Source organism: Microcoleus vaginatus FACHB-2002, from assembly GCF_040004035.1.
GTDB lineage: Bacteria > Cyanobacteriota > Cyanobacteriia > Cyanobacteriales > Microcoleaceae > Microcoleus > Microcoleus vaginatus_C.
Genome location: NZ_JAMPLN010000010.1, coordinates 57,672 through 115,342 on the forward strand (window position 1 = coordinate 57,672; position 57,671 = coordinate 115,342).

At 46.3% G+C, this 57,671-nt stretch carries 51 protein-coding genes and 1 other RNA gene (1 of these 52 only partly in view); 21 read left to right on the forward strand and 31 right to left on the reverse strand.

The genetic code is table 11. The features are described from left to right. Window positions 1–703: 703 nt before the first annotated feature. A complete protein-coding gene (locus tag NDI35_RS11200; RefSeq protein WP_445312801.1) occupies window positions 704–2,899 on the reverse strand; it encodes a protein phosphatase 2C domain-containing protein in 2,196 nt (731 codons plus the stop codon). 334 nt (window positions 2,900–3,233) lie between these two features. Here NDI35_RS11200 and NDI35_RS11205 point away from each other — a divergent pair, with 334 nt between their 5' ends. Beyond that, on the forward strand, window positions 3,234–3,665 hold the full coding sequence (locus NDI35_RS11205) for an NfeD family protein (RefSeq protein WP_445312802.1): 432 nt from the start codon (window positions 3,234–3,236) through the stop codon (window positions 3,663–3,665). 144 nt (window positions 3,666–3,809) lie between these two features. Continuing rightward, the gene (locus tag NDI35_RS11210; protein ID WP_445312803.1) at window positions 3,810–4,778 is read left to right on the forward strand and encodes an SPFH domain-containing protein; all 969 of its coding nucleotides are present in this window, start codon (window positions 3,810–3,812) and stop codon (window positions 4,776–4,778) included. A 320-nt stretch (window positions 4,779–5,098) separates the two neighbouring features. Here the strand turns inward: NDI35_RS11210 and cimA are convergent, their stop codons facing one another. Then, entirely contained in the window at window positions 5,099–6,757 is a 1,659-nt protein-coding gene (gene cimA, locus NDI35_RS11215; RefSeq protein WP_445312804.1) for a citramalate synthase, read from the reverse strand. Window positions 6,758–6,832: 75 nt separating this feature from the next. On the opposite strand from cimA, the gene NDI35_RS11220 reads away from it, so the two are divergent. Both NDI35_RS11220 and thiO read left to right on the forward strand, forming a co-directional pair. Next, on the forward strand, window positions 6,833–7,171 hold the full coding sequence (locus NDI35_RS11220) for a 2Fe-2S iron-sulfur cluster-binding protein (RefSeq protein ID WP_333144333.1): 339 nt from the start codon (window positions 6,833–6,835) through the stop codon (window positions 7,169–7,171). Between the two features lie 151 nt (window positions 7,172–7,322). Further along, window positions 7,323–8,420 (forward strand): glycine oxidase ThiO, encoded by a 1,098-nt coding sequence (gene thiO, locus NDI35_RS11225; protein WP_445312805.1) that lies wholly within the window; start codon window positions 7,323–7,325, stop codon window positions 8,418–8,420. A gap of 74 nt (window positions 8,421–8,494) precedes the next feature. Here thiO and NDI35_RS11230 read toward each other — a convergent pair whose 3' ends face one another. Continuing rightward, window positions 8,495–8,962 carry a hypothetical protein gene (locus NDI35_RS11230; protein ID WP_445312806.1) on the reverse strand — a complete coding sequence of 156 codons (468 nt, stop codon included), beginning with the start codon at window positions 8,960–8,962 and terminating at the stop codon, window positions 8,495–8,497. 167 nt (window positions 8,963–9,129) lie between these two features. Beyond that, window positions 9,130–9,303: a hypothetical protein gene (locus NDI35_RS11235; RefSeq protein WP_445312807.1), complete on the reverse strand. Its 174-nt coding sequence runs from the start codon at window positions 9,301–9,303 to the stop codon at window positions 9,130–9,132. A gap of 218 nt (window positions 9,304–9,521) precedes the next feature. Between NDI35_RS11235 and NDI35_RS11240 the strand changes: the two genes are divergently transcribed. Then, window positions 9,522–10,637 carry a fatty acid desaturase gene (locus NDI35_RS11240; RefSeq protein ID WP_445312808.1) on the forward strand — a complete coding sequence of 372 codons (1,116 nt, stop codon included), beginning with the start codon at window positions 9,522–9,524 and terminating at the stop codon, window positions 10,635–10,637. Window positions 10,638–10,850: 213 nt separating this feature from the next. Here the strand turns inward: NDI35_RS11240 and NDI35_RS11245 are convergent, their stop codons facing one another. Continuing rightward, window positions 10,851–12,599, reverse strand: a complete 1,749-nt coding sequence (locus NDI35_RS11245; RefSeq protein WP_445312809.1) for an ABC transporter ATP-binding protein — start codon at window positions 12,597–12,599, stop codon at window positions 10,851–10,853. A gap of 342 nt (window positions 12,600–12,941) precedes the next feature. Between NDI35_RS11245 and NDI35_RS11250 the strand changes: the two genes are divergently transcribed. Together NDI35_RS11250 and groL are read left to right on the forward strand one after the other, a co-directional pair. Then, a complete protein-coding gene (locus tag NDI35_RS11250) occupies window positions 12,942–13,076 on the forward strand; it encodes a hypothetical protein (RefSeq protein WP_445312810.1) in 135 nt (44 codons plus the stop codon). Window positions 13,077–13,129: 53 nt separating this feature from the next. Next, a complete protein-coding gene (gene groL, locus NDI35_RS11255) occupies window positions 13,130–14,821 on the forward strand; it encodes a chaperonin GroEL (RefSeq protein WP_445312811.1) in 1,692 nt (563 codons plus the stop codon). A gap of 471 nt (window positions 14,822–15,292) precedes the next feature. Here the strand turns inward: groL and NDI35_RS11260 are convergent, their stop codons facing one another. From NDI35_RS11260 to NDI35_RS11270, 3 genes are all read right to left on the reverse strand, one after another. Beyond that, window positions 15,293–15,550 (reverse strand): DUF2811 domain-containing protein, encoded by a 258-nt coding sequence (locus NDI35_RS11260; protein WP_050813024.1) that lies wholly within the window; start codon window positions 15,548–15,550, stop codon window positions 15,293–15,295. A 667-nt stretch (window positions 15,551–16,217) separates the two neighbouring features. After that, complete coding sequence (locus tag NDI35_RS11265; protein WP_445312812.1) at window positions 16,218–16,439, reverse strand: hypothetical protein; 222 nt, start codon at window positions 16,437–16,439, stop codon at window positions 16,218–16,220. Between the two features lie 104 nt (window positions 16,440–16,543). Continuing rightward, the gene (locus NDI35_RS11270) at window positions 16,544–17,203 is read right to left on the reverse strand and encodes a class I SAM-dependent methyltransferase (protein WP_445312813.1); all 660 of its coding nucleotides are present in this window, start codon (window positions 17,201–17,203) and stop codon (window positions 16,544–16,546) included. A 162-nt stretch (window positions 17,204–17,365) separates the two neighbouring features. Between NDI35_RS11270 and NDI35_RS11275 the strand changes: the two genes are divergently transcribed. Both NDI35_RS11275 and NDI35_RS11280 read left to right on the forward strand, forming a co-directional pair. Continuing rightward, window positions 17,366–17,632: a hypothetical protein gene (locus NDI35_RS11275; protein WP_445312814.1), complete on the forward strand. Its 267-nt coding sequence runs from the start codon at window positions 17,366–17,368 to the stop codon at window positions 17,630–17,632. 235 nt (window positions 17,633–17,867) lie between these two features. Further along, complete coding sequence (locus tag NDI35_RS11280; protein WP_445312815.1) at window positions 17,868–19,913, forward strand: sensor histidine kinase; 2,046 nt, start codon at window positions 17,868–17,870, stop codon at window positions 19,911–19,913. 45 nt (window positions 19,914–19,958) lie between these two features. Here NDI35_RS11280 and NDI35_RS11285 read toward each other — a convergent pair whose 3' ends face one another. The 6 genes from NDI35_RS11285 to NDI35_RS11310 all read right to left on the reverse strand — a co-directional run bounded on the left by NDI35_RS11285 (window position 19,959) and on the right by NDI35_RS11310 (window position 29,582). Continuing rightward, entirely contained in the window at window positions 19,959–21,215 is a 1,257-nt protein-coding gene (locus NDI35_RS11285; RefSeq protein WP_445312816.1) for a Gfo/Idh/MocA family protein, read from the reverse strand. A gap of 192 nt (window positions 21,216–21,407) precedes the next feature. Further along, the gene (gene rnc, locus NDI35_RS11290; RefSeq protein ID WP_445312817.1) at window positions 21,408–22,115 is read right to left on the reverse strand and encodes a ribonuclease III; all 708 of its coding nucleotides are present in this window, start codon (window positions 22,113–22,115) and stop codon (window positions 21,408–21,410) included. Between the two features lie 378 nt (window positions 22,116–22,493). After that, an RNA gene (gene rnpB, locus NDI35_RS11295) (RNase P RNA component class A) lies at window positions 22,494–22,927 on the reverse strand. Between the two features lie 318 nt (window positions 22,928–23,245). Then, window positions 23,246–24,427, reverse strand: a complete 1,182-nt coding sequence (gene corA / locus NDI35_RS11300; protein WP_445312818.1) for a magnesium/cobalt transporter CorA — start codon at window positions 24,425–24,427, stop codon at window positions 23,246–23,248. 76 nt (window positions 24,428–24,503) lie between these two features. Further along, window positions 24,504–28,739 (reverse strand): PAS domain-containing protein, encoded by a 4,236-nt coding sequence (locus tag NDI35_RS11305; RefSeq protein ID WP_445312819.1) that lies wholly within the window; start codon window positions 28,737–28,739, stop codon window positions 24,504–24,506. A 678-nt stretch (window positions 28,740–29,417) separates the two neighbouring features. After that, complete coding sequence (locus NDI35_RS11310; protein WP_445312820.1) at window positions 29,418–29,582, reverse strand: hypothetical protein; 165 nt, start codon at window positions 29,580–29,582, stop codon at window positions 29,418–29,420. A 34-nt stretch (window positions 29,583–29,616) separates the two neighbouring features. Between NDI35_RS11310 and hemG the strand changes: the two genes are divergently transcribed. Further along, window positions 29,617–31,077, forward strand: a complete 1,461-nt coding sequence (hemG, locus tag NDI35_RS11315; RefSeq protein WP_445312821.1) for a protoporphyrinogen oxidase — start codon at window positions 29,617–29,619, stop codon at window positions 31,075–31,077. A 107-nt stretch (window positions 31,078–31,184) separates the two neighbouring features. Here the strand turns inward: hemG and NDI35_RS11320 are convergent, their stop codons facing one another. From NDI35_RS11320 to NDI35_RS11340, 5 genes are all read right to left on the reverse strand, one after another. Further along, the gene (locus NDI35_RS11320) at window positions 31,185–31,877 is read right to left on the reverse strand and encodes a response regulator transcription factor (RefSeq protein WP_333036365.1); all 693 of its coding nucleotides are present in this window, start codon (window positions 31,875–31,877) and stop codon (window positions 31,185–31,187) included. A 105-nt stretch (window positions 31,878–31,982) separates the two neighbouring features. Then, the gene (locus NDI35_RS11325) at window positions 31,983–34,253 is read right to left on the reverse strand and encodes a tetratricopeptide repeat protein (protein WP_445312822.1); all 2,271 of its coding nucleotides are present in this window, start codon (window positions 34,251–34,253) and stop codon (window positions 31,983–31,985) included. Window positions 34,254–34,682: 429 nt separating this feature from the next. Further along, window positions 34,683–34,850, reverse strand: coding sequence for a photosystem II assembly protein Psb34 (psb34, locus tag NDI35_RS11330; RefSeq protein WP_190735959.1), 168 nt, complete (start codon window positions 34,848–34,850; stop codon window positions 34,683–34,685). Window positions 34,851–34,919: 69 nt separating this feature from the next. Beyond that, a complete protein-coding gene (locus tag NDI35_RS11335; RefSeq protein ID WP_445312882.1) occupies window positions 34,920–35,726 on the reverse strand; it encodes a thiazole synthase in 807 nt (268 codons plus the stop codon). A 208-nt stretch (window positions 35,727–35,934) separates the two neighbouring features. Continuing rightward, window positions 35,935–36,444, reverse strand: coding sequence for a CdiA C-terminal domain-containing protein (locus tag NDI35_RS11340; protein WP_445312823.1), 510 nt, complete (start codon window positions 36,442–36,444; stop codon window positions 35,935–35,937). Between the two features lie 45 nt (window positions 36,445–36,489). Here NDI35_RS11340 and NDI35_RS11345 point away from each other — a divergent pair, with 45 nt between their 5' ends. After that, the gene (locus tag NDI35_RS11345; RefSeq protein WP_445312824.1) at window positions 36,490–37,191 is read left to right on the forward strand and encodes a Crp/Fnr family transcriptional regulator; all 702 of its coding nucleotides are present in this window, start codon (window positions 36,490–36,492) and stop codon (window positions 37,189–37,191) included. A 160-nt stretch (window positions 37,192–37,351) separates the two neighbouring features. Here the strand turns inward: NDI35_RS11345 and NDI35_RS11350 are convergent, their stop codons facing one another. The 5 genes from NDI35_RS11350 to NDI35_RS11370 all read right to left on the reverse strand — a co-directional run bounded on the left by NDI35_RS11350 (window position 37,352) and on the right by NDI35_RS11370 (window position 41,836). Then, window positions 37,352–37,687: a cupin domain-containing protein gene (locus tag NDI35_RS11350; protein WP_333036370.1), complete on the reverse strand. Its 336-nt coding sequence runs from the start codon at window positions 37,685–37,687 to the stop codon at window positions 37,352–37,354. Window positions 37,688–37,786: 99 nt separating this feature from the next. After that, the gene (locus tag NDI35_RS11355) at window positions 37,787–38,566 is read right to left on the reverse strand and encodes an SAM-dependent methyltransferase (protein ID WP_445312825.1); all 780 of its coding nucleotides are present in this window, start codon (window positions 38,564–38,566) and stop codon (window positions 37,787–37,789) included. Window positions 38,567–38,830: 264 nt separating this feature from the next. Next, window positions 38,831–40,408 (reverse strand): cation:proton antiporter, encoded by a 1,578-nt coding sequence (locus tag NDI35_RS11360; protein ID WP_445312826.1) that lies wholly within the window; start codon window positions 40,406–40,408, stop codon window positions 38,831–38,833. A 19-nt stretch (window positions 40,409–40,427) separates the two neighbouring features. Next, a complete protein-coding gene (locus NDI35_RS11365) occupies window positions 40,428–41,363 on the reverse strand; it encodes a DUF389 domain-containing protein (RefSeq protein WP_445312827.1) in 936 nt (311 codons plus the stop codon). A 218-nt stretch (window positions 41,364–41,581) separates the two neighbouring features. Further along, on the reverse strand, window positions 41,582–41,836 hold the full coding sequence (locus NDI35_RS11370; protein WP_445312828.1) for a hypothetical protein: 255 nt from the start codon (window positions 41,834–41,836) through the stop codon (window positions 41,582–41,584). Window positions 41,837–41,867: 31 nt separating this feature from the next. Between NDI35_RS11370 and NDI35_RS11375 the strand changes: the two genes are divergently transcribed. The 4 genes from NDI35_RS11375 to NDI35_RS11390 all read left to right on the forward strand — a co-directional run bounded on the left by NDI35_RS11375 (window position 41,868) and on the right by NDI35_RS11390 (window position 43,092). Beyond that, window positions 41,868–42,278, forward strand: a complete 411-nt coding sequence (locus NDI35_RS11375; protein WP_445312829.1) for an MAPEG family protein — start codon at window positions 41,868–41,870, stop codon at window positions 42,276–42,278. Window positions 42,279–42,368: 90 nt separating this feature from the next. Continuing rightward, complete coding sequence (locus NDI35_RS11380) at window positions 42,369–42,551, forward strand: hypothetical protein (protein WP_445312830.1); 183 nt, start codon at window positions 42,369–42,371, stop codon at window positions 42,549–42,551. Beyond that, window positions 42,520–42,882 (forward strand): hypothetical protein, encoded by a 363-nt coding sequence (locus tag NDI35_RS11385; RefSeq protein ID WP_445312831.1) that lies wholly within the window; start codon window positions 42,520–42,522, stop codon window positions 42,880–42,882. The genes NDI35_RS11380 and NDI35_RS11385 overlap by 32 nt, the downstream gene beginning before the upstream one ends. A 36-nt stretch (window positions 42,883–42,918) precedes the next feature. After that, the gene (locus NDI35_RS11390; RefSeq protein ID WP_445312832.1) at window positions 42,919–43,092 is read left to right on the forward strand and encodes a hypothetical protein; all 174 of its coding nucleotides are present in this window, start codon (window positions 42,919–42,921) and stop codon (window positions 43,090–43,092) included. A gap of 134 nt (window positions 43,093–43,226) precedes the next feature. On the opposite strand, the gene murD is transcribed toward NDI35_RS11390, so the two are convergent. Both murD and glyS read right to left on the reverse strand, forming a co-directional pair. Next, window positions 43,227–44,573 (reverse strand): UDP-N-acetylmuramoyl-L-alanine--D-glutamate ligase, encoded by a 1,347-nt coding sequence (gene murD / locus NDI35_RS11395; protein ID WP_445312833.1) that lies wholly within the window; start codon window positions 44,571–44,573, stop codon window positions 43,227–43,229. Between the two features lie 569 nt (window positions 44,574–45,142). Continuing rightward, a complete protein-coding gene (glyS, locus tag NDI35_RS11400; RefSeq protein ID WP_445312834.1) occupies window positions 45,143–47,290 on the reverse strand; it encodes a glycine--tRNA ligase subunit beta in 2,148 nt (715 codons plus the stop codon). A 148-nt stretch (window positions 47,291–47,438) separates the two neighbouring features. On the opposite strand from glyS, the gene NDI35_RS11405 reads away from it, so the two are divergent. Further along, entirely contained in the window at window positions 47,439–48,566 is a 1,128-nt protein-coding gene (locus NDI35_RS11405; RefSeq protein ID WP_445312835.1) for a HetZ-related protein 2, read from the forward strand. A gap of 142 nt (window positions 48,567–48,708) precedes the next feature. Here NDI35_RS11405 and NDI35_RS11410 read toward each other — a convergent pair whose 3' ends face one another. Next, window positions 48,709–48,861 carry a hypothetical protein gene (locus tag NDI35_RS11410; RefSeq protein WP_445312836.1) on the reverse strand — a complete coding sequence of 51 codons (153 nt, stop codon included), beginning with the start codon at window positions 48,859–48,861 and terminating at the stop codon, window positions 48,709–48,711. 345 nt (window positions 48,862–49,206) lie between these two features. On the opposite strand from NDI35_RS11410, the gene NDI35_RS11415 reads away from it, so the two are divergent. Continuing rightward, complete coding sequence (locus NDI35_RS11415; protein WP_445312837.1) at window positions 49,207–50,238, forward strand: GspE/PulE/PilB domain-containing protein; 1,032 nt, start codon at window positions 49,207–49,209, stop codon at window positions 50,236–50,238. Window positions 50,239–50,510: 272 nt separating this feature from the next. Here the strand turns inward: NDI35_RS11415 and NDI35_RS11420 are convergent, their stop codons facing one another. The 4 genes from NDI35_RS11420 to trpB all read right to left on the reverse strand — a co-directional run bounded on the left by NDI35_RS11420 (window position 50,511) and on the right by trpB (window position 53,069). Continuing rightward, a complete protein-coding gene (locus NDI35_RS11420) occupies window positions 50,511–51,143 on the reverse strand; it encodes a ribonuclease D (RefSeq protein ID WP_445312838.1) in 633 nt (210 codons plus the stop codon). 2 nt (window positions 51,144–51,145) lie between these two features. Further along, window positions 51,146–51,271: a hypothetical protein gene (locus NDI35_RS11425; protein ID WP_445312839.1), complete on the reverse strand. Its 126-nt coding sequence runs from the start codon at window positions 51,269–51,271 to the stop codon at window positions 51,146–51,148. Continuing rightward, complete coding sequence (locus NDI35_RS11430) at window positions 51,255–51,761, reverse strand: CAP domain-containing protein (RefSeq protein WP_445312840.1); 507 nt, start codon at window positions 51,759–51,761, stop codon at window positions 51,255–51,257. The genes NDI35_RS11425 and NDI35_RS11430 overlap by 17 nt, the downstream gene beginning before the upstream one ends. Window positions 51,762–51,830: 69 nt before the next feature. After that, window positions 51,831–53,069 (reverse strand): tryptophan synthase subunit beta, encoded by a 1,239-nt coding sequence (trpB, locus tag NDI35_RS11435; RefSeq protein ID WP_445312841.1) that lies wholly within the window; start codon window positions 53,067–53,069, stop codon window positions 51,831–51,833. Between the two features lie 256 nt (window positions 53,070–53,325). On the opposite strand from trpB, the gene NDI35_RS11440 reads away from it, so the two are divergent. From NDI35_RS11440 to NDI35_RS11455, 4 genes are all read left to right on the forward strand, one after another. After that, window positions 53,326–53,886, forward strand: a complete 561-nt coding sequence (locus NDI35_RS11440) for a peptidoglycan-binding domain-containing protein (protein ID WP_445312842.1) — start codon at window positions 53,326–53,328, stop codon at window positions 53,884–53,886. Between the two features lie 573 nt (window positions 53,887–54,459). Then, a complete protein-coding gene (locus tag NDI35_RS11445) occupies window positions 54,460–54,828 on the forward strand; it encodes a translation initiation factor (RefSeq protein ID WP_445312843.1) in 369 nt (122 codons plus the stop codon). Window positions 54,829–54,980: 152 nt separating this feature from the next. Continuing rightward, window positions 54,981–55,574: a recombination mediator RecR gene (gene recR, locus NDI35_RS11450; protein ID WP_006634457.1), complete on the forward strand. Its 594-nt coding sequence runs from the start codon at window positions 54,981–54,983 to the stop codon at window positions 55,572–55,574. A 373-nt stretch (window positions 55,575–55,947) separates the two neighbouring features. Next, on the forward strand, window positions 55,948–57,671 hold the 5' portion of the coding sequence (locus NDI35_RS11455; protein ID WP_445312844.1) for a prolyl oligopeptidase family serine peptidase. 373 nt of this gene lie beyond the right edge of the window; 1,724 of the gene's 2,097 nt are visible here — the first part of the coding sequence; it begins with the start codon at window positions 55,948–55,950; its stop codon lies beyond the right edge, outside the window.

A 57,671-nucleotide genomic window follows, 5' to 3' on the forward strand; every position in this document is an offset into this window, starting at 1 on the left:
CTTGCTCCTGTGAATCAGGACGAATCCTTAACAGATATAGGTTGGGCCTGCGAGGTTGGGTACGCGCAAACGTTAGAATAGTTTAACGGTTATTTGAGAAAAACTGTTAGGCGTAAGATTTTTGTTATTTTTGACCTGGTAATTATAGTTAATAAATTGTGCGCCGTCAATATCAAAAAAAGCTTATCTTGTTAGTTGCTAATCGCTAATTGTTAGCTGCATGGAGATTATTAAGCATTTTTAACTACTTTTTGTAGTGATGGCTGACTTTTTAGCCATCTTGTTTCTGCAAGCGGACTATGATACAAAATCATTAACTGTGATGGAGCATCTCATATTTGTAAAAACACTTCTTCTGGCTCCTTCCTTCTGCCTCAAAACTTTAATTTCTAGCTTTGCTGCAAAAGTGAGATGCTCCTCTGTGAAGTGTGATTTATATACAGCGTATTCCAGGTTTATGAAGTACACCCCAGAAACCAGGTTTCTTTACAGTTCTCGCATCCTTACTGATTCTGTTCAAAAAACCCGGTTTCTCGCGATCTACATCTACATGGAATATGCTGTAAATCAACGACCTCTACCAGAAATCATTCCATTTACACTGGAAAAGTTTTCCCGAATTGGGATAGTAGAGAGCTGCGACGCTCGAAGCATTATTTTGTAAGCTCAAAAGTCGATTGGGGCGACGGCGAGAGACTCTCGCTTACTCCGCTGATGGCAAAGGAGTTTCCGCTTCTTCGGGCGGCGCAATTTCCGCAGGAGTCGATTCGGGCGACGGCGACGGACTCTCGGCCCCGGGCGGCGGAATTTCCGCAGGAGTCGATTCGGGCGACGGCGAGGGACTCTCGCTATCGGGCGGCGGAATTTCCGCAGGAGTCGATTCGGGCGACGGCGACGGACTCTCGGCCCCGGGCGAGGGACTCTCCGAAGGACTTGGGGCGGGAGTTTCCGGCGGTGGCGGAAGTGGTGCGGGCTCTGGCTGGCGGCTTTGGAGGCTTTGCACCCACAAACCTAAACCGCCGCCGGCTAATATCAGCCCCAACACCCCCAGTAAGGGCAGCGGCAGCTTGGATCGCCGTTTTTGAACTGGTTCCGGGGCGGGGGAAGTTTCGGGGTACAACAACTGTTTGGACGATTCTGAAAGCTGAGATTCTGGAATCCTCCCGGACTTCTGGAGGGATGCCGCGAGGGAAGGCGGCAGCGACACCGAGGCTGACACTGGCGCTGACGCCGGCGCTGACGCCACCGCCGGATCAAACAGTACCAATCTCTCCGGCGACATCCGACAGTGAGTCGCCACCACGGAGGTGTTGTCATAACCGTTTTTCTCGTTGGCGAGACGAATCCAAGACTGAACTGCGGCTTCCAAAGACATTTTGCCTTCGAGCACCTCTGGGCCGTAATTCTCCCAAGATTTCTCTACCCAGTCGTTGTCGCTCAAACCGTCGGAACACAGCAGCAGTAAGCCTTCCTCTTCGATAATAAATCGCTGAATCGTCGGGCGCAGGAAATCGCCGTCCCGCGTTCCCAAAGCTTGAGTCAGGGCTCCTGCATCGGCTCGCAGTTGAGTCTCCCAGTACAAACAATGTCCTAGCTGGACTTCCCTTGACGCTACGTCGTCGTCCACAGTCAGTCGGTGACAGTAATTTTTGCCAATCCAATAAGCGCGGCTGTCTCCAACATTGACTAAATAAAGTTCGTGGCTGTTATTCGATGGCAAATCCTCGGAAATTTTCACTTTTTGAGGCAACTGGAGGGCCATCACCAAAGTCGTCCCCATCCGCTGCCGCAACTCTTTTCCCTGCTCGTTATTTTGAGCGGAAATCACATTATTCACAACTCTCACTATTTCTTCGAGTTGCTTGATGACCATTGTTGGCGTCATCAACTCTTCTTGTTCAGCAATTTCTGCGAGCAAATTTTGGATTAAAGCTTTCAGGGACTGCACGGCTAATTGACTGGCAACTTCTCCTCCTTCGTGGCCTCCAACCCCGTCGCAAACCATTGTCAAGTAAGGAATTAGTTTCTCGCCCCCTGAAGTTTTGCTAAATTGAAAATCAGTAGCAACCGGATAGCAACTGTCTTCATTTTTGGAGCGCTGCGGCCCGGTATCGGTCATGCCGACTACTTCTAAGTGCAGAGGCAATTGAGCTGCTTGTTCTAATAGTAAATCGTTTAGTTCCAGGGCGATCGCCTCGAAATTCATGCTGCTGCGGCGCATAAACTGACAAATCTCTCCGAGTTTCGACTGCACCTCGGGTTGCGCTGATTCCACCAAACCTGACCACACATCTCCCAAATCCCGCAGCGTCGGTACAAAATTGCCCCGGTGCAGTTCCAGCAGGCGTACCCGCCAACCTTCCACCCGCAAATTTTCCGGTACCAGCAAACTCGAAGCTACTCCTTGTTCCGATAGCGGCGCCCACAGTTGGAGCATTTGCCACAGCCAGTAAACTTGGCGCGCGGCAGTTGTCCCAGACCAAGCTTCTAAAATAGAAGGATACAGGCGACCGAAATTATTGATGGGCACATTTTCTAACAACAGCACCTCTGTCGCTTCCGGTGCTTCGCCCAGGGAACAAAAACCGTATACTTCCGGCGTATGCAGCCGTTGGGGATACAAATGCAGGTAAGGCATAATGCTATCCGGCAGTTGTTCCGGGACGCTGGGAGGCACAACTGGACGGCTGTCGAGCCAGATTTGGGGTGCAATGACAAAGTATCGATCGGCTATTACCTTACCCGTCGGCACTTCCTCGGCTGCTTGTCCCACCACCCACACATAGCGATAAATTAAATCCGTTTCGCACGCTGCACAGTGCTGGCGGCCAAAGGTATTGCGGGGATCTGGACAGCTAAGATTCGGGCAATAAATGGGTTCGGAGAAACTGCTGATCATATCGAAATAGTTTGTGTAAAAACATTCTGAAGATATATGATTCGCCAGCCCAAATTCATGAGCTTGAGAATAAACTGATTTTAGCCCCTATCAATTTCTTAACTGCCTTTGGGCCCCTAGAAATTGTAGTTTCTGCCAGCCTGCACCGGCTTAAATTGTAATTTAAGTTACTAAACTCAGACTTGGAGTAGGATGGAAGCCTCAACCTGGTACTGCTACGCGAAAAATCGCTCTGAGGGCTTGCAAGTGGCAAACCCTTGCAGAGTAAGTTGTTGGCATTTCTTAAATCTTAAATTTCCAATCTAAGATCTAAATAGTATCACCTATTCTTTTTATGATCTTGACTCCGACGCTCCTTTGGCTGCTAGCTGGGTCTTTGCTCTGTTTGACAGAGCTATTTCTCCCGACTGCTTTTGTCGCTTTTATGATGGGACTGAGCGCCTTCGCCGTAGCTGGGTGCTCTCTAGTTCTACCTTACGTTAATTTACAAATATTCCTGTGGATGGTATTTTCGACAGTTTTTGTGCTGCTGTCTCGGCGGTTGATACCAAAAGGCACGGCAAGGGCGATCGCAGATTCTCAGGAAGCAAAAACTTTAACAGAAATTCCCCCCGGAGAAGCCGGCCGAGTCATTTATGAGGGGAATTCTTGGCAAGCTCGCTGCGAAGACACCAAGGCCACTATCCCCCCCAACCAAAACGTAATTGTCGTCGGACGGAAAGGCACTACTCTGATAGTTTTGCCAGAAAATCTCTTGCATTCTTAAACAAAATGTGGAATTGGGAATTGGAAATTGGTAGTTGGGCATTGGGCATTGGGCATTGGGCATTGGGCATTGGGCATTGGGCATTGGGCATTGGCAATAACCAATAACCAACAGTTAACAATCAACAATTATTAGGAGTCTGTTGTGGAACAATTTTTTTTACTTGTATTTTTAGCACTCGGCGGCTCAGCCCTCGCAGGTTCCGTCAAGATTATCAATCAGGGAAATGAAGCGCTGGTGGAAACTTTAGGTAAATACAGCGGCAGGAGACTGGAACCCGGTTTGAATTTTGTCAAGCCGTTTCTCGATCGCGTCGTGTACGAGCAAACCATTCGGGAAAAAGTCTTAGATGTTCCCCCGCAAGCTTGTATTACCCGCGATAACGTTTCCATCACCGTGGATGCTGTGGTTTACTGGCGTATTGTAGACTTGGAAAAAGCCTGTTACAAAGTAGAAAATCTCCAGTCAGCAATGGTAAATATGGTGCTGACTCAAATTCGCGCCGAAATGGGTCAACTGGATCTCGAACAAACCTTTACTGCTCGTTCTCAAATTAATGAAATATTGCTCAGAGATTTAGATCTTGTTACAGATCCTTGGGGAGTGAAAGTGACGCGGGTAGAATTGCGCGATATTGTCCCTTCTAAAACTGTACAGGAATCGATGGAATTGCAGATGGCAGCCGATCGACGCAAGCGGGCGGTAATTCTGACATCCGAGGGCGAACGCGAGTCAGCAGTTAACAGCGCCAAAGGTAAAGCTGAAGCGCAAGTTCTGGATGCAGAAGCGCGCCAAAAAGCGACTATTTTGGAAGCGGAAGCTCAACAAAAGGCGATCGTCCTGAAAGCTCAAGCAGAACGCCAAAGTCATGTTTTGAAAGCTCAAGCTACTTCTGAAGCCTTGCAAATAATCGCCAAAACTCTGCAAAATGACCCCACTGCCCGGGAAGCTTTACACTTTTTGTTAGCTCAAAACTATCTGGATATGGGTCTAAAAATTGGCACCAGCGACAGCAGCAAGGTGATGTTTATGGACCCGCGCAGCATTCCCGCTACGCTCGAAGGAATGCGATCGATCGTTGGGGAAGGTAATAATAATGAGGTGAAAAAGTAGGGAGCATCTCATATTTGTAAAAACACTTCTTCTGGCTCCTTCCTTCAGACTCTTTCCTCGTGCCTCGCAGCAAGAGAGCCTCCTGCCTCAAAACTCCAATTTTGGGCTTGGCTGCTTTCATTGAGATGCTCCCAAAAGTAGGGGAGCATCTCATATTTGTAAAAACACTTCTTCTGGCTCCTTCCTTCTACCTCGCAGCAAGAGAGCCTCCTGCCTCAAAACTCCAATTTTGGGCTTGGCTGCTTTCATTGAGATGCTCCCCTTGGTATTTGGTATCTATTTAAACATCGATATTCAGGCAACTTCTCTTCGCCGTTAACCTAATAACTCGATACAGTTAAAACGATCGCCTCCCTATCTCCCAACACCAAACCATACTCCAACCCCTCAACAACCGCTTGATAAGAAGCATCCAAAATATTACCAGAAACCCCCACAGTCGTCCAGCGGTCTTGACCGTTGCTAAACTCAACCAACACGCGAGTTTTAGCAGAAGTTCCCGCACATCCGTCCAGAATTCGCACCTTATAATCGGTTAAGTTAAAATCAGTAATTGCCGGATAAAAATTCCGCAAAGCCTTCCGCAAAGCCGCATCAAGTGCCGAAACAGGCCCGTTTCCTTCCGCGCATTCCAGAATATCTTGACCGTTAACAGTCACCTTCACCGTTGCTAAAGAATTAACTGTTTCCTCCCTACCTTTATCGCAGTGAACTTGAAAACCTTTGATTTCAAATAAACGCTTGCGCTTTCCCAAGGCCTCCCGCATTAACAATTCAAAAGACGCCTCAGCACCCTCAAATTGATATCCCTGACTTTCCAAATCTTTCAATTTTTCCAGAATTTGGCGGCAAGCAGGATTTTTGCGATCGAGATCCATGCCAAAAGTGCGGGCCTTCGCCAAAACATTGCTCAAACCCGCTTGATCCGAAATCACAATTCGCCGCCTGTTGCCAATTTTTTCCGGTTCCAAATGTTCGTAAGTTAACGGATTTTTCTCAACAGCCGAGACGTGAATTCCGCCTTTGTGAGCAAAAGCTGAAAGGCCGACAAAAGGAGCATGATCATCGGGAGCTAGATTGACAATTTCACTAATCGAGCGACTTACTTGAGTTAATCTAACTAATTGCTCGTCTTCAATACAATTCTGACCCAACTTTAGCTGAAAATTTGGAATCAAAGAACATAAATCCGCATTGCCGCAGCGTTCGCCGTAACCGTTTATAGTTCCCTGTACCATCCTCACTCCTTCCCGCACGGCAGCCAAAGCATTAGCAACCGCAACTCCCGAATCGTTGTGAGTGTGAATTCCTAATTGTAAAGATTTTTCGCGATTAGTTCCTAAAGCTTCTAAAACATCGCGAACAACCTGACTGACTTCGTGAGGTAAAGTACCCCCGTTCGTATCGCAAAGCACTAGCCATTCTGCACCGGCATCCGCTGCCACTTCTAAAGTTTTAATAGCATAATCTGGATTGTGTTTGTAGCCGTCAAACCAGTGTTCGGCATCGTAAATAACGCGCCTTCCCTGACTCCGCAAATATTCAATTGTATCTCGAATCATCGCCAGATTTTCTTCTAGCGTGGTCTTCAAACTTTCAATAACGTGCAAATCCCACGACTTGCCAAACAGTGTCACCCAGCGAGTACCGGCGGACAAAATAGCCTGCAACATTTCATCATTAGCTGCTGTAGTTCCCGGCCGCCTAGTGGAACAAAAAGCTACAACTTCTGCTTGAGTTAGGGGCTGTTCTTTGAGACGCCAAAAAAATTGTACGTCTTTAGGATTCGCCCCCGGCCAGCCGCCTTCAATAAAGGGAATTCCTAAACTGTCTAACTGTCGAGCAATTCGCAGTTTGTCTTCGAGAGATAAGGAGAGTCCCTCGCACTGAGCACCGTCTCGCAGCGTGGTATCGTAGATCCAGAGCCGATTTGTCATGGGAAATTGCGATCGAGAAATTGGTAATATATCACTTACCATATTAGATGAATATATTTGAATTTAATGCGATAATATATAGGAAAATTAACATAAATCTAACTGGGGTAAATTGCTGTGGTGAAGGTACAAGCGCAAGGAAAAACATTTGAGTGCGATCGCGGAGCGAATCTCCGTGAAGTATTGCTCAAAAACGGCATCGATCTCTACAACGGCAACGCCAAAGTCATCAACTGCCACGGCCTCGGCACTTGCGGCACCTGCGCCGTCACCGTCGAGGGCGAAGTTTCCGAGTCCCAGTGGCGCGAAAAAGCCCGACTTTCGGTTCCTCCCCATTCTCCCGCCTCCAACCGCCGTTTGTCCTGCCAAACCAAGGTTTTAGGCGATATTAAAGTGACAAAATATGACGGTTTCTGGGGTCAAGGTTCTGAAACTGTCTGGAAACCCCAAGCATAGATTTTTTGTTAAGGAAGGCAGATAGGACGATCGCCTTGCCAGATAATCTGTAAGACTTGTGCAAGAATTCTAACTGTAAGGTGTGCTTAGCGCACCTTACCCTAAAGAAAGCCGAGAGGTCAAAGAAGCCAGAAAGTCCATATAAAAGTTAATGAATTCATCTAAAGATATTCTGATTATTGGCGGGGGAATAATTGGCCTTTCGCTAGCAGTAGAACTGAAATTGCGAGGGGCATCTGTCGCGGTTCTCACCGCCGATTCTAAACAACCGACGGCCCGGGCTGCCGCTGGAATGCTGGCCCCGCAAGCCGAACGAATTCCCCCCAGTCCGATGTTGGATTTGTGCTTGCAAAGTCGCGCACTGTATTCCGCCTGGGTGGAACGGCTAGAAGATATTACCGGATTGAAAACGGGATATTGGCGATCGGGAATTCTCGCGCCAGTGTGTCAAAATGAGCCTCAAGAAAAGCCGCTTTTGTCAAACCTTAACTCTCAATGGTTGGACAGAGATACTGTTCGCCAGCACCAGTTTGGATTAGGTCAAGAAGTAATTGGCGGTTGGTGGTATCCTGACGACGCTCAAGTAGACAACCGCGCTTTATTTCGGACGCTTCAGGCCGCAACTAAAGAATTGCAGATTGAGATTATTCAAGGCCATGCCGGGGAAATTATTCGGCAGAAAAACCGAGTTTTTGGAGTGGAAACAACGGCAGGAAAATTACAAGCTGACCGTTATGTTTTGGCGGCGGGTCCTTGGTCTGAGAAATTATTAGATATTTCTGTTTTTCCAAGAAAGGGACAAATGCTGTCAGTTTGTGTACCAGAAGATTGTGGAGTTATCCAGCCCCTGCAAACTGTTCTATTCGGGACTGGCATTTATATTGTGCCACGTCAAGATGGCAGAATTATTATTGGCGCAACTAGCGAAAATGTTGATTTTACGCCGGGAAATACGCCGGCGGGAATCCAAAGTTTGCTAGCAGGAGCGATTAAGTTATATCCCGAATTACAAAATTATCCGATTCTGGAGTTTTGGTGGGGATTTCGGCCAGCTACTCCTGATGAGTTGCCGATTTTGGGTGCTAGTGCTTGGGAGAATTTGACATGGGCTACGGGGCATTACCGCAATGGCATTTTGTTGGCTCCGGTGACGGCTAAATTGTTGGCTGATTTGATGTGGGAGCAAAAGTTAGATCCGTTATTGGCTGCTTTTAATTATTCGAGATTTCGAGCTTCAGCACTTACTTGAACCTCTATACGTAGGGTGCAGGGTACCTTACTGCTATAATAGGCGCATCCAACAATTTTTTGGTAAGTCTTGAATTAGTTCGCATCCTGTTTTTTGGGTTGGTTTAATTCCCTGCATTTAGCGGCGGCCAAATCGTAAGCATTTTGGTAATCGGTACCGCCTAACATCAAATCGCCGTAATATTCATAAGGTTGATTGCCATAAATCGGCAGCGGGTCATCTTCAGGATAATCTTCTTTTGATTCTTCTAGGATTGCTTTGAGTTTCTTGACGCTGAAGCGCTGGACTGGGAAGTAATGAATGTCTTGAGCGATGAAACCGAGATGGGGAAAGGTTGGGTCAACAATTCGCTCGTCGAGTTCAATCCAGCTATACTCGATGGGTTTATATGGCACTCCCGGCACGGCTAAAAAGCCTTGAACATAAATCGCGCCCTCGGTGGCTAACGCTGCTTTACAAGCGTTGTCAAAGCAGTTTTTACGGTTGCTTTTGATGCGAGCGGCCATTTCAATAGAAAGCGTCTCATCTAATAGTTCGGTCATAACCCATTTCTAGTCGCGTGTGCGATTAGATTGTAGCAAATCCGAGCTATCTTCGAGCACAAAAAACGCAGGCAATTGCGATCGTCCTTCAAATTCTCGTCTCAAGGAGTTGATCCAAAATCCTCTGCGGTTCTGGATGTTGTGTCAGCTTTGGTTTCCGGGGCGGGCTATTTGTCGATCGCCCCTATAGCCCGCCCATAAAAAGTTTTCGCCAGTATCCCAACTTTTGAGCGTGCGATCGAGTTGGGGTAGAACCCGGTACAGTAAAGTGTCGCACAGACAATGCAAGCAAAAATAGCGGCATATATCACCGAATGTCGATCGTGCAACCAACCAATCATATTAATGCCTTCCGGTGCAGCAATTTGTTCGGCTGCTAACAGGCTTCACAGTTTTTTCTGTAAACAAACCAGAGTTGTGATAACCTCATAAATGTGCAAAAATCGGTTCCCACAAAAAAACCTTTGGAAGAAACGGGGAAAGTCCGGGGTAAATCCGCCGCTGTCCCGCAACTGTGATGGTAAGCTAAGCACTTATCCACACACCATAGATATACTGAATGAAAAACGCGATCAAAAAGTCGGATTTTGTGCTAGCTCCTTATATGAAGAGCAACAACTTGAAAGCTAGTTGCCAAATACTCAATACAGTGATTCCTTATACATTCTTATGGTTTTTAGCATTTAAAGCTGCTGCTATTTCTGTCTTCCTGCTGCCGCCGATAATGGTGTTGATGACACTTTTTTCAGGACGTTGTTTCTCTTTGATGCACGATTGCGGACACTATTCTCTTTTTAGTTCCAAAAAAGTCAATCGCATTATGGGTTTTCTGCTAGGTATCATCAATGCGATTCCTCAGTACCCCTGGTCGAGGGGACACGCTTATCACCACAAACATAATGGTAATTGGGATATGTACCGAGGCCCTTCGGCGTTGATATCTACCGAAAAATTTGCGGCGCTAAGTCCATTTAGTCAAAAGATGTATCAGTTACTCAGACACCCATTGATGCTGTTTCCCGGTGGTTTTTTCTATCTAATTATTAAGCCAAGACTCGCGCTGATATTGGGAATTACGGGTTTTATCAGACATATTTTTGCTTGTCTTAATCAAGATTTTGGCATGGGTTTATCTGAAATCATTACTTCTTATAAATCCAAACATTGGTATACGACGGCTGAATTTTTGGATTTACTGTTCAACAATATTTGTGTTGTTGGTAGCTGGATTTATCTGAGCAACTTACTGGGGTTTGGCTTTTTCTGGAGTGTTTACTCAATTGTCATGACCTGTTCAGCAGCGATATTTATCTGTATTTTCTTTGTTCAGCATAATTTTGAGGGTTCCTACGCTCATAAAGCCGAGGGTTGGGACTATCTTCTTGGCGCAATTGAAGGCAGTAGTTACCTAAAATTACCAAATCTTCTCAATTGGTTTTCGGCTGATATTGCTTACCACAATATTCATCATCTCTCTGAGCGAATACCTAACTATAATCTTCAGGCTTGTCACCATGCTAATATTCACTTGCTGGCTAATTCAAAATCACTGACTATTCGCGATATTCCTGACTGCTTCCAATTCATTCTTTGGGATGCTGGTTCAGATAGTCTGCAATCGATTAAATTCTTTCAACAACAACAAGAAATCCCCTTCAGTAAGGTAGCTAATTAAAATCGAGGGGGCAATAAATTGGGTTGCTTCTTGCTCCCCAAAATCCTTTGATATCGTTTCCGGTGGCACCGGAATTATATAGAGGACACGGCAGTGCCGTCTCCCTACCCGGATTAATTGTAGGGACACGGAACACTCGCGGTGTTGAAAGCTGTGGGTAATATTAATTCCGATGCTACCGGATTTGGTATAACTCAAAGTATCGGTCACTGGTCAGTGCAGCAATTCCTCTAATTTTTGCTGGTTCCACAAATACTGATAAAGCCCTGTTTCCCCTACCAATTCAAGGTGAGTGCCGCTCTGAACAATTTCTCCCCTATCCATCACAAAAATGCGATCGGCACTGGCCGCCGCTGACATTTGATGCGAGATAAAAATTACCGTTTTGCGATCGGTTCCCGTTGCCAAGTTTCGCAAAATGTCGGTAGCAGTTTGATTGTCAACGCTGGAAAGAGCGTCATCCAAAATTAACACCGGGGCGTCAACTAACAAAGCGCGAGCAAGTGCAGTCCGCTGCCGCTGTCCGCCGGATAAAGTAATGCCGCGCTCGCCGACAACTGTTTTGTACTGCTGGGGAAAGTTGAGGATTTCGGCGTGAATTTGCGCTTGTTTTGCCGCCGCTTCAACCTCCGGCTGTTCCGCTAAAGGGTTTCCGTAGCGGATGTTATTCTTGATGGTAGTGCCGAATAGAAAACTTTCTTGCGGAACGTAGGCGATCGCCCCGCGCAATTCGGTCAATTTTACCTGGGTAATATCCTGTCCGTCTACAAATAACTGACCCGGATCGATATCGAGCAAGCGTGGCAGCGCATTAGCTAAAGTTGATTTTCCCGATCCGATCGCCCCAACAATTGCGACAGTTTCTCCCGGTTTTATGGTAAAATTAACATCTTTAAGCGCGGGTGTCTTAGCGCCCGGATAAGTATAATTTAGGTGGCGAGTCGCAATTTCGCCTTTGACTGGAGTTGGCAGTTCAACTGCATCGGCAGCATCCTTAATTTGCGGTTCCACAGTCAGAATTGATTCGATGCGATCGACACTCACTTCTCCCCGCTGGTAAGCAGTAATGGTGAAACCCAACAGCGCCGTCGGAAACACCAAACGCTCGACATAAATCAGCAACGCCACAAAATCGCCAATGCTAATTTGACCATTAGCAATTGCCCCGCCACCAGCAGAAAGCAGCACCAACAAACTGATACTTGCCAAACCGCCCAGCAGCGGAAAAATAAAGTTTCTAGTTTTTGCTAATTCCAAATTTGCTGATAGCAACTGTGCATTGGAATTGCGAAAAGCTCGGCGTTCGTTTTCTTCTTGAGCGTAGATTTTAATTACGGACATCCCGCTCATATCTTCCTGAATTAAATCGCTCATCGCCGACAATTCCTCTTGCACGGCTAACTGTTGGATGCGAAGTTTGTCGCTAAATAACTGTACCAAAACCAGCATTAAAGGATAAACTGCGATCGCGAACAGCGTCAGCCGTACATTAATCCCCAGCATCACCGGCAAAGTCAAAGCATAAGCAAAAGCTGTATTCGCCAAACTGAGTACCGCAAACCCCACCAAGCGCCGAATATTGTCCAAATCGGAAGTAGCGCGGTTAATTAAATCTCCTACCGTATTGGCTGCAAAATAAGACGGTTCTAATGTTAATAAATGATTAAATATTTGCTGTTTGAGGTCAAATTCGACTTGACGCCCGACGCCAAAGAGCAAAATCCGCGACGCCATCCGAATCACCCACATAATTGAGGCGAGAATCAGAATTAGTGCCACGAAGTTGAAAACTTCGTCAAATTTAGTCGCCACTTGGAGAGTGTCAACTGAATTCCGAATCAGCAGGGGAATGTAAACGCCCACAGCATTGACAACTAATAGCGAAAAAACGCCCCAGAAGGTTGGTTTCCAGTGCGGGCGCATATAAGAGCCGAGTTTTTGCAGTCGAGAATAACGAGCCATTTGTTAGTGCGTAATTTGAGATTGATTGAGGAAAGGAAGAAGGTTCGGCAACGGATTTTGTAACGGATGTAACGGATGCAAGGAAGAAGGAAGAAGGAAGAAGGAAGGCGCAATCTTCAGCTCATGTTTCAGCAATTAAGAACTTCATCATCGTCGGGAGTGGTTGCTATAGAAGGTAGAAGTTTGAAAAAATAGAAACTCTATCGAAAGGTAGATGACCGAAAACACAAGTTAAGAAATTTTTAATAAAAATTCTGCTTTGGGATAACGTGCCATCAAAATTAGGTTTTGGTATTAACTAAAACCTGATTATATCGATATGTAACAAACCACATTATATCTGTGGGAACACGAGATCTGTGGGGACACGGCAATGCCTTGTCCTTAGCCACCGGGAACGATCGCCCAAATCCCAATCCGCCCCCGCAATCCCCCACACCGTTGAGGCGCGCTACAATCAAAAATCGATCAACTTAGCACTCAGACTCAGAGAGTGCTAAATTTGCTAATGTAAGCGATTGGAGACAAACATGACCAAAATAGTTGCATTTAGCGACAAATCTCGGCGGGCACTAGAACGCGGCGTCAATCAACTCGCCGATGCTGTCCGCATCACCTTGGGCCCGAAAGGCCGGAACGTCCTATTGGAAAAGAAATACGGCAGTCCCCAAATTGTTAACGACGGTATCACCGTTGCTAGGGAGATCGAACTCGAAGACCCCTTGGAAAATGCTGGCGCTCGCTTAATTCAAGAAGTCGCCTCCAAAACTAAAGATATCGCAGGCGACGGCACAACAACCGCAACGGTTATAGCTCAATCCCTGATTCGCGAAGGTTTGAAGAATGTCGCTGCAGGCGCAAACCCAGTCGCGCTGCGCCGGGGTATTGAAAAAACGATCGCCCACTTGGTGCTGGAAATCGAGAAATTGGCGAAACCCGTCGAAGGAAGCGCCATTGCTCAAGTCGCCACTGTCTCCGCCGGTAACGACGAAGAAGTCGGCGCCATGATTGCCCAAGCAATGGAAAAAGTCACGAAAGACGGCGTAATTACTGTAGAAGAGTCGAAATCTCTGACAACAGAATTGGAAGTTGTCGAAGGGATGCAGTACGATCGCGGATATCTTTCTCCGTATTTCGTCACCAACACCGATCGCATGGAAGTTGATTACGAAAACGCTCGCATCCTGATTACCGACAAAAAAATTAGCTCAATTCAAGAACTCATTCCAGTTCTCGAAAAAATCGCCCGCACCGGTCAACCGCTGCTAATTATCGCCGAAGATATTGAAGGCGAAGCTTTGGCAACTCTGGTAGTCAACAAAGCCCGCGGCGTATTGAACATCGCAGCAACGAAATCCCCTGGTTTTGGCGATCGACGCAAAGCTATGCTTCAAGATATCGCCGTACTCACCGGCGGTCAACTGATTTCTGAAGAAGTCGGACTCAGCATCGATACCGCAACCCTAGAAATGCTCGGTACCGCCCGCAAAATTACGATCGACAAAGAAAACACGATCATTGTTGCTGGCGAAGAACACAAAGCTGACGTGCTAAAACGGATCGAGCAAATCCGCAAGCAGCTAGAAGCGACGGATTCCGACTACGACAAGGAAAAGCTAACCGAACGCATCGCCAAACTCGCCGGCGGCATCGCTGTAATTAAAGTCGGCGCAGCTACCGAAACCGAGCTCAAAGACCGTAAATTGCGTATTGAAGACGCTCTGAACGCTACTAAAGCTGCTGTGGAAGAAGGTATCGTTGCCGGAGGTGGCACGACCCTAATTCACCTGATTACAAAAATAGATGCGATCGCAAATACTTTAGACACCGAAGAACAAGTAGGCGCTGACTTGGTGAAGAAAGCTTTGGAAGCACCTTTGCGTCAAATTGCTGATAATGCCGGCGTTGAAGGTTCGATCGTCATCGAACGAGTGCGGGCGAGCGAGTTCAACGTTGGCTACAACGCTCTCACCGACGTGTACGAAGATATGATTGCCGCTGGGATTATTGACCCCGCTAAGGTGGTGCGATCGGCTTTGCAAAATGCCGGTTCCATTGCTGGTATGGTGCTGACCACTGAAGCTGTGATTGTCGAAAAACCCGAGAAGAAAAAAGCCGGCGGCGACATGGGCGACATGGGCGGCATGGGCGGCATGGGCGGCATGGGCGGCATGGGCGGCATGGGCGGCATGGGCGGCATGGGCGGCATGGGCATGATGTAGTCTTCAGCCATTAGTTTGTAGCCTGTAGGGTGCACCATAAGCACCTGGGGTGCAAACAAGCGCGTCTTATGTACTACCCGTCTACTGTTTGACGATTAAGGCAGCTTATCCCCCCGGCATCCCCTGATAGTCCGGGGGGATTTTTCATTCTCTTGTAGGGGCTGCCCCCGTGGCTGCCCCAATCCCACCCAATGCCTTACAAATCGTGGATGGGTCGGGTCGGCATTCTTGGCACGACAAGAGTCAAAAGGCTGGTTTTCCTGAGAATGAAACAGCCCTGCCCTGATAGTCCGGGGGGATTTGAAGCTATCCAAGTCTCCTTCTTAAGGGAGATGCAATGGGGCTCGGCATTAAGCTATAAGCGATAGTTCTCAGGGATTTTAAGCTGAAGTTGCCATCTATGCAGTCCGCGCCCTCTCGGTCAACTAAAATCCTTCCCAGAAACCGCCTCTCCCCCTCTCCCCTGATCCTTTAAGACGACGGAGTTACATTGTTGCTGTGCAAGTCTTGAGGAGATTGAAACAGAGTTTCGAGATAAACTCTCGCAGCTTGGCGATAACTGCGCGAAGCTTCAGGCGTACCGCTATCGGCATTCTGCAACAAAAACAGCGACAGGGCCGCGCAAAATACTCGGTCTAGATCCCATTCGGGATGGGTTTCCAGGTAAGTTTTGAGAGAATCGTGCAGCGTTTCGGGAATTTCAGCAAAAATACTGACTGTTGGGTTCATCATTTTTTTTAGTCTCGCTAATAAATTGAAAACAGAACCCCCCCTTCGGCCGGATACAGGTGCAGGCACAGCCGAAATCAGAGCGCTTTTTTTTAGGTCGGTCGCATCATTGTGCGCTATGAGGGGGTGGGTTTGTCAATGTTGCAAAATATTACAAAGTCCTTTAGATAAAAAAAAGGTTTACCAAATAATAAGCTTTCCAGGGCATTTTTTGTTACATATCTTTATGTGTTGGGGGGGTTTATGAGGAATTAGGCAGCAAGTTAAGGAAATCCCCAATTCCGCAGCAAGATGCTACCGTGCCGTTAATTTCTGTGGAAAACTTTGTCGGATCTGTGGAAAACCTCAGACTTGCCTGTGGAAACGCTGTGGAATGTTTAGGGAAAAGTCAGGGAAAAAATAAGAATTGCAAAGGGCATGGGGCATGGGGCATGGGGCATGGGGCATTGTTGACTGTTGACTGTTGACTGTTGATTAATGTTAAGGGCATGGGGCATGGGGCATTGTTGACTGTTGACTGTTAACTGTTGACTGTTGATTAATGTTAAGGGCATGGGGCATGGGGCATGGGGCATTGTTGACTGTTGACTGTTGACTGTTGACTGTTGATTAATGTTATTTGTTATTAGTCACTGCAAAGGATTAACAAATGACTAATGACTACTGACTAATGACTTCCTAAGTGCCAATCTGCCGCTTTTTGGCGGATGGTTGCCAATTCTGCCGGTGGCATTTTGTCGAGATTGGCTAAGATAAAGCTCATGCGGACTGAAGTTTTTCCCGGTGGCGCGCTAGGAAATCCCAGTAGGGAAGATTTATCATCGGTGGGGTTGATAGCAGCTTGGTTCGGCCCAAGTTGATCGCCTAATATCCAAACGCCAACAGTCATTTTACTTGTTTCACCATTTCACCATAAAAGTTATCTTTTACTTTTCATGAGGGCTGGTCGTTTATTCAGAAAAATTAATAGGCTGAAAAATCACAAATCCCAACTCATAATTTATCGGCTGGTGGCGAGAACGTACTAGAGCATAACATTGATTTCCAAAGATAGGGACACCGACCAGCAAATTTAAATTTTATGTCTGTGTATCCTTCAGATATTAATAATTTGGTCAGCGTCTCTACTGAAAAAAATTTAATGTGACCGTTATCCCAAAGAACGGTAAAGTGTTTATCTAGTTTCCCAGAAACCGCTAAAGCAAGATTTTTTAAATAGCCGTGATAGGGTGTGGAAATAATTAGTCTTCCTCCCGGATTGAGGCATCTTTTTGCAGTTTTTGCTAGTTCTTTAGGATAAAGCAAGTGTTCAATTACTTCAATAGCTAAGACCACATCAAATGAGTTCAGAATATCGGTATCTGGGAGGTCGTAAATATCTGCTTGGATAAACTGACACTCGGGGAAACTTTGACGGGAGATGGCAATTCCGGGCGCAGATGTGTCAACGCCGACAACTTCGCAGCCGTGCTCTGCGATAACGTGACTGAGGCTGCCATTGCCGCAGCCGAGATCCAAAACTCGGAGTTTTGTCTTGCTGGTCTGCTGAAGTGTCGCCAGCATTTCTAAAAGGGGAGATAGCAAATAAGCGTGATGATATCTCGGACGGTTGTTTGTGTAATAATACGTATAATTGCTAAAGTTTTTTTTCATCGATTAAGCTATGGAGATTATTGCCGAGACCGCGAATTTACGGAGCGTGGGTGTACTATTTGGGCCAAGGTTCCCCACATTAGGGTTGTCAGAGTCGATCGGCAGCTCGATCATCTCATTCTTTTTGTTTGACCGGTGAATTATTGTCACCGAATCAACCGGATGGCAAAAGAAATCTTGGACAGGTTGCAAAATCTTGCATCGCCCATCTCTGGCCCATCTCTCGAAGGGATTCCGAAAGAAAAAGTCCGATCGAGCAAGAATTCTCTCTGTACACTAGCCGGAAACCGAACTTTTTGCCTGTTAATTTGGGGCGAGTGCATCGATGCGATTCTAGCTTCAAGCAACTGCGGTATGTCCACCCGACGCTTTTTGCAGCCTGAAAAATGTGCCCTGGGGCGATCGGATGCCAGTCGCTCCGAGAATTGAGAAGGGAAGTGTGACCGAAATCACAGGCATTTGCGAAACAAATTGCTGAGCATCTTTGGGCCCACACACTTAGAATCGAGATTACTACAGTGGCTTCTATAATTGTGTTTAAATGTTGTTCTGAAGCTGTGTTGTCCAGTCAGCAGAGCCCCCTAGACAGATTCATGCTTTCGGTCTGGTTTATTTCACTTTAATGGTCGCTGTTGGGTGTTGCACCTTAATTTAGATATTTCCTATGGTTAAGTTAGGTCAATCCTCCTTTCGCCGTATTTTACTGTCGCGGATTTTGTTGCTCAGCGTACCTGTTCTACTGGTGGGGGAGTATGTTACCTATCGCAAGGCACGCTCGACGCTTCTGGAAACTGCTCGTCAAAACTTGACAGAAAGTGCAGTCAGAAAAGCAGAAACTATTGAACAGTGGGCGAAATCGCTGAAGTCGAATCTGATCGGCGCTTCGGAAAGCTCGATGTTGCAGTCGGTAGATCCGAAGGATTATCAAAAGTTTATCGCCCAATTAGGGCAGCGGTTGCCAGCGCAGGTTGATTGCTTGCAATTGACTAATTTAAAGACAAATCAAGTGATAGCAAGCACTTGCGGGCAGCAGCCGATTCAGTCGTTGCCGGCAAAATTTTGGCCGCCCGTACAGCAGCAGCAAACGCTGCTGGACGAGAAGAGCGTTTACATCAGTCTCTCCTTACCTAAGCAGCGACAGGGGACAGCAAACGATCAGAAGGTGGCTTTGGGGGCTGAGGATTTTCCCGATGCGGGTAAAGGAGGCTCCGATAGCCAAGCAAGTTTGGTGTTGAGCGCTCCTGTTTACATTCGTCGGGGCAATACCCTGCAGTTGAGCTATGCTTTGAGTTTGCAGTCGGCATTGCCTGTGCAAACCAGCGCTCCCAAGGGTTCTTTAGCCGGCTATACGGTGGCGATCGACCAAGATGGGACGATTTTGGCGCACCCGAATATCAACCGCGTGGGGCGCAATATTGACCAAGAGGCAGATGCCGCTCGACTAAAAAGTATTGTCAAAAGGGCGATCGCAGGCGGAACAGCTTTTCTCCACCTATTTTCCTTTGAAAGAAATGGTGTAGAGTTGCTAGCAGGATACGCCGCTATCCCGAGTCCTTCAACTACACAGGAGAACAGCAAGTGGATTATTTTAGCTGTCTCTCGTTTAGATTACGCTCTGTCAGGTTTGGAAGAAATTCAGCAAGTTTTATTTAATTTAATTGTAGGTTTGGTTGCTGCTAGTATCATCGCGACTTTATATCTGTCTCGCGACTTGGCGCGTCCTGTGGAAAAACTGAGAGACTACGCGATGAAAGTAGATACAGAAGCGTCGCAGACAGTGCCCCAAGATTTCCAAATTAGGGAATTTAATCAACTATCAGAAGCACTCAACAGCATGGTGCAGCGCCTCAGATCCTGGGCCAGAGAATTGGAAGTCGCAACCAAAGAAGCGCAAGTTGCCAATCAATTAAAAAATGAATTTTTGGGCAATATTTCTCACGAATTGAGAACGCCGCTCAACGGGATTATTGGTTTTATTCAAATTGTGCGGGACGGCTACTGCGATGACCGAGATGAAGAAATGGAATTTTTACAGCGGGCCCACGATTCGTCAATGCAATTGCTCAATATTATTAATGATATTTTGGACATTGCTAAAATAGAATCCGGCACCTTCTCCATGATGTTAGAAGTAGTTGACATTACCCAGGTACTTGAAGACGCGATTGATTTGCAAGCGAGTCAAATTGAGGAAAAAGGCTTGAAGTTAAGTTTGCCAGAGCCTCATGATCCGATTATCGTTCATGCCGATCCAGAGAAGCTAAAACAGGTGTTTTTAAATGTTTTGAGCAATGCCGTTAAGTTTACAGAGTCGGGCAGCATTAATATATCTGTGCGGCTAGAATCCAGGACTAATTCTGGTAGTTTTAACGGCAGTGGGGAAAGTATGACGGGTCCGAGCGGTCAAAGCGATTGGGTGGTGGTGACAATTAAAGATACGGGAATTGGTATTGATCCCGAGCACCAGCAGAAATTGTTTCAACCTTTTGTGATGGCTGATGGTTCTACAACTCGCCGGTTTGGCGGTAACGGTTTGGGCTTGGCTATCTCGCGAAGGATAATGGAATCTATGATCGGAAGCATTACCCTGCACAGCGCGGGCGTCAATCAAGGTACTACGGTGATGATTTCTTTGCCTGTCAATCAGCAGTCAAGTTTTTATTTTCACAGCCCGGACTTAGTAACGGAAAAGGGAAATTTCAAAAGTTGAGGAGTAATTTTCCAAATCTAAAATCTAAAATCTAAAATCTAAAATCTAAAATGGTATTAGGGGCTGTCCGCCGAGTTCGAGGGATTTGCTCAAAGTGCTCAGAATGCGGATTAATTCGACGGAGGCCGCGCCCGAAGAGGTAGGACAGGGGGTATTTGTTTGCACGCAGTTGAGGAAGCGATCGCACACTCTCCTCAGCGGTTCTACTTGTTCTAAACTCAACACTTCGCGATGTCTGAGGCTTGTTCGCTGCAGCGCGATCCTCTTCGTTGGCGTAGCCCCCGTAGGGGCGGGCTTCGCTAACGCACTTTCAAAAGAGTTATTCTCTTCGCCTCCCCAATCTGGATTGCCACGCTGCACAATCAGGGGAGTTTCTGGCGACATTTCATCAAAAATCAAGGTTCCCAAACTCCCAACAACTGTTAAGCGCCGTTGTTTGTCAGGATTTAGCCAGCACAGGTGAATAAATGCTTGAAATCCGTCGGGATAAGTAAGCGTTACCCAAACTAAATCTGCTAGTTTTTCTGCAGGATTAATAGTCAACGGTACAGGAGCAAATTGATTTTCAATTTCTGCTGTTTCTTGATTAATTCCTTCTTCCTTCTTCCCTCTTCCTTCTTCCTTCTTCCCTCTTTCTTCTTCCTTCTTCCCTCTTCCTTCTTCCTTCTTCCCTCTTCCTTCTTCCTTCTTCCCTCTTCCTTCTTCCTTCGGAAAAACAGTTCCGATCGCCCTTACTTCAATTGGCGTTTGTTCCAGCCAAGTATTGAAAATAGCGATATCGTGAACGGCCAAGTCCCAAAGGGCATCAACGTCATGGCGCACGGGTTCAAAATGGGTGCGCTGGGCGTAACCGTAGCGCAATTTTCCGAGTTGATGCTGTTGAATAATTCTTTGGCCTCGATCGACTGCTGGATGAAACAGATAAGTGTGGTCAACGAAGAGTTGCCGCTGCTGTTTTTCGGCTAATTGGCAGAGTTCTATGGCTTCAGTGAGGTTGAGGGCGAGGGGTTTTTCTGCTAAGACGTGGTAGCCTTGTTTCAGCGCTGCTGCTGCGAGGGTGTAGTGTGTCGAAGCTGGAGTAGCGATCGCCACAGCTTGCAGTCCCGGCAAGGCTTGCACTTGAGACCACTCGGTAGCTAGAATCACCGAGGCATCAAGATTAAACTGTTTTTGAACGGCCGCCAATGAATCTCGATTCGGGTCTACCACCGCTAAAACTTCGCTATTGGGATGTTCGAGAAAGTTGCGAATTAAGTTAACTCCCCAGCGACCTGCACCCAATACAGCTATTCCGATTTTCATTGATAATAATAACAAAAATAGCACATAAATTATAGCATATTTTGTTATTATTATCAATGTTTTAACTCAAAACAATCACTTTTGACTGTTGGCAGTAGTTATTGGTTATTGGTTATTGGTAGCAGCTAACAAATAACCAATAACTGATAACACCAGTCAACAGTCAACAGTCAACAGTCAACAGTCAACTGACTACTGACTATTAACTAATTTATTAAAAGCTGCCTGAGCCGCTGCTTGTTCCGCCGCTTTGATCGATCGACCTTTTCCCTCTGCTACCAACTTTCCCTGAATGAGAACTTCTGCGGTAAAACGATCCTCCCCGCCCTGCACTGTCCCGGTTTCTTGGACGCTATATTTGGGCAAAGTTTTGTATTTGCCTTGAGTCAACTCTTGGAGAGCAGCTTTGTAGTTTTGGCGGGCAGGATCGCTGCGGATTTCCGCCGCTAGGCGTTGAAAGTGAGAATCTAGCCAAGGGCGAATTAATTCTAAGCTGTGGGTACTCAAATAAAGCGCAGCCAGTACCGCTTCCAAAGCATCTGCCAGCCGGGGTTCAGCGCCTGTTTTGTCCGAGGCGGCACTGCTGGAAACAATTAAATAGCGATCGAACCCGTAACTTTCAGCGATTTTAGCAAGAATGCGATCGCTCACCAAGATCGATCGAATAGCAGCAAATTCCCCCACTGTACAGTCAGGATAAACCTCAAACAACAATTCCGACGCCGCCAGCCGCACAACTGCATCCCCGACAAACTCTAGTTGCTCGTAATTTGCCTTAGCTGACGCGCTCGCATGAGTCAAAGCTAAATCGAGGAGATGCCATTTTATCGAAGCATCCTTCGTCAGTCCTAATTTTTGAATTAATGTTTCAAGTTGCTTTTGGCGACCCGGATAAATCATACCATTTTAGATTTTAGATTTTAGATTTTATAATTAATTGCGAATGACGGATGACTATCCGGGCTGGGAGCTTGTCTAAAGTTGCATGATATTTTGAATATCATATCACCTTCATCTCACTAAAAAGCTTTTTATTAAAAAACTAAATAGTCCTTCTGGTGCTTATAGTCCGCTCTGTCAAGGTGATGAATAAGTGCCTCAAACGCGGGAAATTTCTGCTTCGGGCGATCGATAAATCTTCTTTATTTCTTCTTTATTTGGTAGATAATTAGCAATAAATAACATATCAAGAATAAAGCTCAACGGTTACGATGACGCAAACACCTCAACTACACCTTGACAAATCTGCCCCTAAGCACCTTACCCAAATTTGGGTGGGGAAAAAGTCGGACATAAGCCGGGTTCTGTTCTCTCAACTGCAAGCAGTTTTCGAGGGCAGTTATCTATCTGGGACGCCTGTTACCAGACGCCTCAAGCGGTACCAAAAAACGGAACTGGTAAAAAACCAACCATAGTCCCTCCGACCTTGCTCCCAACTGGGGTTTACCGAGCCAGCACCTCTCGATGCTGCTGGTGCGCTCTTACCGCACCTTTGCACCCTTACCCCCTAACACTTTGCGATTTTCGATGCTTGATTTTTGATTCAATCTCAAATCTCAAATCTCAAATCTCAAATCGGGGGGCGGTATCTTTCTGTGGCACTATCCTCACGATCGCTCGCACTGGGCGTTACCCAGCAAGTTTGGTTTTTCGGGAGCCCGGACTTTCCTCAGACAAGCTTTCGCTAATCCGCAACCGCCTGCGCCTACTTTTTCCCCAAATTTATTGTACGCGATCGTTCGTCAATCAATTTGGGATTTGAGATAGAAGATTTTAACTTGTCGCCCGCTTAATTTGGACATTTGTGTTTATTCAAACTCTTGTACGGTCGGCCCGAAAGCCCGCCCAACAATGAAATTTCCATGCAACTCCCCTTAAAATCACTCAGGGATGAATCAGGGGGCTGAAAAGTTGGCAATTATCATGCAATGATTTATGGCACGGATTCAACTAGGGGCAGGAAACCTTTTTACCTAACAGGATTTTGAATTTTTCAATCTTCAATCATAAATCTCAAATCTTCAATTCAGTTACTTTAATGAGTCATCTTTGATAGTAGAAAAATTATCAAACCAGCCGCGCCGCCAGAAGAAGTAAACTAAACCAGAGGCGATCGCTACCATAATTGCCCAACAAAGCGGATAGCCAAAATACCAATTTAGTTCTGGCATATTCCAGGGCGATTTCTCTGTATTGAAATTCATCCCGTATACTCCAGCCACAAAAGTTAGAGGAATAAAGATACTCGAAATCACCGTCAGCAACTTCATGATTTCATTCATTTTATTACCAACCGAAGACAAGTAAACATCCATCAAACCAGAAGACAACTCTCGATAGGTTTCCACCATATCCATCACCTGCACCGTGTGATCGTAACAGTCGCGCAGGTAAATTCTTACCTCTGGACTAATCAAATCACTGCTATCTCGAATCAAAACATTAATTGCATCCCGCTGCGGCCAAATGGCGCGGCGCAGAGTCAACAATTCTCGCCGGATTTTATAGATTTTTTCCAGGGTTTTGCGGGTAGGGTTCAGCACCACTTCATCCTCTAATTCTTCAATGCGCTCTCCGTAAACTTCTAATACAGGGAAGAATCCATCTATAATCGAATCTAACAGAGTATAAGCCAGATAATCAGCTCCGTGTTTGCGAATTATTCCTTGTCCTTTACGAATGCGCTCGCGCACTGGTTCAAAACAATCATAGTCCGGTTCTTCCTGAACAGTTAACAGGTAATGCTTTCCCAAAATCAAACTTACTTGTTCTTTATGAAAAGTATCTAATTCTGGATGGAGCATAACCATCCAAGCAATGATTAAAATGTGTTCTTCATAGTCTACTACTTTCGGTCGCTGGGGAACATTAACTACATCTTCTTGAGCCATTAGGTGTAAATTAAACACTTCGCCCATTTGTCGCCAAGTTTCTTTGTTTCCCAATCCCAACATATCAACCCAAGAAACAGATGCTGTATCTAAATACGCAGCAGCTTTTTGAGGATTTGCCAATTTGGCGCGAGTTGCGCCTGTTTCGCAATAGTCAATTAATACAATCTCCGGAGGCGGCGCATCTGGTTCTAAGTCGAGAGTTCCCGGCGGAGCCCCCGGATCGTCATAAAAATAGTCAACATAGGAATCATCATCATCTTCTTCTTCTTTTATTTGTTTGGCAACGGCACTAGAAGTATGTATGCTTTTGTATACCATGCTAATATTCCTGACTTTTAGAATCTTTAATTAGATTATCATTTTTCTGGTGCAACTACCAATTACCAATGACTCCTTACCTCTGCCGAATTGGAATCTCGATCGCAAATTCAGTTCCCTCTCCCGGCGCGGAAATGCACTGCAGCGTCCCTCCGTGTCTTTCCACCACAATCTGATAGGAGATAGACAATCCCAAGCCTGTACCTTTGCCTACTGGTTTAGTAGTAAAAAACGGGTCAAATACCCGGCATTTAACAGACTCTACCATGCCAGACCCGTTATCGGAAATTACGATCGCCACCCGATTGTTCTCCAACACTTCGGTGCGAATCCGAATCCAAGGCAATGCGTCGCAACTTAAAGGTAAAGTAGGAAAATCTTGCCCTTCCTCTTCCGAATAACTCGCCAAGTCCAGCTTCCTCTGCCTGACATCCGTTAAAGCATCAATAGCATTATTTAAAATATTCATAAAAACTTGATTTAACTGTCCAACGTAGCACTGTATCGGCGGCAATATTCCATATTCTTTAACTATTTCAATCTGGCGATTTCTGCCATTTTCTTTAATTTTGTGTTGCAAAATTAACAGAGCGCTGTCTATTCCCTCGTGAATATTAACACGCTTAAGATCGGATTCTTCCAGGCGGGAAAAATTACGCAAAGACAGAACAATTTGGCGAATACGCTCAGCTCCGGTTTGAATTGAAGTCAGCAGATGCGGGAAATCCTCTTTCATGAATTCCAGTTCTATTTCTTCTGCCAAATCTTGGATAACAGCAACAGGTTCCGGGTAGTGTGCGTGGTACAAACTGCACAGTTCCAGCAAGTTTTTGGCATACTCACTAGCGTAAGTGATATTACCGTAAATAAAACTGACAGGATTATTGATTTCGTGAGCAATTCCCGCCACTAGCTGTCCCAAACCCGACATTTTTTCCGCTTGAATTAGTTGAGCTTGAGTCCTGCCTAATTGTTTCAATGTTTGCTCTAGCTGGCGATTTTTATGTTTTAATTGAGCTTCGGCTTGTTTGCGCTTGGTAATATTGCGCGCTAGAATAATAACTTGATCTGAATTAAACGGCAACAGTCGGGCTTCATAAGTTGTTTCTCCTTCCGCCATGGAAAGCGAATATTCTATGTCGATTGAGTTTCTTGTTTCGGAAATTTCAAAGATTGCTTGGGAAAATTGGCTGGCGACATTCTGTGGCAATATCTCTGTCATTCGTTGACCAAGAAAATGTTCGGGCGGTACGTATAAATTCGAGGAAGTTCCTGACAAATAATCCACAATTATACCGTCAGCATCTAGTCGAAAATACAAATCAGGCAAAGCGCGAAAAACTGCTTCTAACTCTAAAGTTTTTTGGCGCAATGCTTCCTCAGCGTAGTACCGATCGCTAATATCAAAAATCACCCCGTCCAAATAGCAAACGTTTCCCTCTGCGTCGAACACAGGAGAACCTTTATCCCACACCCATTTAACCGTGCCGTCTGCTGCTAGCAAGCGGTATTCCAAGTTATAAGACTCTTTGTTTTCTATGCCTTGCCGAATAGTTGCTTCTACTTTTGCCAAATCTTCCGGGTAAATAATGCTAGCAAAAGTCCGGCCTCTCCTTTCCCAACGCAAAATAAAATCTGCCGCAGGGTAGCCGATTAATAAGTAAACGGCATCGCTAATAAAATTAGTGGAAAAATCGCACTTCCAGCGATAAACCACTCCGGGAATATTAGCTACCAAAGACCTAAATCTTGATTCACTTCTACGCAAAGCTGCTTCCGATTCATGTCGTTCGGTAATATCGCGAGCGAAAGCTAGCACTGCAAATACATTACCCTCAGCGTCGCGCAGGGGAAGTTTTTGGGTATCAAAAATATGTACTGAACCGTCAGCAATAGTTGCCGGATCGCAGGGATTGTGGATAATTTCGCCGGCCAGTACAGCAGAGTCGTCTGTGCGGAAGCCTCGGATATTTTTGGCTGCATTCCCAAACACGAGCTCTTCTGAAAATCCTAATTCTAAATCACATTTGCCAATTATCTCTTCGACTGTTTTGCCGATCGCTTGAGCGAAACTCCTGTTGGCCAAAATACAGCGAAAATTTTTGTCTTTGGCAAAAATCCAGTCGCTAGTTTTGTCTATAACGGTACGCAGGAGTTGTTCGGAACGTTCGGTTTTTTCCAAAGACGCCTGCAGTTGTAGTTCTAGGCACTTGCGAGCAGTAATGTTTTCAAAAGCTACACCGACGCAGTTGTTGGGTAATGGAAAAGCTTTAATAGAAAAAGCGCGAGTTATTCGGCCGCCTTCATCGCAGTCAATATCTTCAACTTCTACGGCTTTCTGGGTGCGAATTACCGAAGCAAATGCTTGGGGAATGTTTTTCGATCGCAGGTGGGGAAAAATCTCGTCGATTGTCATTCCCAAAACATCCGCCATTTCTAATCCGGTAAATAGGGTAGCCGCGGGATTTGAGGCGATCGCCCTGAGAGTGCTGTCATCGTCTATATTTTCTAAATGGTAGACGTACAAACCAATTTGCATATTCTCGACAATTTGGTCGTAGAGGCGCACGCTTTCGTCTACCTGCCTGCGTTCGGTGATATCTTCAGTAATACCTAAAACGTACTGAGGGCGGCCTGCGGAGTCGAGAATTGGCACTTTGCGGGTGTGCAATATTCTCATACCTTTGTGGCGAGTTTGAATCGGCTCTTCGGCTATGTCTTTAACAGTAGATTGGTTATGATCGCCGGTCAATATTTCTCTGTCTTGAGCAGTAAAAACATCAGCTTGTTCTTTGGGGTAAATATCGTAGTCATTTTTGCCGATCGCCTCTTGAGAGGTAACACCTGCAATCGTTTCTCCCGCTTTATTCCACAGCACAAATTTCAGCGAAGAAGCATCTTTAGCAAAAACTCCCACCGGCAGATTTTCTACTACGGAATTGAGGAACCCTCTAGCTGATTTTAATTCAGCTTCTGCACGCTTGCGTTCGATGCCTAAAGCGATGACATCGGCAACCGATGCTAAAGTTTCCTGAAAGGGTGCTGTCAGCGGCTGGCAACTGATAATTACCATGACTCCCACCAGCCGTTCTTCGACTATCAAAGGGTAGCCTGCGAAAGTTAGAATTTCCTTGGGGATTGGGCAATTTGTCGGCTTTTGGCTGGTGTTGAGAAGTGCTACTTCGGAACTGTGTGGCGGTGTTGCTTTCGGGGATTCTTCCTCTAGGAGTCCAAAATTATTCAGTTCAAATCCGCAGTCAAATTCCGGTTTTTGCTGTTTGGCGATCGAGTTAACCTTACTTTCAATAAACCTAGCCCGATCGTCTGTGCGGCTGTAGATTCCAGAGGCTGCTTGCAATTGCCAAAGATTATCTTGAGAGTTGAAAGTCCAAATTTCAGCCGAAGCGACATCAAGATTCCGCACCATTGCCTCGCAGCAGGGAAGCAGGATATCTTGAGGGTGTTTGGTGAGGGCAATACCCACATCGGCTACCATTGCTGTGAGGCGAGAAGCTTGGGCTTTTTCTGCTTCCAACCGTTTGCGATCGGTGATATCTTCCACCAAAGAAAGCACGGTAAAAGTGTCGCCACTGCGAATAATTGAATTGAACCAGCGACACCAAATCACCTGTCCGCTTTTAGTATAGTTGCGGTTAATTGAAGTATTGCCGTTGCCGGTGGCTAGTTCGAGCTCGATCGCGCTTATAGCCTCTCTATCTTCCTCGCAAACCAAAGCCAAATCGCCGAACTGCTTGCCCATCATCTCATCGGATGTCCAGCCAAAGATTTCCTCGGCGCGTTTCGACCACTGAACGATGCGAAAATCTTCATCCCAGCCTACCATTGCCAGGGGACTGTTAGCTGCATTCAACCACAGTAAATGGTTCGATCGGCGCAACTGTTGAGTTTTCTGCTGCTGCCAGCGGTAGTGCCTGGTGATATCTCTACCGATGCCCAAAACCCGCATCTGGTTGCTAGAGGCATCCACCGCTGGCGTGTAAGCAGTTTCGTAAATTTTAATCCCGCCGTCTGCCGCCGTCACCTCATGAATAGCCAGCCGTTTTTCCCCGGTTATAAATACTTGTTGCAGGCAAGAATCAATCTGCGAAATTATATTTTTTACCGCAGGATTATTAGGATATAATTTCAATAATTCCTGATTAGTTTTGTTGAGTATTTCAGCAGGCTCCAATCCCATCCAAGCCGCAGCAATAGGATTGATCGATAAATAATTTTGCTGTCGATCGCACTCTAGGAAAGCATCAACAGAGTTAGAGAAAAAAGACTGAAACGAGTTGATAACTTCCTGCATGGGTATTTTTTCATGAGAAAAGCTTAGTATTACGGAAACCTCGTATCTTTAGACTCATATCTTGCGCCATTTTCAATAAGTTTTTATGGGCGGGCAGGATGCCCACCTCACAAGAAATTAACTCTTTGTGGAACAGGCCGGAAAGCCTGTTAAGCGAGAATTGTGCAAGATGTGAGTAGACCGATCGAGGCAGCACGCATCAGGCAGTTTTAACCGCCTTGAATATTGATTATTGCTACAGGGGGCTACTGGGTCGCTTGGTACTTTTATTATCTATTTTCAACGGAACAATTACCGTTTCAAATATTTCACCCGCGATCGCATAGCAGCTTGAGCTTACACCCATAATTTTGATAACGTAATCAGTTAAGACGATAGCTAGTCAACTCTCTCTTTTGATTAGGGCATAAAGCCCCATCTCTTCAGAGCGGGGTGCTGACTTGCTTAAGCTGTAAAATTTTCCTAAAGTTAGTTTAACCCACTCAAATCTTTTTGGGCACTGTACTGCTGCGTTTCCCGCTGCAATTTTCGGCGCTGTTCCCTATAATACAAAAATTTTAAAGAATATAGTATTTTGGGGAATAGAGCTTAATTACAGCAGATACTCTTTTTTTAAACCAGACCCAGCGGATACAAAAGCGAGATGGAGAGACGAGGAGACGGGGATGTGGGCAGAGGTTAATCAACAACCTGCGAGAAAAATGCTTCAGAAATGCCGGAGGGCTTACCGATTCCCAATTCCCAATTCCCGATTCCCAATTCTCGATTCGCAATTCCCAATTTGGTAATCTGAAAGCGGTTTGGCAGTAAGCCCAGCAAAGAACGTAAGCCGTGCAAAGCCATGTAACATAAAGATTGCGATATTTTTCTATGTAATATGGAACTATTAGATACCTTGATTGTGGGTGCGGGTATTAGCGGTTTGAGTTTGGCGCACGCACTTCACAAGGAAGCAACGAGTCCATCCTCGCTGAAGATTTTAGTCGCTGAGAGTCAGGGACGTGTGGGCGGGAACATCACCACTGTGACAGCCGAAGGGTTTCTCTGGGAGGAGGGCCCGAACAGTTTTTCGCCGACGCCGGAATTGATGAAGTTGGCTGTGGATGTGGGATTGAAGCAGGAGTTGATTTTTGCCGATCGCAAATTGCCTCGTTATGTTTATTGGCAAAAAAAGCTGCAACCGGTGCCGATGAGTCCACCGGCGATGATTCAGTCTCAGTTGCTGAGTTTTCCAGGGAAACTGCGGGCGTTGTTCGGGGCTTTGGGCTTTGTCGGGCCGGCAATGGGCGATCGACTTTCGCAGCAGGGTGACGAGGAAACTGTTTCTCAATTTTTCCGCCGTCATCTGGGGACGGAAGTGATGCAGCGGTTGGTGGAACCTTTTGTTTCTGGGGTTTATGCCGGCGATCCGCAACAACTTAGCGCGGCGGCGGCTTTTGGGCGGGTAACGAAGATGGCTGATGTGGGTGGCGGGCTGGTAGCGGGGGCGCTGCTTTCTGCTAGGAAAAGACCGAAGAAATTGCCTGCAGACCCGAATGTTCCTAAGACTAGGCCGGGGGAGTTGGGTTCGTTCAAGCAGGGGTTGAAGGCTTTGCCAGAGGCGATCGCTGCTGAATTGGGCGATCGAGTGAAACTCAACTGGCATCTGACTCGCCTCCAGCGCACAGAACGCGAAACTTACATTGCTGTATTCTCGACGCCCGACGGACAGCAGGAAGTTGAGGCGCGCACCGTGGTTTTGACTACGCCCGCTTACGTTACAGCCGATTTGTTGCAGCCTCTGCAACCGGAAGTTAGCAGCGCTTTACAAGCTTTTACTTATCCTACGGTTGCCTGCGTTGTATTAGCATATCCGCAGTCTGATGTCAAGGGTAAATTAGTAGGTTTTGGAAATTTAATTCCGAGGGGGCAGGGAATTCGCACTCTGGGGACGATTTGGACATCAAGTTTATTTGCCGATCGCGCGCCTGCAGGGTGGCAAACTCTCAGCAGTTACATCGGCGGGGCAACAGACTCGGAAATTGGCAATCTCGACTCAGAAGAAATCGTTCGGGAGGTGCACCGAGATTTGTCTCGGATTTTGCTGAAACCAGATGTGCCACAGCCAAAAGTTTTAGCGGTGAATGTGTGGAAGCGGGCGATTCCTCAGTACAATTTGGGGCATTTCGATCGCCTGCAACAAATTGATGAGGGCTTAAAATCTTTGCCTGGGGTGTATTTGTGCAGCAACTACATCGGCGGCGTGGCTTTGGGAGATTGCGTGCGAAGGGGTTTTGAGCGTGCACGAGAAGTGGGCGAGTATTTGCAGAACAAACAATCAGATACTCGATCGATCTGAATGATTGTCTGGGGAGGGCGGGTTTACCAATATCGAGTATGTTAATCCGAGATATTGGTGAACCCGCGCCTACAGCCTTCTGCCTTCATATCCGCTGCCCAATGTTACTAGGTTGTGGGTTCAAACTTGTAACCCACGCCTCGGACGGTTTGAATCATCGAAATTTGAGTGGCATCTGGTTCAATTTTGCGGCGAATTTGACCTATATGGACATCCACCACGCGATCGGCTCCTACATACTCGTAGTCCCACACTTCATGCAGCAATTCCGATCGCCTCCACACGCGACCGGGTTTGCTGGCCAAACAGTACAGCAGGTCGAATTCTAAAGCAGTCAAAGCAACTATCTGACTACCGAGAATTACCTCGCGGCGGACCGGATCTATTAGTAGCTCTCCAAAAGTAAGAGTTTGTTGTTCGGCGGGAGTAACAATGCGTTTGCGCTTCAAAATTGCTGCAACGCGAGCTCCAATCTCTACAAGACTAAAAGGTTTAGTAATGTAGTCGTCAGCACCTTCGGCAAACCCTTTCATTTTGTCAGCTTCATCGGTTCGGGCAGTCAGCATCAACACAAACACGCCCGTGCGTCTTTGCATTTCTTGACACAGTTTATAGCCAGTTGTATCAGGTAAATTTACATCTAGAACTACTAAGTCAGGATTGAGTTGCTCAAATAATTCCAGACCAGTCTGACCGTCCTCGCCAGACTCAACTTGATAACCTTGCTGGCTCAAAAAACGGTGAATTAAATTTCGGATTGCCGGGTCGTCATCAACCACAAGGATTTTTACAGGGGCCATGACCACAAGTTTGCTTGAAGAATTAGGCAAGAATATTCAGCCATAATAATAGAAAACTGGATACAAATCTCGAAAAAATTGAGCTTTTAATAGTTATAGCCCTATTTATAACCTACGCAAAATTTCAGGCAATAAATCTCCAGGAACTTTGGATAAGGCTAAATTTTGGCCTGGCAGCCCACATTCACTATAGAAAGCTCTAATCGTTTTGACAATATAGCTCAATGCTGTTTGCCGGGAATCAGCAGCTTGGGAGTTTGCCGGGGCTTGCAGGTTGAGTTTATCCCCATATGTTAACCCTTTGTCATTGAGATGTTGTCCCCATTCGGCGCACACTTGCAACTGGTGGTGTAGTGCGGCTTCTAGATGGCTTGTCTGTGCAGCTTTATTAGCGGCAAAATCGGGTTCTATGGCTAGTTGATAGTGGGCTAGTCCAAGATTGTTGCGGGCGGCCAAGGCGTCAAAGGTGAGTTGGGTTCGATCGAGCTCTGCGGCGATATCCAGGGCGGTTTCGTAGGCGGTAATCGCCTGCTGCAATGATTCCGTCCGCGCTCGTTTCTGCTGGAAGTGGTTCGCCAAATGCCAATAAGCGGTACCGAGATTATTGTAAGTGGCGGCTGCTGCTGCGGGTACTAATTCTCGGGTGCGGTATTTCAATGCTTCGCGGTAGGCGGAAATCGCCCTGACTAGCAGGGGTTCTGAGGGTTCGTGCTGGGCGAGGTTCCAGCAGGCGGTACCGAGGTTGTTTTGCACTCCGGCATAGTTGAGGGGTTCTCGTTCGGGACTGTAACAGGAGAGGGCTTGGGTGTAAGCTGCGATCGCGCTTTTGAGATATACGATCGGCTCACCATCTTGGGCTAAATTCCAGTATGCTGTCGCCAAATTATTCTGAGCAGCAGCGTACTGCTGAGGTTCCACGGCGGGGTCTAGATCCAGCAGCGCTTGTTGGTAAGCTGCAACTGCGTGCTGCAAGTTCTCTGTTTTGTCTCGATAGCGGGCTAAATCGGCCGAGGCGATTCCCAAATTTTTGTTTAATCTAACGCGGGTTTGGGGTACGGTTTCGGCATCTGTTCGGTTCAAACCTTCAAGGTAGAGGGCGATGCTGCGTTCAAGGCTGGATACTGGATCTGAGGCGTTATGCTGCGTGCGATCGCGCGATAGCATCCAGTAGAGAGTGCCGAGATCGTTGAGCAAATCGGAAATTGGCGGTAGGCTGTTGGACTCCTGGGCGTACTGAGTTAAGTTTTCTGTCAATTGAGCAATCAGCCGCGCGCATTCCTCAGTTAGTGGTTGATTTTGCTGGGAGTTGGTGTCAACTTCGAGATACGCAATCACTTGTTCGATCGCGCGAATGGCTATTGTCAAGTTTTGCTCTGAAACGTCTCCGCCCAGGATGCGATCGCGGTAGTAATTCCCCAAACTGTGATAAGCCAAAGCCAACGCTTCGCAAGAACACTGATGTTCTTGCAGCAGTTCGATGTATTGCAGAGTTTGCAGCGGCAGAAAATTCTCCTCTGATGTGGCATCATTTTCTGCTTCCAACTCCTCAGAGGCTGCTGCTAGCACCAAATCTGCCAGTTCGACGGATTTAGAATCAGGCGCTGGGGACGGGGGATGGGAAATTGGGGATTGTTCGTCCTCTCTCAGTTGGACGGATTTAGAATCAGGCGCTGGAGACGGGGGATATGAACTTGGGGATTGTTCGTCGGGAATTGGGGATTGTCCAGAGAAAGAAGATATTAAAAGTTGGTTGCCAAAGTCTCGGTTGTCCCGCAGGTTTCGCAAGTCTCCTGAGTTCCCGAAGTCATCAAAGTCCCCGAAGTCTCCCTTAGCTGGAGTTGGTTCGCCTTCAAACTCAAATACTCCGGTTCGCCAGTGCCAAAATTCCGGGGCCGATTGCTCGATCGAACTTAGCCAGGGCCGCGACACCCACAGCAACAGAGTAGACTCGCACATTTGCAGGTTTGCTTCAATGTCTCTCAAATAGCTCAGGAACGACCACTGCACGGCTGCTGACTGCCTGGTCAGGTGTTCTGCCCCGAGAATTTGAAATCCCGGCAAACGGCTGTAGCTGCCTCTGTTTTGCGGCGGTGGGTGTTGGGTCAGCCACGCGGCGATCGAACCCCAAGGATTTGGATTGCTCAAGTCAAGTTCCAAACTGACAAATCGGGGGTAGTCGATCGGGGAGCGAGGATCGGAGCCAGCGCTCTCTGCAGCTAATTCTGCGTGCAAGCGGGCTGCCAGACAGTCCCGCAGGCACAAGTCGTCGCAGGCGGCAATAAAAATTTGACGGCGTAAATTGAGGTCGATCGCCTGTTTCAAGCGTTGATAGATCAGCTTGTTTGAGCTAGAAACTTTTTGGGAAGGAATAGACATCAGGATCAGCCGATTTTAGATTTTAGATTTTAGGTTTTAGGTTTTAGATTTTGGATTGTAGATTTTAGATTGTAGAGTTGAGAGTTGAAATCTCGATCGCTCATACCTCACAACTAAGGCCCGAAGGCAGTCAATCGCACCGGTGATGACTAAAGGATTGTAGATTTTCAATTGGCAATTTTATGTGGGTGACGAACCCGTGTGATTAAGTGCAACTCAAGTCCCTGACCCCGACAGCCGAGAGGAAAACACCAAATTTATGCTGGTCTTATTTAGCTTTCCAGCTTGCTCGGCACGCTTCAGGATTGTCGCAACTACCTGCTTTGTATTGAAACACAAAAACCATGTTTCCATTGGTTGGAAAACATGGTTTGTTGAATGATTATTTAAAATTGCGATTTGAATCAGCTTTGAGTGTAAGCCCAGCTTTTAGACGGAAGCAGCCACAAACACCAAACCCGCGACCAACACGGCTGCTGCAATTCCCATGATGATATAGTTCCGTTGCTGCTGCTGGTTGGGAGGTACGGCTTCATACACCTTCGGCTCTTTAGCAAAGTTATTCAGGCGTCCATCGTCATCTTTGATGTAAGGCATCAGTCACAATCCTTAATATTTTTGATGTTTACAACTGTACCAAAAAAGCGCCCAGGAAAATTCGGCCATTTATTTGGAGGTGACAGTGCCTGTTTGGGGGGAAGAGGCGATCGCGTAATCTTTGATCGGCATTCTGCCTGCTAAGTACGCTATCCGGCCCGCTTCTGCTGCCATGGACATTGCTTTTGCCATTGCCGGGGAATTTTGGGCATTGGCGATCGCGGAATTAATCAACAGTGCATCGGCTCCCATTTCCATTGCTCGGGCTGCTTCGCTGGGCGTTCCGATCCCCGCATCGACAACTACAGGAACCTTCACCGTGTCAATAATTATTTGAATGTTGGCCGCATTGTTGATCCCTTGCCCTGAACCGATGGGCGAACCTAAAGGCATGACTGTCGCACAACCGACTTCTTCGAGGCGTTTTGCCAGCAGGGGATCGGCGTTGATGTAGGGCAAAACGGCAAAACCTTCTTTAACTAATTGTTCTGCAGCTTCCAAAGTGCCGATCGGATCTGGCAGCAAATATTTAGCATCGGGAATCACTTCTAATTTGACAAAATTATTGTCTTCTTGCCCTAAAAGTTTCGCCATTTCCCGGCCTAAACGAGCTACTCTAATCGCCTCATCCGCAGTTTGACAACCAGCAGTATTTGGCAGCATCCAGATTTTAGTCCAATCAAGAGCCTCTGCCAATCCTTCATGACCGGGAGCATTTGTTTGCACTCGCCGCACAGCTACGGTAACAATTTCGCACCTGCTAGCGTTGACACTTTGCTGCATTTCTGCGATGCTGCGATATTTTCCCGTCCCCGTCATCAAGCGAGAATGAAAAGTTTTGCCTGCAATAACCAGAGGTTTGTCTAAAGATGGCATTTCTGTATCTACTGGATAGCCAAAAATGCTGTACTCAAGTGCCTCTTCCCAGTTTTTTCTGCCTCCCAGCATTGCTTCAAGCTGCCAACCTTCTTTATTTGTCAGCTCATCGCGGGTAACTGCATAAAGAATTTGCCCAACAGTTATCAATTTGGCATCTCGCGGCATATTATTTTTTAATCCTCTTTGTATAATTTCTTCAAACTCATTAAAAACGTCTTCCATTTTCCCATTCCTCCCTAGTAATTTCTTGAGATTCTTCGCTATTGAATACTAATATAATGCTCTGAATCCGTTGTGTGTCGTCCCAATAAAAAGCTTTTCTGATGCCGTCGTTTACCTTCCAAAACTCGTAACTCTTTCGGTTTACGTGAAAAATAACCGTTACTGCACCTTGTTTTTTTGCTCTACTGATGCCTTCTTGCACTCGGTCTCTGATGTTTTGAGTCTGTTCTGTCAACTCCTTAAATTCGCAAATCTCACCGTCTATCTCAGCATCTGGCGTTCTCACACCCTCTGCTGCTTGCTCGCTCAACATTCTAACTCTCTTCCCTATTTTAGCCAAAACTTCAGCCACAAAGATTTCCGAATTATTAAGATTATGTTGTTGGTGAATTAGCACAAATCCGCCAGCTATCTCATCAAAATAATATCGCCGATATTCTGGTTCTGCATTTTCGTAGATGGCTCTGCTTGTTTCGATATATTCTGAATTCACCGTTATTATACTGTCAATAGACTCCGAGCGGGTAGAGTTAAAAGTATGAAATCAACTGTTGAGCAACTGGCTAAAATTGGAATATTTACCAGCTTAAACCAAACTGAATTAGAGCGATTGCAAGAACATACAGCAATTCGGACTTACCGACAGGGAGAAGTTGTGATGTATGAGGGCGATCGCATCCCCGAAAAATTATACACTCTTTTGAGCGGTTCTCTGCGGGTTGCAAAAACAGCGGCTGCGGGCAAAGAAACAATTCTCCGCACTTTATTTCAGGGAGATATTTTTGCTGCACCTGCTTTGCTAGGCAACGGCATTGCCCCCGCAACGGTGACTGCTGAAACTGATGTGGAAGTTCTTACCACAGAACGGGAAGTTTTGCTAGCAGCAATTCGGGAAAATCCCGATATTGCCTTGCGAATATTGGCGGTGTTTAATCAGCGGTTGCAGCAACTGCACGAGACTGTGCACGGTTTGGTGTCGGAAAGGGCGATCGTGCGGCTGGCCCGATTTATTCATTACTTTGCCGTCGAGCAAGGTACGAAGATTGCGGATAATAGTGTATGTTTAGAAAAACGTTTTCCCTACTATCAAATTGCTCGCAGTATTGGAATTACCTACGAAGAATGCGTGCGGTTGTTTAAGAAACTCAAGCCTTTTGTATCTTACAGTCGAGGCGGTAAAATTATTGTATTGGATTGGGAAAAATTGGAGGATATCGCCTCGGGAGAAGAAATAGACTAAATGTTAACATCCCAATTCTTGTAGGGCAGGTTTCACAAACAATATTTAACTGCTACTCACTATATAAAACCGCCCCCACAATCTGTGAATCGGGGCGGGTTGATGAGATTATTGATTTTAGGCAAGTATAAAACCCGCCCCAAAAGCAATATTTCGGGAATTAATTGACTTCAGAAAGTGTCAAAATAAACGCCAAATTTTCTTCAGCTTTCAAAGCGTGAAGAGCTTGACCCGGCATGAAGACAAATACCCCCGGTTCCAAAACAATATCCTTCCCTTCCAAAGTCAAAATACCCTTTCCTTCTATGACATTAACTGTGGCATTCCGTGCCGAAGAGTGTTCCGAAATTTCTGTTCCTGCTGCCAGACAAAATAAACTGTACTGACAATTCTTGTCTTTGACTAAAATTTTGTTCAGCACTCCGGCGGCGGGATATTCAATTGCGTCTCGGAGTTGGATTGCTGAAGATTGTAGCGGTAAAAGAGTAGTAGTCATAGTTTTTGACAATTAATTAATTTGGTCACAAGCCTTGAATTTATCAGTGGCTTCACTTTCTTTCATCGAAAAGTGAAAATCGAAAATCAATTGAATCGGTTAAGATTGTTTTTTGGCAGACATAACGATGTAGCCTAGATCCTGTTGGTAATGCTGGAAAACTCGACGCATTGCTAAGATACGATCGCGAATTTGCGATCGACTTAATATATTCCACAAAATCCGCACAGTACCCACAAACCCTTCATCTTGCAGCATTCGCGACAAATTTAGGAGGCCCATCGCCCCGGTTTGACACTTTTCTACTTGCAAACCCGCGTTTTGGTAAACAGCAATCCAGCCCGACTCAGACAAAGGCGTTGAATTAGCCCGAGTCACTTCTGATAAAGCTTTGTGAATTTCTGATTCTCGGTTTCTAGCTAAAAGTTCGTGAGAGAGAAACTTCCCGCCTGGTTTTAAACGATCGCAAATTCTCGATACAATTTTAGCTTTCCCCGACGGCGACTGCATTGTCAGGATAGCTTCAGCCAACACCCAATCAAACTGTTGGGAAATCCGATCCAAGTGAAAAATATCTCCTTCCACAATTTCCACTCGATCGCTCAAACCGGCTGCTGCAACATTAGCACGAGCGCGGGCCACACTTTCGGGATTTTTCTCAACTCCCACTACTTTTACGCCAAAACGTTCAACAAGGGCGATCGAACTATATCCAAAACTAGCAGCCAACTCCAAAACAGTCTCCCCAGGCTGAAAATCCGCCCATTCAAATAACTGTTCCGTAGCAAATTTCCCCCCCGGCCTCAACATTTTCTTACCAGCCGCCGCGAGCACTTCATGTCCGGGTGCAGTCTTAAAATTGAGAGCAGTATTGGTCATTAAATTGACCTCCTATTTAACCTTACTCTCAGTTTGCCAAATTCTGCAGAATCTTTCTATGATCTAGCTCATATTCAAATTATCGTAGGCTGACGAACCCTACAATATCAGGAATTATACCATGTCCGCCCCTCAACAATTCGGACTATTTTTGATTGCCAACACGGAATCTAATAAGAAACAAAAAATTTGATGGTTTTAGGACTTAGGCAAAATTTCCACATCAGCGGGACAATCACGGGGATTATCCCTACAAACATCCTATTAAGAAACAATTGTCTCATTCCGCTCTTGAAAACATTGCCTCAACACAGAAACAGGCAGCTCCTTCAATTGACCCGATCGCACAAATTCAGCATAAGTATCAGCCTCTATTGCCTGCAAATCCCCTTCGAGTTTGTCGATAGTCATCTGCCGCAGTTCAGGAGATCGATCGTACATTTGGTTGATTCCTGCTTGCAGCAAGTTTAATTTTTCTTGAAGCTGACTCACGAGATGATTGGAAAACTCAGGCTCGATTCTACGATCGCCCGATACTTCAGATAGATGCTTGAGAACCCGATTGAGAGCAACACGTTGGGCGATCGCCTCCAGATACTGCTGACGCAACTCCTGGTTGCTCAACAACCCCAATTTTTCCAGCAGCGCCTTGGTGGTTAAACCTTGTACTAGCAGCGTAAATAAAACTACGCCAAACACGATCCCAATAATTTTGTCCCGCTCTGGGAAAACCTCCGGCACGCTCAAAGCTAAAGCAATCGATACAGAACCTCGCAATCCTCCCCACCAAATCACAGTTCTATCGGCTAATGAAATTTCAGATTTTGCCAACCTATTGCTCAACCATCCTAAACCAAAAATAGCGATCGCTCGTGTCACAAACATCGCCGCCACAGTTATGCCAATGACTCCTAAATTCGCTCCCAAACCAGCAAAACTAATTCGATCGCCAATCAGCAGGAACATGATCGAATTTACAAAAAACGCCACAAAATCCCAAAATTGTGTTACCGCTAGTCTGGTGCTGGGTTGCATACCGATACGAGAGCCGAAATTTCCAAATATCAAGCCCATCACCACCACACCAATCACCCCAGAACCACCCAATTCCTCAACAATTATATAAGTGCCGTAGGCTGAAACTAAGGTTAACGATTGTTCCACCAAAGGTAAATCAAACCGTTGGGTGAGATAGGAGATACCAAAACCGATCGCACTCCCGACAGCAATCCCAATGCCCACAAAAGCTAAGAAACGCGCCACCAGAAATGGGATGCCAACTTCATCCGTCCCTAAAGAGAATCCCACCAAAAAACTAAAGGCAACAACAGCAATGCCATCATTAAATAAACTCTCTCCCTCCACCAGCAAAGCTAGGCGTTTTTCCACTCCCAGTTCCCGGAACAATGCAATAACTGAAACAGGATCTGTAGCAGATATACTAGCTCCTACCAACAGGGCGATTGCTAAAGAAACTCCAGCTATTTGGTTGAGAGCAAAAGCCACGCCAGCAACGGAAATAACAACACCCAAAACCGCATAAAGAGCGATCGGCACTAAATCCCGCTTGAGTTTAGACCATTCCAGATTCCAAGCAGCTTCAAACAAAAGAGGCGGCAAAAAAATCAACAGAATCAATTCGGGCGAGAGCGACACCAATCGCACATCTATAAAAGCCAAGCCCAACCCGACAATTACTAAAAGCAGCGTGTAGGGAATTTGGCGCAACCAGCCCCATATTTGGGGCAGTATCGCCACACTTAAGGAAACTAATAGCACTAAAAGAAATTTCTTGAGATTGCCCTCGATAGTCGCTTCGTTAATTAGAGTTTCTGGGGTCATATAATTAGGAAGAAAATAGTTAAGGCTTCGGTTTCGAGCGGGACTTATTCAGCGTCGATCGCCGCACTTCTTCAACTTGACTGACTTGAAAAATTAGGGTAAATTTTTGACCCATTTCTTTTTCGACAAATGCTTCTAAAAGCTGCACTTGTTTGGGTGTCAAAGCTTCGCTGCTGCGAACAATCAGACGCACTTCCGGCGGTTTCGTCAACCAGTTAGTATCAGTTGCAATCAGTTCCACCCGTTGAAAAGTGATAGTTCGGTTAAGCAAAGCCCGCTTCAGACTGGCTTCGAGTTGCGCTTGCTCGATCAATTCCGCAAAACTCACGCCCAGAGGAATTACAAGTATAGCCGTCAATGCTAGCGCCCAAAAGAGGGCTTTACGGGCGCGATGCAGGGGGGTGTAGCCGGCCATCAAAAAGGTTAGCATACAGGAGAGAGTAATTCCCAGCAAATTAGTAAGATACAGGAGGCTGGCTCCCAAACTGAGCGACCAATTAGCTTGAGATAAGCCTAAACCTATAACACAAATTGGCGGCATGAGAGCCACCGCTATTGCAGTTCCCGCCAGAGTAGCAGAAACTTTGGGCTGAACTTTCGCATAGCCACTGATTCCCCCAGCGGCGATCGCAATTCCTAAGTCTAGTAATGTAGGTTTAGAACGAGCTAGAACTTCGCTCCCAAAGTCGGGAAGTTGTACCAAAGCGCCCAAAAAACAAGCTAGAAAAATTGCTAGCCCCGTCCCGACTGCTAATGCAACTAAACCTTTGCGGAAGATGAGAACGTTACCTTCTACCGCTCCAAATGCTAACCCTCGGATTGGCAACATCAGAGGCGCAATGATCATTGCACCGATAATTACGGCCGCACTGTTGGCAAGCAGTCCAAAGGTGGCAATTATACAGGAGCCTAGAATTAAGACAAGATAGTTAATATCTAGGGTTGATTCTTCCAACAAGTCAACTCGTATTTGCTTTAAATGCTCTCGATGAATTCTGCTCCTGGTGAAATATTTAAGACGGTCTCGAATATGGTTGAGCAAAATAATCTCCTTAAATCCGGGGCTTGTATCCGTATGCAGGTGCGGTCAGTCGATTTTAGATTTTAGATTTTAGATTCTAGATTTTAGATTTTAGATTCTAGATTTTAGATTTTAGATTCTAGATTTTAAATTTACTCCACAGATGAATCTGTGCTCTTGAATAAGAGTCTAAAATTTGGGCTACTCACGACAAGAGTCGGGGGCTTGTATCCGTATGCAGGTGCGAGCAAAAGAATCAAAATCCCAGCCCGCAAGTTTTCGAGGATGTCCCGGAACTCTAAAGCAATTGCCGCGCCACTAATACCCAGCAGTTGAATCACATCCCCTGCCTTGAATGACTGGATGGCGATGAATGACGCGATCGGCAATAATTGATTTATAATCAAGATATCTACTCCACCCCAATAATACCGAATCATGCTCGCAGAAGCAAACGCGACACTTTGGCCTAGTCTAATTACTGTTTCAGCATTAATTCTCTACTTCGTTGTTACCATCAACGTCGGCAGAGCTAGATTCAAACACAAAGTTTCTCCCCCGCAGATGACAGGAAACCCAGACTTTGAGCGAGTTGTGCGAGTTCAGCAAAATACCTTAGAGCAAATGATTCTATTTTTGCCCTCGCTGTGGCTGTTCTCGCAATTTATCAGCCCAATTTGGGGCGCCGGTATCGGCGCAGTTTGGATAATTGGACGCATTTTGTTTGCTTGGGGTTACTATCAAGCTGCCGAAAAAAGAGCTGCAGGATTTGGCATTAGTACCTTAGCTACTTTAGCTTTGCTTGGGGGTTCATTAACAGGCATAATTATGTCGCTGCTGAAGGTTTGAGCGTAACTTCTGATCGACATAATTGTTTTTCTACTCGTTTCCAGGCTCTGCCTGGGAACCAGTTAAATGTAATAAATGTTAGGAGTAAATATGTCAGAAACAAACAAACCCGTATTTGAAATTAACCCGAAACTTTTTCAGCAGCTTGTCGAGTGGCAAGAAAAACTTGAACGAGAAGATGAATTAGCAAGCGAGTCAAAAAACGAGAAACCAACTGAGGTAATAACTCCTCCCGACAGTGATGAACAGCATTCTCAAACAGATAATTTCTAGCTGGTGGCTAGCAGCATCTTTGGGATTTCCGGCTGCTGTCTCGGCTCAATCGCTGACACCCAGCCAAATTCAGCAAGTCAATAGCGGTTTGTTTGGTTCTAACTCTCAAGATTTCTTTCAGCAAGGCTATCGCCAACTGGAAAGAGAAATCGCAACTTTGTTGCAAAAAAATCTCGCTTCCGAAGACCGGATTCTGGAGATTGATGAAAAATTGCTCTCTCAGCTTTGCAGCGAAGAATTTAAAATCTCCTCGTCGCATTCTGATACAATAAGTGCTGCTCAGATTTCTGATTTTCAGACCCAATTAAAAGACATTTGCAGACACCATTAAAATGAAAGTGAGGTCAATATTCAAACTTTAGTGCTAATGGATAAAGAGGCAATGGCCAAATTAAAAACAGCCATGCTGGAAGCGGAAACCGCTGCTCATTTAGCGGCCATCATTATTGATTATACTCATGAGGAAATAATGATAGTTTTTCAGGCTCTAGAAGGGGAACAACAGGATAGAATTAAGACTATTTGGAAGACGGTTAGTTAAAGTAGGCGGAAATCAGAGGTTTTAATTTTTAACCGCAGATGTAAGCCGATAGACGCGGATGAACGCAGATTGAATTTTGTTAGTGTTCGCTGTGTAGAACAATCTTAATTTATACACAGCGAACAATGACATATCTAAACTAGGGATTCGAGGCATAATTGGCGGAAATGATCGCCCCGTTGCTCGAAGTTTTGGTATTGATCGAAGCTAGCACAGGCTGGAGAAAGCAGCACTACTTTAGCGTTGTTCTGTTTGCCTAATTCTGCTGCTCGCGGGATTGCTCTTTCCATTGTTTCGACTATTTCCCAAGCGTTGTAATTTGCTTGTTCGAGCCGATCGGCAAAAATACCTGCCGCATCCCCAATTAGCAACACCCCAGCAGCTTTTGCTTTGATTGTATCAATCCATGCGCGATCGTCCCCTTCTTTGGCGTCGCCGCCCGCAATTAAAATCGCCGGTGCGCTCACTGAAGCCAACCCGACTTGGGCGGCGTCGTAATTAGTAGCTTTGCTGTCGTTGATGAAATCTATGCCTTCCCAAGTGCAGATGTGTTCGAGGCGGTGCGAAACTCCGGGGAATTTAGCGATCGCCCGCGCGATCGCACTTTTATCTATCCCCGCCAAATTAGCCGCAGCCACCGCCATTAACAAATTCTGCAGATTGTGTTCTCCCACCATCCGCAAAGAATTAGCAGGCAGAATTTTCTCGCTTTGAGCTATTACCCAACCGTTTTCGATGTACGCTCCAAAAGTGCGATCGCCCAACAGTTCTTTTTCACCTTTCACACTCGTCCAACACGCATCCGGCCAAACGTCAACTCCTTGTTGCCGCAAACAAGGATCGTCGCCGTTGATTACTTGCAATTCAGACTTTTTCAGCAAATGCGCTTTAATGTTGTAGTAATTTTCTAAAGTTTTGTGGCGGCTGAGGTGATCCGGCGTCAAAGTCGTCAAAACACCGATTCGCGGCGCTACAAACGGCGAGGATTCTATCTGATAGCTGCTAATTTCTGCGATTACCCAATCCGGCTGTTTTTCGGCTAAAGCTAATTCGCACGCAGCATAGCCAATATTGCCGCAAGCGGGAGCGTAAAGCCCTGCCTCTGCAAAAATCGCAGCAATTAAAGCAGTAGTAGTAGTTTTGCCGTTAGTGCCGGTAATTCCCACCCAAGGAGATTTGAGGTAACGCCACGCGAGAGCCATTTCTCCAATTGTTTCAATGCCTAAGTCTCTGGCGCGCACTAATGCTGGACTGTCCCAGGGAACGCCCGGACTTACTACTATTAATTCTATAGATTCGACTGGTTCAAAAGATTTACCTAACTCAACATGAATTCCTTCGTTAGCGAATTCCTGTTGCTGTTCGAGCAAGTTTGGGGAAGATGAGCGATCGCTCAGCGTTACTTCCCATCCTTCGCGTTTTAGCAGTCTTGCGGCGGCAATTCCTGATTTCCCTAGTCCAATGATATGAGCTATCGGCATAAGTTGTGTGTGTGATGGAGCGAACTTCCCTGGTTTTATAAGTTTATATCTTAACCTTGAATTGGTTGTTGACTATTGGCCATTTTGCTTATTTTTTAATAGAGCGATCGAACTCTGCTGAGACTCGCGCGGTTCCGCAAGAATTCTCATAAATTTACTATTTTTATTGGTAAGCTTTAATGTTATTTTGATCTAGAGTTTTAAGAAGTAAGTTTCTCAAGTTGGTTGGCCTACAGGTCCGCCCGTTGCCTCCTAATGCCCGCCAGGGGTTGAAAACCCCTGTCTAACAGCTAAAGTCAGTTAAAACTGAGATATTGCACCATTGTCAGCAACAGGCTGTCCGGCCTGTTCCACAAAAGATAAATTTTCTTGTGGAACAGGCCGGACAGCCTGTTCACAAAAGACTATTTGAGAATGGTGCAACATAGGAGTTAAAACTGACTGAAAAGTCTAGTATGTGTGGGTTTCAGTCCTCTTAAGAGGACTTTCGCTCTCTCGACGGGGGTTTCAACCCCCGGCGGACTGAAGCGGAGGTTTTCAATCCCAGGCGGACTCAAATATTTTAAATTCTAACTTTTTACGATCGCCCCAAAGTCAGCCAACACCCGCGCGTGATTCCGCAGCAAACCCAGTAAATTCAACCGATTTTGCTTAATTTCGGGGTCAGAATCCATCACCAAAACGCTTTCTGGCCCGTCGAAAAAGTTGCTGACAGTTGGAGCAATCTCAGTCAAACTATCTACCAACTGCTGGTAATTGCGAGTTTGCTTGGATAACTGCGTTTGCGGCACTAACTGCACTACTGCATCGTAAAAAGCTTGTTCAGACGACTTTTGAAATAACTCCGGTTTCACCGCCGTTTTCGGTTCCAATTGTATTTTATCCAAATCACCTTGAGCCGCCAAACGAGTTGAACGGTTGACTGTTTCGTAAATTAGATCTAAAGTCTGGTTATTGCGGATTTCTTGCAGAAAAAGCGCTCTTTCCCGTGCGTCTAACAAATCTCTCAATGCTCGTTCAGTATATTCTGGGTCGTTTTCTCCCAAAACTGCATTTACCAAATCATAATCTACATTCTTTTCTTCTTGCAACAAAGTTCTAATTCTTTGTAAGAAAAACTCGTATAACTGCGATAGCAACTCTCCAGGTGTTTCCGGGCGCGCTGCGGTAAATTCGGCAACAACTTCTGCGAGCAACTGGTGCAAGTTGATTGGCAACTGAGCCGCCCAAATAATGTTAATTATTGCATTAGCGGCGCGGCGCAAAGCGAAGGGGTCGGATGAACCAGTCGGCAACATTCCCAAGCCGAAGATACTGACTAAAGTATCTAATTTGTCCGCTATTCCGACAACTTGACCTGTGAGAGTTTGCGGCAAATTGTCGCCCGCACCTTTGGGCAAATAATGTTCAAAAATCGCTGTGGCTACTGCTTCCGATTCGCCACTGGCTAAGGCGTATTTCTGCCCCATGATTCCTTGCATTTCGGGAAGTTCGTAAACCATTTGGGTTACGAGGTCGGCTTTACAAAGCAATGCTGCTCTTGCTATGTAAGCTTGTTCTTCGCCTGTGATTTGCAGTTGATTGGTGATGAGGCTGGCAATCTTGCACAGACGATCGACCTTTGCGCGCACTGTCCCCAAATCTTCCTGGAAAGTAACTTTTTCCAACTTGGGCAAATAATCCTCTAGAGGCTTTACCAAGTCTGCTTTGTAGAAAAACTGACCGTCTGCCAATCTTGCGCGCACTACTCGCTCGTTACCGGCGGCAATAATCCCGGCTTTAGCGGGGTCGCCGTTGGAAATTGTAATGAAATAGGGCAGAAGTTCGGGATAATCTGGGCTTTTGAGGATGGGAAAATACCGCTGGTTTGTAACAATAATTGTGGTGATTACTTCCGGCGGCAATATCAAAAATTCCTCGTCAAATTTGCCAACAACTGCGTTCGGCCATTCTACTAAGTCGGTGACTTCTTCTAACAAATCTTCGGTAATGTCGGCGTAACCGCCTTGTTTTGTCGCTGCGGCTTCTACTTGTGCTTTAATTTGATTTTTGCGCTGGGTTCGATCGACCTCCACGCAAGCAGCCCGCAGACACTCGACATAATCCTCCGCTTGCGGAATCGAGACAGGCTGCGGATGTAACACCCGGTGTCCTTGGGAAATTCGATCGCTCTTGACCGTATCCGAACCGCTCACCAATGTAATTGGCAGTACAGTATCATCTAACAGCGCCACCATCGATCGAATCGGGCGCGGAAACTTCAAATCTCCGTCGGCCCACCGCATGAATCTTTTGCCTTCTAACTTATTAATCCACTGCGGCACAAGTTCTGTCAAAATATCCGCACTCATCCGCCCCGGAATCTTTTTGAGCACAAACACAAAATCGCCTTTATCGGTAGCGCGAACTTCCAAAGCATCAATTTCTACGCCCTGCTTTTTCGCAAAACCTTCGGCTGCTTTCGTCGGTTTGCCATCTTTAAAAGCCGAACTCGCAGGTGGCCCTTTTACCTCTTCTTCTCTATCTAATTGCTGAACTGGCAGCCCTTTCACGAGAACGGCCAAACGCCTCGGAGTAGCGTATACATTAATAGAGTCATTTGTCAAGGATTCTTCTGCCAGCGTTGCAGGTACAAGTCGCTGCCACTGCTGGACGCTGCTTACGACAAAAGAGGCAGGCAATTCTTCTGTACCGAGTTCTAATAAAAAGTTAGGCATATCGCACCGTAATGGAATTTTGTTTAAGGTAATTTATCCGATCGCGCGTTGGCGAAGCCCTCGAAGAGGATCGTACTATCTGAAAAATACTCAAAAATCCAGGATACCACGTAAAATCGGGGGTGAAAGACAATATTCTCGACAGCCCATGACCTTGGCGGAAAGACTAGGACAAGATTGGAAGTCTCGACTCGAACAAGATTGCCCGCAGGAGAGTTCTAGCACTCGCGAGAGTGTTGTCCGCTGGCTGTTGGGAGACAATCCCGAAAGATTTGACACTCTTAGCCCAACTCAATTGTCTGTTGCCTCTGGGGCGATCGACTTTTTATATCGAATTTTGATTTCTCGGTATCTGGGAGTACCGCCAGAAAAAGCTTACCGCAACTTGATCGGGCGGCTCGGCGGCTTGGTTGTGCTCCGGCAAAAAATCCAAGCGTGGGTTTCGCTGAGTCGCGACAGACAGCGGAGTGCGGTGGAGGTACTGCAAGAAGTGATTCAGGAAATGCTCAATTCCGATCGCTACCTGCAGCAGCAAGTCGCCTGGATTGCCGAATGCACCTCAGACAGACGGCTGCGAAATGCTTTGCTGCTAGCGAGCACAGAAGAATACTGCTTGCGGCCGATCCGCAACCAGCCGCTGCTGGTGTACCGTTTTGTCAACTACCTGCGGCGTGCCCAGCGGGGCGGGTTGACGCAGGTGCCTGCGGGAGACTGGGTGCGGCTGGTGTCGGAACAGGTTCTACCCGAAGATACAGACGAACCGCTCAGCCTGCTAGATGAACAGGCAATGTCCGAGTATCGAGAAAATCAAGCTTGGGAAGAGCAGCAAACTCAGCGGCAGATTGTCCAACAAGAATTTGAGAATTATTTAGCCGCTGAAGTCGATCCGCTGGCTTCCCGGTGGCTGCAGCTTTACCTCCAAGGTCGTTCCCAAGAGGCAATTGCCGAGGAGTTGAAGGTTCCGATCAAGCAAATTTACCGCTTGCGAGAAAAAGTCAGTTACCACGCGATTCGGGTTTTTGCGGTCAAACAAGCACCGGAATTAGTCGCCAACTGGTTGGAAACTTCGCTCAAAGAACACAGTTTGGGCTTGACTCCGGCTCAGTGGCAGCAATATTTACAAAACCTCACGCCGGTGCAGCGGCAGTTGGTAGAATCGTTGAAAGCAGGGAAAAGTGTAGAGACGATCGCATCTGAATTAAAGCTGAAAACCAATCAAGTCATCGGCGAGTGGAGCAAACTCTATTTAGCAGCTCAATCGCTCCGCAACGAGTAGATTGGTAATGGGTGGCGGGCAATTGCTAATTGTTAATTGGCAGTAGCATTTTTCAGAATCCGCGCTACAAATCAATTCCCGAACAGCCACAGACTGCGGCGAGTTTCCCCGTGGAAAACCGCGCGATGCCCCTTGTATCAATTCAGGTTAGAGCGATCGGGATTTTGTAGCCCTGCCGTGACGATCGCGCTCCGAGACGATCGCAGCCCACTCTCTGGGGTAAGATACTAGCAGCACGATCGACTTTTGAGGATTTTTTAACCAATCCTAAATTCAGCGGTGGCCCGTAAATCATCGGTTGTGGTGCATCTCTAATACTTGTGCATTAAAGACATAATTCTATTGTTGCCAGCCACGGGCATCAATCTCGGGCGATCGATGATAGTGGGTCTAGAGTGCGCTAGCCATCATCTAGTTCTCAATCTTTTGGTAGAATTTGAGGCTGCAATCCATAAGAGAGAAAATTCTGGGACTAAAGATTTTTCTTTAATAAAAGCTTCCGGTTGTTAGGCCAATTCCTCCGTCAGGGAAGTTGCAGCGTTTAATTTTATCGCATCAGGTTGGTGCGTCGCGCTCGATCGCGCTTCCAACTACAAAGCAGCTAATGGTACATACATCTTCAACACACTCGGCAGCTACAATGGACTCTGATCGAATATTTCACCTAATCGATACAGTTGTCCCCTTTGAAGCTTGCCTTTATTATCAAGTTTTGCCTTTATCTCTAGAAGGTAATCGGTTTAAATTGGGCGTAGTCGATGCTCAAGATGACTCCGCCTTGGACTACGTGCAGCGGATTTTAGCTTACATGAATTGCTCAGTCACAACAGAGCTAATTGCCTCGGAAACTCAGCGCTCGATGCTCTCAGCTTACTTGCTGCACGGGAGCCAGGTCCGAGAACCCAGCCAGGCAGCAACCGCCGCAGCCCCAACACCCAAAAATCCCCCATCAGCAACTTCAGGCCCCAATGCAGCAACGTTGCTGTCTGTGCCAGAACCCTCGATGCCCCCTCCTGAGCCGTTTAAACCTGCTGCCGCTGAGGTTCCCCCGACACCGACGCAGCTATCGGTTTTGAATGTCGAGGCCTTGCACTTGTCAAGCCAAGTGGAAGTTTTGGCAACTTTGCCCGCGCCCCAACTGCTGCAAGAATTGCTCGGTAGAGTGCTGCGAGAGGGAATCGGTCGCCTGTTTTTTGAGCGCCACCAGTCCCAAGGCCGCATTCTTTGGAGTCAAGATGGCGTTTTGAAATCGATGCTCGAAGGTATCGATATCGTCCTTTTCCAAGAGGTCATCGACGAGTTGAAGCGGCTGACAGATATGCCTGTATGCCCGGTGGAACAGCCCAAACAAGTCGAAGTTGAGCGCATATATCAAAACACTCATTTGCTGTTGCGCTTGCGGGTAATGACGGTGGGTGGCAAGGAAGAAGCCACCCTGCAAGTTTTGCGGGGGGCAGCTTTGAGGTTTTACCAGCAGCAGCAGTTGTCTACTTTGAGTCGGGACGCACTGCGGCTGGCCGAAGAATTGCAGCGGAAAGTGAATCAAATTCGCGATCGAACTCGGCTTTCTCCTGTGCCTTTAGAGGGGTTGCCCGCTTTGGAACAGGTGATTAGAAATGTTGACGACCAAATTGAAGCTTTACTGCACGAACACAATCCCGATCAGTCCTAATCAGCAATAGATGACTGTTTTGAATTTTTTTTAACTCACATCAAGTCCGGTCAAATAATAATAATAATTATGTTTGTAGTGAGGACTAAAGTCCAAGCGAGTTTTATGATAACTCAAGTCTTCACTACAAACCAATTTGATTGCAGTTTTGCGAGGTGACAGAATATTATACCAGTTCCAAAAAAGAGTGCAATTGTATGCCCGTGTTCTCAACCCTGGTAGTCATCAGTCATTCCCAATCTAAAATCTAAAATTTAAAATCTAAAATGGTATTAGCCGTGCTCGAAAACATCCTTGTACTGCAATAAATCCAAACTCACAAAAACGGGCAAACACTGAAAACATTGCTGTGCAATTTCCCAGCGTTCTTCTCGCTGTAACATAGCAGTCAACTTTTGTTTAGCGCTCAGCAAATAGCGGACATCGTTAGCAGCGTAGCTGAGTTGGTCGTCTGAAAGATGCTCAGAATTTCCCCAGTCAGAACTTTGAGAAGTTTTGTTGAGTTCTACGTTTTCCAATTCTTGGATTAAATCTTTAAGTCCGTGTTTGTTGGTGTAAGTTCTCGCAAGTTTGCTGGCTATTTTTGTGCAGAAAACAGGTGCAATGTCAATACTTAAATTGTAACGCATTGTTGCCAGATCGAAGCGCGCAAAGTGAAATACCTTCTCAATATTTTCAGATTCCATTAGCTTTTTTAAATTCGGGGCTGCTGTCTGGCCTTTGGCAATCCGCACCACTGCAACTTTACCTTGCGGATCGCACAACTGAACCAAACACAAGCGATCGCGCCAAGGTAGCAAACCCATTGTTTCCGTATCAACGGCGATCGCCGGCGCAGTCAAATAATAAGATAAGAGAGAATCGGGAATATCACCATCGCACACTTGAAAATCTGCAAATTCCATTATTAGTAATTTTTGACTGTTGACTGTTGACTGTTGACTGTTGACTGTTGACTGCCCTCTTCTCTCTTCCCTCTTCCTTCTTCCTTCTTCCTTCTTCCTTCTTCCTTCAAATTATCGACTGCGAACAAAAAGCTGAGTAAAATAATACTCGCCTTTGGGATTTTTGGCAACCCCAATACCGGTCACATTAAACTGACCCTCCATATTTTTGCGGTGGCCGTCACTTTTAATCCAACCCTCAACAGCATTGCGTACCGGGTCGCTGTAGCCGAAATTGTAAGCAAGATTTTCAGCTACACTTTTATAAGGAATCGTAATTGCTTTCGCCCGCCCTTCAAATCCATCGTGGCTAAAACTTACTTTACCCTTAGCCATATCTTCGCTGTGAATTCTTGCTATCTGACTGATTCGCGGATCGATACTCAGCGGCGGCAACTTTTTAGATGCTCGGTATTGATTGATCTGTTGGTTAACCGCTTTTTCTAAGTCAGTAATAGCACTCGAAGCAACATTAGTATTCATGGAAGTTTGTGGCAGCGATCGCGTAGGAATGGAGGTGTCACACTTTGGCAGGATTGTCAACAATCCCAAGCAAATCGAAATCAAACCTTTGGACATGAAATCAAACGAGAAATAAAGTTAATTGTTACCAATTCCTACAGAGCGATCGCCCCACATTCCGCTAACCTAGATATTCAGAACCTTCGCCACAGTGTTCACGTCTTTGTCGCCGCGTCCCGAACAGTTAAGCACAATGCGCGGATTGCCTGTTAGCTGCGGGCACAGAGTCTCTAAATAGGCGATCGCATGAGCAGTTTCCAAAGCCGGAATAATCCCCTCCAACTGCGAAAGCCGCTGAAATGCTCCCAGCGCTTCTGCATCAGTTACGCTATAATATTCAGCTCGGCCCGCATCCTTCAAATAACTGTGTTCCGGCCCCACGCCCGGATAATCCAAACCCGCACTAATCGAATGCGGCTCAATCACTTGACCTTCATTATCTTGCAGCAAATAACTCATCGCCCCGTGCAGAACTCCCACACTTCCCTTAGTCAAAGTAGCAGCGTGTTTTTCCGTCTCCACACCTTCGCCTGCCGCTTCAATACCAATCAATCTGACAGTTTCTTCCCCGACAAACTCGTGGAAAAGACCCATTGCATTAGAACCGCCGCCCACGCAAGCTAATAAAATATCCGGCAAACCACCCCACTTTTCTTGACACTGAGCGCGGGTTTCTTGACCGATTATCGCATGGAAATCGCGCACCATCATCGGGTAAGGATGAGGGCCCGCCACGGAACCGAGAATGTAATGAGTTGTCTCCACGTTTGTCACCCAGTCGCGAATCGCTTCTGAAGTCGCATCTTTCAGCGTTCCCGTACCCGCCGCCACCGGCCGCACTTCGGCACCCATCAGCCGCATTCTAAACACATTTAAAGCCTGTCTTTCCATGTCGTGAACGCCCATGTAGACAACGCATTCTATACCGAAACGAGCGCAAACTGTGGCGGTAGCAACGCCGTGTTGACCGGCACCAGTTTCAGCAATTACCCGCTTTTTGCCCATGCGTTTTGCCAGCAATGCTTGAGCTAAAGCGTTGTTAATTTTGTGAGCTCCGGTGTGGTTTAAATCTTCGCGTTTGAGGTAAATTTGCGGGCCAGTTCCGTCTGCTTTAGCGTAGTGTTCGGTGAGGCGTTCGGCGAAATACAAAGGGCTGGGGCGGCCGACATAATCTTTGAGCAATTGTTGGAGTTGCTGTTGAAATTCTGGTTCGCTGCTGTATTTGTGGAAAGCGGCTTCTAGTTCAAATAAAGCCGGCATCAGGGTTTCGGGGACGTATTTGCCGCCGAATTTGCCGAATCTGCCGAGGGAGTCGGGGCGTTGGGCGCTGGTTTCGGTGGTGAGATGCAGGGGGGTGACTGTCACGAACTTTGTGGGGATAATGGGACAGATTTTATTATATCTAGTCTATGGGGCTGTGGGCGATCGGGTGTGCAAATCGCTGAAAGGTCGATTCGGTCGTTTTCGATCATCTCCAAAATTGAGTATTTGAAGAAAATTTATGCTTTATACGTGTTTATACGGAATGGGTATATTCAGGAGTGAATATATTCAGTAGTGAAGTTAAGTGCATGTTTATCTCAAACATGAAATACAACATACAACTAAGCAAGGACAAATCATGAACTCTATTTCTATTCTGCTTCAACAAGGCTCACAAGGCCCCGAAGTCACCAAGCTACAAGAAGGTTTGAAAAATTTAAATTTTGATCCAGGTATCATTGATGGTATTTTTGGGCCAAAAACTAAGCAAGCTGTCATCAATTTCCAAAAGTCCCAAAAACTGGTTCCCGACGGCATAGTCGGCGATAAAACTTGGGATAAACTAAATGCAGCTAACAATCCACGTTCTAATTTTCAGGTGGTTAACGTACAAGAATTCATCTCTTCGGAACGCATTACAGCGACTAATCCAAAAGCCGTAGCGGCACAATTGTTTAGGGGATTGGAAGATGAAGAAGGAAGAAGTTATGAAGAGATTTCAATTACATATTCCAGAGAAGGAACATCTGTAATTTTATACACCCGAATAGGTCTAGCTGACGATTCAGCCCGTGCAGTACGACACCGCGTTGAATTAAAACGCAACCAAAATAAATGGGGAATTATTTGGGTCGGACGGCAATTTCAGTGTCAACCAGGTCGAGGACATCAAGAGTGGTCTGGCATTGTTTGCTTATAATCTGGTTTTATTCCCTCGATATATAGAAACGCTTCAATCAGTGCCAACGTTTCTATGAAGGTATCGGGTTTATCCCCACTTACTGGTGAAACTAATTGATTAGAACCCCGACAACTTCTGCGAAGTCGGGGTTCTTTGCTTGCGCCCGATCGCACTTAACCAACTAAAATTAAATTCCCCACCCATCTCAAACCCGCGCTTCAACAGAATTATCCATCTCCCTCTTCTCCTGGACGCCTTCAGCGGTTCACTCCTCCAGAAACAACGGTAAACGATATAATTCAATTGAAACCGGGGAATGTGCGATCGCCCTGATAGCCCGCCAGGGAATGAATTCCCTATCGAGAGAGCTAAAGTCAGTTTTAACTGACTGCTAATATCAAGTACAATCTATGTACAACCAACAGCCAATCTCAGAGATTATATTCCCTGAAAACTCACCTAAATCAACCATTCTCAAACACATTCTACAGTCCTCTTCAGAGGACTTTAGCTATGAGGCAGGGAATGAATTCCCTGTCGGACTGCCGGGCCCATCCGCTACCAGGCATAACTCCCAAGTACCAAACTACTATGAGTACATCAAAACCCAAAAACTCCAGTACAAATAACCAATCAGGAAAACGAATTGTTTACTCCGAATTTGGCAACATAGACAACTCCGAGGCCCTCCAACGAGGAATACAAGAAATTCCCCCCAATCAACAAAACCTCAAAATCGAAGCATCCCGAAAAGGACGCGGCGGCAAAACAGTTACAGTCATCAGCGGCTTTCAGGAAAAACCCGAAACTTTAGCAACTTTAGCCAAGCAGCTAAAAGCCCAATGCGGTACTGGCGGCACAGTCAAAGATAATGAAATTGAAATTCAAGGCGAACACAAGCAAAAGCTGCTAGAAATTATCACAAAGTTAGGCTACAAAGCTAAAATTAGTGGAGGGTAAAGTAGTCAATACTCATCAGTGTGTGGGCGGGACGAGTTTATGATATACTTAGTTTCAAACATAGATGGTTGGTAAAACCCGCCCCTACATCGCGCCAATTCTACGATCGCGAATCAACCAGAAATGATATTACCAATTACTGCAAATTTTTAATGTACACTCGACCTTTAGCTCGTTTAATCGAACAATTGCAGCGCTTGCCCGGAGTCGGCCCAAAAACAGCCCAGCGTTTAGCTTTACATATTTTGAAACGACCGGAAGAAGAAGTGCAAGCCCTAGCTAAATCTTTGATTGATGCCAAACAGCAAGTAGGTTTCTGTCAAGTATGCTTTCACTTATCTGCTGACCCTGTTTGCGAAATTTGCCGCAATACAAACCGCGACAGTCATACCCTTTGTGTAGTGTCAGAATCCCGCGACGTAATCGCTTTAGAAAAAACGCGGGAATATATGGGTAAATATCACGTTGTTGGCGGCGTTATCTCGCCGATGGATGGAATTGGCCCGGAACAATTGAACATTCAACCATTGGTCCGGCGCGTCAGCCAGCAAAAGATTAAGGAAGTAATTATTGCTATTAGTCCCAGCGTCGAAGGCGAAACTACTACTCTTTATATCGGTCACTTATTAAAACCTTTTACCTTAGTGACGCGCATAGCTTTTGGTTTGCCAATGGGGGGAGATTTGGAATATGCCGATGAGGTTACATTGGCTCGCGCTTTGGAAGGAAGGAGGGAGTTGGATTAGTTGAAAACGGGTGATGGCTGATTTAAAAATAAGAGAAACGAATGGCGAAGACGCCAAGGACACGTTCGGCGAAGCCGTTCCCGTTCCCCGCAGGGGTTCCCGAAGGGTAGGGTAGGAAGAGAAGAGAGGATGAAGAGTTTACAATTGATGCGACGACAGCTATATCCTAAGCTTCTGCGATTGCTTCGCTGAGGCTCGTAATGACAAATTTGTAAGATATGAAACCCGCGTCGGCGGGTTTTGTCTGTGTAGCGACAGGTTGAAACCTGTCGGGTATTTGATATTTGCTATTTGGTCTTGAGTTTCGTTGTTCCCTGTCGTCACTGCTGCGAAAGGTTAAACTGGACAAAGTTACCGAGAGTAGTAAAAAATCATGACCAAATTCGATCGACCTTTCACCTACCCCACCACCCGCAAAATCGACCAAACAGACGACTACCACGGCGTCCAAGTACCCGATCCCTACAGGTGGCTGGAAAATCCTGACTCAGAGGAAACCCAAGCTTGGGTGGAAGCCCAAAATGCAGTCACCTTCGGCTACCTCAACGAAATTCCGGCGCGGGAAAAAATCAAACAGCGCCTGACTCAACTTTGGGATTACGAGAAATACGGCATACCTTTCAAAGAAGGATCTCGCTATTTCTACTACAAGAATGACGGCCTGCAAAATCAATCCGTACTATATACTTTAACATCCCTCGACAGCGAACCCAAAGTATTAATTGACCCCAACACACTCTCAGAAGATGGAACCGTTGCTTTGGGTAGCGTAGCTATCAGCGAAGACGGCAAACATATGGCTTACGGTTTGTCAACCTCCGGCTCGGATTGGCAAGAATGGAAAGTCCGCGATATCGAAACAGGTGCAGATTTATCGGATCATTTAAAGTGGGTGAAATTCTCAGGCGCGTCTTGGACTCACGACGGTAAAGGCTTTTTTTACAGTCGCTACGACGAACCCAACGAAAAAAGCAAGCACGAAGACGTTAACTATTACCAAAAACTGTTTTACCACAAATTAGGAACACCACAATGTGAAGACGTATTGATTTATGATCGCCCAGACCAAAAAGAATGGGGATTTAGCGGCGGCGTCACTGAAGACGGCAAATATCTAATTATATCAGTTTGGCAGGGAACTGAAACAAAAAACCTGATTTTCTATAAAGACTTAACTGCCCCTGAATCGTCTGTTGTAGAACTGATTAACGAATTCGAGGCAGAGTACAGCTTCATCAACAATGAAGGCTCTCTGTTCTGGTTTCAAACTGACTTAAATGCACCCTGCGGCCGGGTAATTGCGATCGACACCAACAACCCCCCTCCTTTATCCCTCGCTGGCGATGACAGTCAAGGGAAATTTACAGAAATTATCCCCGAAGCCGCCGAAACCCTCCAAGGTATTGGCATCCTCAACAATCAATTTGTGGCTTCTTATCTGAAAGACGCTTACACCAAAATTAAAATCTTCAACTTAGACGGCTGTTTCGCGCGAGAAATAGCTTTGCCGGGAATCGGTTCGGCGGGAGGATTTGACGGCAAGCGGCACGATACCGAAACTTTTTATGCTTACACGAGTTTCACTACACCAAACACTATTTACCGCTACAACATGGTGACAGGCGAAAGCACAATTTACCGCCAGCCGAATGTAGATTTTAAACCCGACGATTACGAGACAAAGCAAGTATTTTATCCCAGCAAAGACGGCACGCAAGTACCGATGTTTATCACCCACAAAAAAGGCTTGCAGCTTGATGGCAATAATCCCACTTATCTTTACGGATACGGCGGTTTTGGCGTGTCGCTAACTCCGAGTTTTTCGATTAGCAATGTGGTGTGGCTGGATCTGGGCGGAGTTTATGCGATCGCCTGTTTGCGGGGCGGCGGCGAGTACGGCGAAGAATGGCATCAAGCAGGGACAAAGTTGAACAAGCAAAACGTGTTTGACGACTTTATAGCTGGCGCTGAATGGCTGATCGAAAACAAATACACCAAACCTGCCAAATTGGCGATCGCAGGTGGAAGCAACGGCGGTTTATTAGTAGGGGCTTGCATGACTCAGCGGCCGGAATTGTTCGGTGCGGCATTGCCCGC

Bases quoted from the DNA above. Each gene is read 5' to 3' on its own strand.
- NDI35_RS11200 (WP_445312801.1), bottom strand. From the start codon at position 2,899: ATGATCAGCAGTTTCTCCGAACCCATTTATTGCCCGAATCTTAGCTGT.
- NDI35_RS11205 (WP_445312802.1), top strand. From the start codon at position 3,234: ATGATCTTGACTCCGACGCTCCTTTGGCTGCTAGCTGGGTCTTTGCTC.
- cimA (WP_445312804.1), bottom strand. From the start codon at position 6,757: ATGGTAAGTGATATATTACCAATTTCTCGATCGCAATTTCCCATGACA.
- thiO (WP_445312805.1), top strand. From the start codon at position 7,323: ATGAATTCATCTAAAGATATTCTGATTATTGGCGGGGGAATAATTGGC.
- NDI35_RS11230 (WP_445312806.1), bottom strand. From the start codon at position 8,962: ATGACCGAACTATTAGATGAGACGCTTTCTATTGAAATGGCCGCTCGC.
- NDI35_RS11235 (WP_445312807.1), bottom strand. From the start codon at position 9,303: ATGATTGGTTGGTTGCACGATCGACATTCGGTGATATATGCCGCTATT.
- NDI35_RS11240 (WP_445312808.1), top strand. From the start codon at position 9,522: ATGAAAAACGCGATCAAAAAGTCGGATTTTGTGCTAGCTCCTTATATG.
- NDI35_RS11245 (WP_445312809.1), bottom strand. From the start codon at position 12,599: ATGGCTCGTTATTCTCGACTGCAAAAACTCGGCTCTTATATGCGCCCG.
- groL (WP_445312811.1), top strand. From the start codon at position 13,130: ATGACCAAAATAGTTGCATTTAGCGACAAATCTCGGCGGGCACTAGAA.
- NDI35_RS11260 (WP_050813024.1), bottom strand. From the start codon at position 15,550: ATGAACCCAACAGTCAGTATTTTTGCTGAAATTCCCGAAACGCTGCAC.
- NDI35_RS11265 (WP_445312812.1), bottom strand. From the start codon at position 16,439: ATGACTGTTGGCGTTTGGATATTAGGCGATCAACTTGGGCCGAACCAA.
- NDI35_RS11270 (WP_445312813.1), bottom strand. From the start codon at position 17,203: ATGAAAAAAAACTTTAGCAATTATACGTATTATTACACAAACAACCGT.
- NDI35_RS11275 (WP_445312814.1), top strand. From the start codon at position 17,366: ATGGCAAAAGAAATCTTGGACAGGTTGCAAAATCTTGCATCGCCCATC.
- NDI35_RS11280 (WP_445312815.1), top strand. From the start codon at position 17,868: ATGGTTAAGTTAGGTCAATCCTCCTTTCGCCGTATTTTACTGTCGCGG.
- NDI35_RS11285 (WP_445312816.1), bottom strand. From the start codon at position 21,215: ATGAAAATCGGAATAGCTGTATTGGGTGCAGGTCGCTGGGGAGTTAAC.
- rnc (WP_445312817.1), bottom strand. From the start codon at position 22,115: ATGATTTATCCGGGTCGCCAAAAGCAACTTGAAACATTAATTCAAAAA.
- corA (WP_445312818.1), bottom strand. From the start codon at position 24,427: ATGGTATACAAAAGCATACATACTTCTAGTGCCGTTGCCAAACAAATA.
- NDI35_RS11305 (WP_445312819.1), bottom strand. From the start codon at position 28,739: ATGCAGGAAGTTATCAACTCGTTTCAGTCTTTTTTCTCTAACTCTGTT.
- NDI35_RS11310 (WP_445312820.1), bottom strand. From the start codon at position 29,582: ATGGCTTTGCACGGCTTACGTTCTTTGCTGGGCTTACTGCCAAACCGC.
- hemG (WP_445312821.1), top strand. From the start codon at position 29,617: ATGGAACTATTAGATACCTTGATTGTGGGTGCGGGTATTAGCGGTTTG.
- NDI35_RS11320 (WP_333036365.1), bottom strand. From the start codon at position 31,877: ATGGCCCCTGTAAAAATCCTTGTGGTTGATGACGACCCGGCAATCCGA.
- NDI35_RS11325 (WP_445312822.1), bottom strand. From the start codon at position 34,253: ATGTCTATTCCTTCCCAAAAAGTTTCTAGCTCAAACAAGCTGATCTAT.
- psb34 (WP_190735959.1), bottom strand. From the start codon at position 34,850: ATGCCTTACATCAAAGATGACGATGGACGCCTGAATAACTTTGCTAAA.
- NDI35_RS11335 (WP_445312882.1), bottom strand. From the start codon at position 35,726: ATGCCATCTTTAGACAAACCTCTGGTTATTGCAGGCAAAACTTTTCAT.
- NDI35_RS11345 (WP_445312824.1), top strand. From the start codon at position 36,490: ATGAAATCAACTGTTGAGCAACTGGCTAAAATTGGAATATTTACCAGC.
- NDI35_RS11350 (WP_333036370.1), bottom strand. From the start codon at position 37,687: ATGACTACTACTCTTTTACCGCTACAATCTTCAGCAATCCAACTCCGA.
- NDI35_RS11355 (WP_445312825.1), bottom strand. From the start codon at position 38,566: ATGACCAATACTGCTCTCAATTTTAAGACTGCACCCGGACATGAAGTG.
- NDI35_RS11360 (WP_445312826.1), bottom strand. From the start codon at position 40,408: ATGACCCCAGAAACTCTAATTAACGAAGCGACTATCGAGGGCAATCTC.
- NDI35_RS11375 (WP_445312829.1), top strand. From the start codon at position 41,868: ATGCTCGCAGAAGCAAACGCGACACTTTGGCCTAGTCTAATTACTGTT.
- NDI35_RS11380 (WP_445312830.1), top strand. From the start codon at position 42,369: ATGTCAGAAACAAACAAACCCGTATTTGAAATTAACCCGAAACTTTTT.
- NDI35_RS11385 (WP_445312831.1), top strand. From the start codon at position 42,520: ATGAACAGCATTCTCAAACAGATAATTTCTAGCTGGTGGCTAGCAGCA.
- NDI35_RS11390 (WP_445312832.1), top strand. From the start codon at position 42,919: ATGGATAAAGAGGCAATGGCCAAATTAAAAACAGCCATGCTGGAAGCG.
- murD (WP_445312833.1), bottom strand. From the start codon at position 44,573: ATGCCGATAGCTCATATCATTGGACTAGGGAAATCAGGAATTGCCGCC.
- glyS (WP_445312834.1), bottom strand. From the start codon at position 47,290: ATGCCTAACTTTTTATTAGAACTCGGTACAGAAGAATTGCCTGCCTCT.
- NDI35_RS11405 (WP_445312835.1), top strand. From the start codon at position 47,439: ATGACCTTGGCGGAAAGACTAGGACAAGATTGGAAGTCTCGACTCGAA.
- NDI35_RS11410 (WP_445312836.1), bottom strand. From the start codon at position 48,861: ATGATTTACGGGCCACCGCTGAATTTAGGATTGGTTAAAAAATCCTCA.
- NDI35_RS11415 (WP_445312837.1), top strand. From the start codon at position 49,207: ATGGACTCTGATCGAATATTTCACCTAATCGATACAGTTGTCCCCTTT.
- NDI35_RS11420 (WP_445312838.1), bottom strand. From the start codon at position 51,143: ATGGAATTTGCAGATTTTCAAGTGTGCGATGGTGATATTCCCGATTCT.
- NDI35_RS11430 (WP_445312840.1), bottom strand. From the start codon at position 51,761: ATGTCCAAAGGTTTGATTTCGATTTGCTTGGGATTGTTGACAATCCTG.
- NDI35_RS11440 (WP_445312842.1), top strand. From the start codon at position 53,326: ATGAACTCTATTTCTATTCTGCTTCAACAAGGCTCACAAGGCCCCGAA.
- NDI35_RS11445 (WP_445312843.1), top strand. From the start codon at position 54,460: ATGAGTACATCAAAACCCAAAAACTCCAGTACAAATAACCAATCAGGA.
- recR (WP_006634457.1), top strand. From the start codon at position 54,981: ATGTACACTCGACCTTTAGCTCGTTTAATCGAACAATTGCAGCGCTTG.